This window comes from Exiguobacterium sp. s192 (assembly GCF_018618795.1).
GTDB lineage: Bacteria > Bacillota > Bacilli > Exiguobacteriales > Exiguobacteriaceae > Exiguobacterium_A > Exiguobacterium_A undae.
On record NZ_JACSMS010000003.1, the window covers coordinates 169479 to 223261 of the forward strand.

70 protein-coding genes and 1 pseudogene (2 of these 71 cut by a window edge) are annotated in these 53783 nt (G+C 48.6%); 41 read left to right on the top strand and 30 right to left on the bottom strand.

The genetic code is table 11. The annotated features are described in order from the left end of the window. Positions 1 to 308, bottom strand: the 5' portion of a protein-coding gene (locus KNP87_RS08125) for a PLDc N-terminal domain-containing protein (RefSeq protein ID WP_214721382.1). It extends 22 nt beyond the left edge of the window; 308 of the gene's 330 nt are visible here — the first part of the coding sequence; its start codon is at positions 306 to 308; its stop codon lies off the left edge, out of view. Between the two features lie 113 nt (positions 309 to 421). Between KNP87_RS08125 and KNP87_RS08130 the strand changes: the two genes are divergently transcribed. Beyond that, positions 422 to 988, top strand: a complete 567-nt coding sequence (locus KNP87_RS08130; RefSeq protein WP_119922753.1) for a TetR/AcrR family transcriptional regulator — start codon at positions 422 to 424, stop codon at positions 986 to 988. Positions 989 to 1043: 55 nt separating this feature from the next. Beyond that, on the top strand, positions 1044 to 1328 hold the full coding sequence (locus KNP87_RS08135; protein WP_026833175.1) for a hypothetical protein: 285 nt from the start codon (positions 1044 to 1046) through the stop codon (positions 1326 to 1328). A gap of 56 nt (positions 1329 to 1384) precedes the next feature. Here the strand turns inward: KNP87_RS08135 and KNP87_RS08140 are convergent, their stop codons facing one another. The 4 genes from KNP87_RS08140 to KNP87_RS17330 form a co-directional block, all read right to left on the bottom strand. Next, a complete protein-coding gene (locus KNP87_RS08140; RefSeq protein WP_214721383.1) occupies positions 1385 to 1894 on the bottom strand; it encodes a hypothetical protein in 510 nt (169 codons plus the stop codon). A 197-nt stretch (positions 1895 to 2091) separates the two neighbouring features. Further along, complete coding sequence (gene tnpB / locus KNP87_RS08145; RefSeq protein ID WP_214721384.1) at positions 2092 to 3264, bottom strand: IS200/IS605 family element RNA-guided endonuclease TnpB; 1173 nt, start codon at positions 3262 to 3264, stop codon at positions 2092 to 2094. Between the two features lie 309 nt (positions 3265 to 3573). After that, entirely contained in the window at positions 3574 to 4005 is a 432-nt protein-coding gene (locus KNP87_RS08150; RefSeq protein ID WP_235184697.1) for a VOC family protein, read from the bottom strand. Between the two features lie 100 nt (positions 4006 to 4105). Further along, positions 4106 to 4273, bottom strand: a complete 168-nt coding sequence (locus KNP87_RS17330; protein ID WP_144239350.1) for a dihydrodipicolinate synthase family protein — start codon at positions 4271 to 4273, stop codon at positions 4106 to 4108. Between the two features lie 288 nt (positions 4274 to 4561). On the opposite strand from KNP87_RS17330, the gene KNP87_RS08160 reads away from it, so the two are divergent. The 4 genes from KNP87_RS08160 (at position 4562) to KNP87_RS08175 (ending at position 10271) form a co-directional block, all read left to right on the top strand. After that, complete coding sequence (locus tag KNP87_RS08160) at positions 4562 to 5686, top strand: type I restriction endonuclease (RefSeq protein ID WP_214721385.1); 1125 nt, start codon at positions 4562 to 4564, stop codon at positions 5684 to 5686. Positions 5687 to 5911: 225 nt separating this feature from the next. Next, positions 5912 to 7852 carry a glycoside hydrolase family 3 protein gene (locus KNP87_RS08165; RefSeq protein ID WP_214721386.1) on the top strand — a complete coding sequence of 647 codons (1941 nt, stop codon included), beginning with the start codon at positions 5912 to 5914 and terminating at the stop codon, positions 7850 to 7852. A gap of 148 nt (positions 7853 to 8000) precedes the next feature. Continuing rightward, complete coding sequence (gene murQ, locus KNP87_RS08170; protein WP_214721387.1) at positions 8001 to 8885, top strand: N-acetylmuramic acid 6-phosphate etherase; 885 nt, start codon at positions 8001 to 8003, stop codon at positions 8883 to 8885. 12 nt (positions 8886 to 8897) lie between these two features. Continuing rightward, the gene (locus tag KNP87_RS08175) at positions 8898 to 10271 is read left to right on the top strand and encodes a PTS transporter subunit EIIC (RefSeq protein ID WP_214721388.1); all 1374 of its coding nucleotides are present in this window, start codon (positions 8898 to 8900) and stop codon (positions 10269 to 10271) included. An 84-nt stretch (positions 10272 to 10355) separates the two neighbouring features. Here KNP87_RS08175 and KNP87_RS08180 read toward each other — a convergent pair whose 3' ends face one another. After that, a complete protein-coding gene (locus KNP87_RS08180) occupies positions 10356 to 10631 on the bottom strand; it encodes a hypothetical protein (RefSeq protein WP_214721389.1) in 276 nt (91 codons plus the stop codon). Positions 10632 to 10667: 36 nt separating this feature from the next. Further along, positions 10668 to 11156 (bottom strand): DUF4825 domain-containing protein, encoded by a 489-nt coding sequence (locus KNP87_RS08185; RefSeq protein WP_214721390.1) that lies wholly within the window; start codon positions 11154 to 11156, stop codon positions 10668 to 10670. 134 nt (positions 11157 to 11290) lie between these two features. Between KNP87_RS08185 and KNP87_RS08190 the strand changes: the two genes are divergently transcribed. From KNP87_RS08190 to KNP87_RS08200, 3 genes are read left to right on the top strand one after another with little or no spacing between them, the layout of a single operon-like run. Beyond that, positions 11291 to 12364 (top strand): DUF871 domain-containing protein, encoded by a 1074-nt coding sequence (locus KNP87_RS08190; protein ID WP_214721391.1) that lies wholly within the window; start codon positions 11291 to 11293, stop codon positions 12362 to 12364. Continuing rightward, positions 12361 to 12918, top strand: coding sequence for a general stress protein (locus tag KNP87_RS08195; RefSeq protein WP_214721392.1), 558 nt, complete (start codon positions 12361 to 12363; stop codon positions 12916 to 12918). The genes KNP87_RS08190 and KNP87_RS08195 overlap by 4 nt, the downstream gene beginning before the upstream one ends. Further along, the gene (locus tag KNP87_RS08200; protein WP_214721393.1) at positions 12915 to 13421 is read left to right on the top strand and encodes a DNA topology modulation protein; all 507 of its coding nucleotides are present in this window, start codon (positions 12915 to 12917) and stop codon (positions 13419 to 13421) included. Before KNP87_RS08195 ends, KNP87_RS08200 begins: the two co-directional genes overlap by 4 nt. A gap of 138 nt (positions 13422 to 13559) precedes the next feature. Here KNP87_RS08200 and KNP87_RS08205 read toward each other — a convergent pair whose 3' ends face one another. The 4 genes and pseudogenes from KNP87_RS08205 to KNP87_RS08215 all read right to left on the bottom strand — a co-directional run bounded on the left by KNP87_RS08205 (position 13560) and on the right by KNP87_RS08215 (position 15881). Continuing rightward, positions 13560 to 13922 carry a hypothetical protein gene (locus KNP87_RS08205; RefSeq protein ID WP_214721394.1) on the bottom strand — a complete coding sequence of 121 codons (363 nt, stop codon included), beginning with the start codon at positions 13920 to 13922 and terminating at the stop codon, positions 13560 to 13562. Then, a complete protein-coding gene (locus KNP87_RS17265; RefSeq protein ID WP_353049361.1) occupies positions 13919 to 14089 on the bottom strand; it encodes a DUF6290 family protein in 171 nt (56 codons plus the stop codon). Before KNP87_RS17265 ends, KNP87_RS08205 begins: the two co-directional genes overlap by 4 nt. A gap of 126 nt (positions 14090 to 14215) precedes the next feature. Further along, a pseudogene (locus tag KNP87_RS08210) lies at positions 14216 to 15004 on the bottom strand (HAD-IIB family hydrolase). A gap of 19 nt (positions 15005 to 15023) precedes the next feature. Continuing rightward, positions 15024 to 15881, bottom strand: a complete 858-nt coding sequence (locus tag KNP87_RS08215) for an alpha/beta fold hydrolase (RefSeq protein ID WP_214721395.1) — start codon at positions 15879 to 15881, stop codon at positions 15024 to 15026. Between the two features lie 112 nt (positions 15882 to 15993). Here KNP87_RS08215 and KNP87_RS08220 point away from each other — a divergent pair, with 112 nt between their 5' ends. Beyond that, the gene (locus tag KNP87_RS08220; RefSeq protein WP_028106439.1) at positions 15994 to 16674 is read left to right on the top strand and encodes a glyoxalase; all 681 of its coding nucleotides are present in this window, start codon (positions 15994 to 15996) and stop codon (positions 16672 to 16674) included. A 25-nt stretch (positions 16675 to 16699) separates the two neighbouring features. Here the strand turns inward: KNP87_RS08220 and KNP87_RS08225 are convergent, their stop codons facing one another. Next, entirely contained in the window at positions 16700 to 17182 is a 483-nt protein-coding gene (locus tag KNP87_RS08225; RefSeq protein ID WP_214721396.1) for a hypothetical protein, read from the bottom strand. A gap of 87 nt (positions 17183 to 17269) precedes the next feature. On the opposite strand from KNP87_RS08225, the gene KNP87_RS08230 reads away from it, so the two are divergent. The 11 genes from KNP87_RS08230 (at position 17270) to KNP87_RS08280 (ending at position 25399) form a co-directional block, all read left to right on the top strand. Beyond that, the gene (locus KNP87_RS08230) at positions 17270 to 17656 is read left to right on the top strand and encodes a hypothetical protein (protein WP_214721397.1); all 387 of its coding nucleotides are present in this window, start codon (positions 17270 to 17272) and stop codon (positions 17654 to 17656) included. A 53-nt stretch (positions 17657 to 17709) separates the two neighbouring features. Further along, positions 17710 to 18273, top strand: a complete 564-nt coding sequence (locus KNP87_RS08235) for a DUF1349 domain-containing protein (protein ID WP_214721398.1) — start codon at positions 17710 to 17712, stop codon at positions 18271 to 18273. 122 nt (positions 18274 to 18395) lie between these two features. Further along, positions 18396 to 19220, top strand: a complete 825-nt coding sequence (locus tag KNP87_RS08240; RefSeq protein WP_214721399.1) for a hypothetical protein — start codon at positions 18396 to 18398, stop codon at positions 19218 to 19220. Between the two features lie 103 nt (positions 19221 to 19323). Continuing rightward, positions 19324 to 20937: a nickel ABC transporter substrate-binding protein gene (gene nikA, locus KNP87_RS08245; RefSeq protein ID WP_214721400.1), complete on the top strand. Its 1614-nt coding sequence runs from the start codon at positions 19324 to 19326 to the stop codon at positions 20935 to 20937. Between the two features lie 15 nt (positions 20938 to 20952). Beyond that, positions 20953 to 21897, top strand: a complete 945-nt coding sequence (locus tag KNP87_RS08250; RefSeq protein WP_214721401.1) for an ABC transporter permease — start codon at positions 20953 to 20955, stop codon at positions 21895 to 21897. Next, positions 21894 to 22748 (top strand): nickel ABC transporter permease subunit NikC, encoded by an 855-nt coding sequence (gene nikC, locus KNP87_RS08255; RefSeq protein ID WP_051523971.1) that lies wholly within the window; start codon positions 21894 to 21896, stop codon positions 22746 to 22748. Before KNP87_RS08250 ends, nikC begins: the two co-directional genes overlap by 4 nt. A gap of 11 nt (positions 22749 to 22759) precedes the next feature. After that, positions 22760 to 23560 (top strand): ABC transporter ATP-binding protein, encoded by an 801-nt coding sequence (locus KNP87_RS08260; RefSeq protein ID WP_214721402.1) that lies wholly within the window; start codon positions 22760 to 22762, stop codon positions 23558 to 23560. After that, positions 23557 to 24351, top strand: a complete 795-nt coding sequence (locus KNP87_RS08265; protein ID WP_214721403.1) for an ATP-binding cassette domain-containing protein — start codon at positions 23557 to 23559, stop codon at positions 24349 to 24351. The genes KNP87_RS08260 and KNP87_RS08265 overlap by 4 nt, the downstream gene beginning before the upstream one ends. A 106-nt stretch (positions 24352 to 24457) precedes the next feature. Next, a complete protein-coding gene (locus tag KNP87_RS08270; protein WP_214721404.1) occupies positions 24458 to 24706 on the top strand; it encodes a hypothetical protein in 249 nt (82 codons plus the stop codon). Between the two features lie 118 nt (positions 24707 to 24824). After that, positions 24825 to 25043, top strand: a complete 219-nt coding sequence (locus tag KNP87_RS08275; RefSeq protein WP_119922772.1) for a helix-turn-helix transcriptional regulator — start codon at positions 24825 to 24827, stop codon at positions 25041 to 25043. 11 nt (positions 25044 to 25054) lie between these two features. Beyond that, positions 25055 to 25399 carry a hypothetical protein gene (locus KNP87_RS08280; RefSeq protein WP_483299340.1) on the top strand — a complete coding sequence of 115 codons (345 nt, stop codon included), beginning with the start codon at positions 25055 to 25057 and terminating at the stop codon, positions 25397 to 25399. Positions 25400 to 25441: 42 nt separating this feature from the next. On the opposite strand, the gene KNP87_RS08285 is transcribed toward KNP87_RS08280, so the two are convergent. Next, positions 25442 to 25813, bottom strand: coding sequence for a hypothetical protein (locus KNP87_RS08285; RefSeq protein ID WP_214721405.1), 372 nt, complete (start codon positions 25811 to 25813; stop codon positions 25442 to 25444). Positions 25814 to 25868: 55 nt separating this feature from the next. Here KNP87_RS08285 and KNP87_RS08290 point away from each other — a divergent pair, with 55 nt between their 5' ends. Beyond that, positions 25869 to 26198, top strand: a complete 330-nt coding sequence (locus KNP87_RS08290; protein WP_214721406.1) for a hypothetical protein — start codon at positions 25869 to 25871, stop codon at positions 26196 to 26198. Between the two features lie 19 nt (positions 26199 to 26217). Here the strand turns inward: KNP87_RS08290 and KNP87_RS08295 are convergent, their stop codons facing one another. The 3 genes from KNP87_RS08295 to KNP87_RS08305 all read right to left on the bottom strand — a co-directional run bounded on the left by KNP87_RS08295 (position 26218) and on the right by KNP87_RS08305 (position 27609). After that, positions 26218 to 26643, bottom strand: coding sequence for a MarR family winged helix-turn-helix transcriptional regulator (locus KNP87_RS08295; protein WP_026833149.1), 426 nt, complete (start codon positions 26641 to 26643; stop codon positions 26218 to 26220). Between the two features lie 178 nt (positions 26644 to 26821). Further along, the gene (locus KNP87_RS08300; RefSeq protein ID WP_214721407.1) at positions 26822 to 27043 is read right to left on the bottom strand and encodes a PLD nuclease N-terminal domain-containing protein; all 222 of its coding nucleotides are present in this window, start codon (positions 27041 to 27043) and stop codon (positions 26822 to 26824) included. A gap of 23 nt (positions 27044 to 27066) precedes the next feature. Beyond that, a complete protein-coding gene (locus KNP87_RS08305) occupies positions 27067 to 27609 on the bottom strand; it encodes a hypothetical protein (RefSeq protein WP_028106427.1) in 543 nt (180 codons plus the stop codon). A 219-nt stretch (positions 27610 to 27828) separates the two neighbouring features. Between KNP87_RS08305 and KNP87_RS08310 the strand changes: the two genes are divergently transcribed. After that, complete coding sequence (locus KNP87_RS08310; protein ID WP_214721408.1) at positions 27829 to 28923, top strand: peptidyl-alpha-hydroxyglycine alpha-amidating lyase family protein; 1095 nt, start codon at positions 27829 to 27831, stop codon at positions 28921 to 28923. A gap of 14 nt (positions 28924 to 28937) precedes the next feature. Here KNP87_RS08310 and KNP87_RS08315 read toward each other — a convergent pair whose 3' ends face one another. From KNP87_RS08315 to KNP87_RS08330, 4 genes are all read right to left on the bottom strand, one after another. After that, positions 28938 to 29435 (bottom strand): DinB family protein, encoded by a 498-nt coding sequence (locus KNP87_RS08315; protein WP_214721409.1) that lies wholly within the window; start codon positions 29433 to 29435, stop codon positions 28938 to 28940. A gap of 121 nt (positions 29436 to 29556) precedes the next feature. Beyond that, complete coding sequence (locus tag KNP87_RS08320) at positions 29557 to 30795, bottom strand: MFS transporter (protein WP_214721410.1); 1239 nt, start codon at positions 30793 to 30795, stop codon at positions 29557 to 29559. 146 nt (positions 30796 to 30941) lie between these two features. Then, on the bottom strand, positions 30942 to 31229 hold the full coding sequence (locus KNP87_RS08325) for a hypothetical protein (RefSeq protein WP_214721411.1): 288 nt from the start codon (positions 31227 to 31229) through the stop codon (positions 30942 to 30944). A 149-nt stretch (positions 31230 to 31378) separates the two neighbouring features. Beyond that, positions 31379 to 31573, bottom strand: coding sequence for a DUF4177 domain-containing protein (locus tag KNP87_RS08330; RefSeq protein WP_026833144.1), 195 nt, complete (start codon positions 31571 to 31573; stop codon positions 31379 to 31381). Positions 31574 to 31681: 108 nt separating this feature from the next. On the opposite strand from KNP87_RS08330, the gene KNP87_RS08335 reads away from it, so the two are divergent. Continuing rightward, complete coding sequence (locus KNP87_RS08335) at positions 31682 to 32230, top strand: GNAT family N-acetyltransferase (protein ID WP_251135507.1); 549 nt, start codon at positions 31682 to 31684, stop codon at positions 32228 to 32230. A gap of 89 nt (positions 32231 to 32319) precedes the next feature. On the opposite strand, the gene KNP87_RS08340 is transcribed toward KNP87_RS08335, so the two are convergent. Both KNP87_RS08340 and KNP87_RS08345 read right to left on the bottom strand, forming a co-directional pair. Beyond that, positions 32320 to 32556 carry a hypothetical protein gene (locus KNP87_RS08340; RefSeq protein ID WP_214721412.1) on the bottom strand — a complete coding sequence of 79 codons (237 nt, stop codon included), beginning with the start codon at positions 32554 to 32556 and terminating at the stop codon, positions 32320 to 32322. Positions 32557 to 32579: 23 nt separating this feature from the next. Further along, entirely contained in the window at positions 32580 to 33695 is a 1116-nt protein-coding gene (locus tag KNP87_RS08345; protein ID WP_251135508.1) for a GGDEF domain-containing protein, read from the bottom strand. 39 nt (positions 33696 to 33734) lie between these two features. Here KNP87_RS08345 and KNP87_RS17335 point away from each other — a divergent pair, with 39 nt between their 5' ends. From KNP87_RS17335 to KNP87_RS08375, 7 genes are all read left to right on the top strand, one after another. Beyond that, positions 33735 to 33863 (top strand): hypothetical protein, encoded by a 129-nt coding sequence (locus tag KNP87_RS17335; RefSeq protein ID WP_285801233.1) that lies wholly within the window; start codon positions 33735 to 33737, stop codon positions 33861 to 33863. Between the two features lie 155 nt (positions 33864 to 34018). Continuing rightward, positions 34019 to 34435: an NAD(+)--rifampin ADP-ribosyltransferase gene (arr, locus tag KNP87_RS08350; RefSeq protein ID WP_119922784.1), complete on the top strand. Its 417-nt coding sequence runs from the start codon at positions 34019 to 34021 to the stop codon at positions 34433 to 34435. A 129-nt stretch (positions 34436 to 34564) separates the two neighbouring features. Continuing rightward, entirely contained in the window at positions 34565 to 35263 is a 699-nt protein-coding gene (locus KNP87_RS08355; RefSeq protein ID WP_119922785.1) for a response regulator transcription factor, read from the top strand. Then, the gene (locus KNP87_RS08360; RefSeq protein WP_119922786.1) at positions 35256 to 36356 is read left to right on the top strand and encodes a sensor histidine kinase; all 1101 of its coding nucleotides are present in this window, start codon (positions 35256 to 35258) and stop codon (positions 36354 to 36356) included. The genes KNP87_RS08355 and KNP87_RS08360 overlap by 8 nt, the downstream gene beginning before the upstream one ends. Before the next feature lie 71 nt (positions 36357 to 36427). Then, on the top strand, positions 36428 to 37210 hold the full coding sequence (locus tag KNP87_RS08365; RefSeq protein WP_214721414.1) for a M15 family metallopeptidase: 783 nt from the start codon (positions 36428 to 36430) through the stop codon (positions 37208 to 37210). 15 nt (positions 37211 to 37225) lie between these two features. After that, on the top strand, positions 37226 to 37759 hold the full coding sequence (locus KNP87_RS08370) for a DUF402 domain-containing protein (RefSeq protein ID WP_214721415.1): 534 nt from the start codon (positions 37226 to 37228) through the stop codon (positions 37757 to 37759). 76 nt (positions 37760 to 37835) lie between these two features. After that, positions 37836 to 38465: a stage II sporulation protein M gene (locus KNP87_RS08375; protein ID WP_214721416.1), complete on the top strand. Its 630-nt coding sequence runs from the start codon at positions 37836 to 37838 to the stop codon at positions 38463 to 38465. Between the two features lie 9 nt (positions 38466 to 38474). Here KNP87_RS08375 and KNP87_RS08380 read toward each other — a convergent pair whose 3' ends face one another. After that, positions 38475 to 39254 carry a hypothetical protein gene (locus KNP87_RS08380; protein WP_214721417.1) on the bottom strand — a complete coding sequence of 260 codons (780 nt, stop codon included), beginning with the start codon at positions 39252 to 39254 and terminating at the stop codon, positions 38475 to 38477. A 134-nt stretch (positions 39255 to 39388) separates the two neighbouring features. Here KNP87_RS08380 and KNP87_RS08385 point away from each other — a divergent pair, with 134 nt between their 5' ends. From KNP87_RS08385 to KNP87_RS08405, 5 genes are all read left to right on the top strand, one after another. Then, the gene (locus KNP87_RS08385) at positions 39389 to 39589 is read left to right on the top strand and encodes a hypothetical protein (protein WP_214721418.1); all 201 of its coding nucleotides are present in this window, start codon (positions 39389 to 39391) and stop codon (positions 39587 to 39589) included. A 136-nt stretch (positions 39590 to 39725) separates the two neighbouring features. Then, the gene (locus KNP87_RS08390; RefSeq protein WP_214721419.1) at positions 39726 to 40541 is read left to right on the top strand and encodes a DnaD domain protein; all 816 of its coding nucleotides are present in this window, start codon (positions 39726 to 39728) and stop codon (positions 40539 to 40541) included. A 13-nt stretch (positions 40542 to 40554) separates the two neighbouring features. Next, on the top strand, positions 40555 to 41217 hold the full coding sequence (locus KNP87_RS08395; RefSeq protein ID WP_214721420.1) for a M15 family metallopeptidase: 663 nt from the start codon (positions 40555 to 40557) through the stop codon (positions 41215 to 41217). Beyond that, positions 41214 to 41543, top strand: coding sequence for a phage holin (locus tag KNP87_RS08400; protein ID WP_214721421.1), 330 nt, complete (start codon positions 41214 to 41216; stop codon positions 41541 to 41543). Before KNP87_RS08395 ends, KNP87_RS08400 begins: the two co-directional genes overlap by 4 nt. A gap of 102 nt (positions 41544 to 41645) precedes the next feature. Beyond that, positions 41646 to 42788 (top strand): GGDEF domain-containing protein, encoded by a 1143-nt coding sequence (locus KNP87_RS08405; RefSeq protein ID WP_214721422.1) that lies wholly within the window; start codon positions 41646 to 41648, stop codon positions 42786 to 42788. A gap of 75 nt (positions 42789 to 42863) precedes the next feature. Here KNP87_RS08405 and KNP87_RS08410 read toward each other — a convergent pair whose 3' ends face one another. From KNP87_RS08410 to KNP87_RS08420, 3 genes are all read right to left on the bottom strand, one after another. Further along, positions 42864 to 43061 carry a hypothetical protein gene (locus tag KNP87_RS08410; protein WP_214721423.1) on the bottom strand — a complete coding sequence of 66 codons (198 nt, stop codon included), beginning with the start codon at positions 43059 to 43061 and terminating at the stop codon, positions 42864 to 42866. Positions 43062 to 43197: 136 nt separating this feature from the next. Then, the gene (locus KNP87_RS08415) at positions 43198 to 43494 is read right to left on the bottom strand and encodes a hypothetical protein (protein WP_119922796.1); all 297 of its coding nucleotides are present in this window, start codon (positions 43492 to 43494) and stop codon (positions 43198 to 43200) included. Between the two features lie 198 nt (positions 43495 to 43692). Then, on the bottom strand, positions 43693 to 44376 hold the full coding sequence (locus KNP87_RS08420; RefSeq protein ID WP_214721424.1) for a hypothetical protein: 684 nt from the start codon (positions 44374 to 44376) through the stop codon (positions 43693 to 43695). Between the two features lie 133 nt (positions 44377 to 44509). Here KNP87_RS08420 and KNP87_RS08425 point away from each other — a divergent pair, with 133 nt between their 5' ends. Next, the gene (locus tag KNP87_RS08425; RefSeq protein ID WP_119922798.1) at positions 44510 to 45580 is read left to right on the top strand and encodes a threonine aldolase family protein; all 1071 of its coding nucleotides are present in this window, start codon (positions 44510 to 44512) and stop codon (positions 45578 to 45580) included. On the opposite strand, the gene KNP87_RS08430 is transcribed toward KNP87_RS08425, so the two are convergent. Beyond that, a complete protein-coding gene (locus tag KNP87_RS08430) occupies positions 45577 to 45969 on the bottom strand; it encodes a MerR family transcriptional regulator (protein ID WP_119922799.1) in 393 nt (130 codons plus the stop codon). The two genes, KNP87_RS08425 and KNP87_RS08430, sit on opposite strands and share 4 nt — an antisense overlap. Before the next feature lie 83 nt (positions 45970 to 46052). Here KNP87_RS08430 and KNP87_RS08435 point away from each other — a divergent pair, with 83 nt between their 5' ends. Then, complete coding sequence (locus KNP87_RS08435) at positions 46053 to 46808, top strand: SDR family NAD(P)-dependent oxidoreductase (RefSeq protein WP_214721425.1); 756 nt, start codon at positions 46053 to 46055, stop codon at positions 46806 to 46808. 85 nt (positions 46809 to 46893) lie between these two features. Here KNP87_RS08435 and KNP87_RS08440 read toward each other — a convergent pair whose 3' ends face one another. Continuing rightward, entirely contained in the window at positions 46894 to 47196 is a 303-nt protein-coding gene (locus KNP87_RS08440; protein WP_214721426.1) for a hypothetical protein, read from the bottom strand. Positions 47197 to 47424: 228 nt separating this feature from the next. On the opposite strand from KNP87_RS08440, the gene KNP87_RS08445 reads away from it, so the two are divergent. Continuing rightward, complete coding sequence (locus KNP87_RS08445; RefSeq protein ID WP_214721427.1) at positions 47425 to 48633, top strand: MFS transporter; 1209 nt, start codon at positions 47425 to 47427, stop codon at positions 48631 to 48633. A gap of 310 nt (positions 48634 to 48943) precedes the next feature. Here the strand turns inward: KNP87_RS08445 and KNP87_RS08450 are convergent, their stop codons facing one another. Continuing rightward, positions 48944 to 50098, bottom strand: a complete 1155-nt coding sequence (locus KNP87_RS08450) for a globin domain-containing protein (RefSeq protein ID WP_214721428.1) — start codon at positions 50096 to 50098, stop codon at positions 48944 to 48946. 176 nt (positions 50099 to 50274) lie between these two features. Continuing rightward, positions 50275 to 51900 carry an ABC transporter substrate-binding protein gene (locus tag KNP87_RS08455; protein ID WP_214721429.1) on the bottom strand — a complete coding sequence of 542 codons (1626 nt, stop codon included), beginning with the start codon at positions 51898 to 51900 and terminating at the stop codon, positions 50275 to 50277. Between the two features lie 102 nt (positions 51901 to 52002). On the opposite strand from KNP87_RS08455, the gene KNP87_RS08460 reads away from it, so the two are divergent. Continuing rightward, a complete protein-coding gene (locus KNP87_RS08460) occupies positions 52003 to 53238 on the top strand; it encodes an MDR family MFS transporter (protein WP_214721430.1) in 1236 nt (411 codons plus the stop codon). 19 nt (positions 53239 to 53257) lie between these two features. Beyond that, on the top strand, positions 53258 to 53783 hold the 5' portion of the coding sequence (locus KNP87_RS08465; RefSeq protein ID WP_214721431.1) for a GNAT family N-acetyltransferase. Its footprint extends 32 nt past the window's final position; only the first 526 of its 558 coding nucleotides appear in the window; the start codon lies at positions 53258 to 53260; its stop codon lies beyond the right edge, outside the window.

Consider the following 53783-nt stretch of genomic DNA (forward strand, 5'->3'; position numbering starts at 1 on the left):
TTCCGTGTCAGGAGATACAGCAGCGGACCAAAGGCGCCGATCGCGAGTGTCACCACCGTCCAGAAAATGAAACTGCGTCCTGTTTGTTTCGTATCATGTCGGAGCCAAACGATGATAAAGAGCACGCAGAGAATCAAATCGACGAAAATCTGTAATGTCGCGGCGTTTTGTAGGCCTTCTGAAAAAATACCGATTAAACCAAACTGACTGACGGAATAGGCGGTGAGAATACCGAACGCGATGGTGATGATCAACAGAACCGGCTTGGGGATGGCATCAACAAAAGATGGCGTCACATGGTTGTTCATGAATAGTCCTCCTTTAAAATGTAGTGATTGCTACAATTAAAATGTAGCACCTGCTACATAAAGCGTCAATAGTGAAAGATGTTGTATCATAGAAGGGAAGGTGGGGGAAGAACATGGACAAATTTGAATTGAAGCGGCAAGCGTATACAGCAAAAATCGCTGAATATGTCTTGCATCACGGAATCAGCGGAGCGAGCCTTAGAAAAATGGCGGACGCCGCAGCGACGAGTGACCGGATGCTGATGCATTATTTTAAAGATAAAAGTGACATCGAGACACGGGTACTGACAGCAATCAGTGAAGAATTGATGGATCTATTAAACGAAAACCTGACCTTACGTTTAGGTTTCCGGGATTTTTTACTGTTCATACGTGAAGCGATCAAAGACCAGCGCATCAAACCGTATTTGAATCTGTGGTTTGAAGTCACGCATCTGGCAACGGGCAACAAAGAGCCGTACGTCACTGTGATGCAGGAAATCGGAAAATCGTTTGAACAATGGATTGATCGCGTCTATGCTCCGACGCCGGACGAGAATGGTCCGCAACTTGCTGCCTTGTTGTTTGTCATCACGGAAGGACTCGTCGTCTTGGATCGAATCGAGATGCAGGACCGGATGGTGCGGGCGATTGACGGGATGATCGGTTTATATGATCAGGCGAAAGGAATTAGGGGGTAAAATGGTGTATTCCTTATTAAGGAAATTCATTTCTTAAGAGGGAGGTAGTCGGGTTATGCTGTCGGTCGATGCATGGTTTTACATTTATTTTGCAATTGGGGCAGTGGTTGTTTTTCTCATCGGTTACGGGATTGCCAAGAAAACGCAGAAGCAGGACAGCGGCTTTTCGTTTATCCTGCTGATGAGCGTGGTGTTGTTCGCGGCTCTAGCTTACTGGTTTAATGGTGCGGCAAGAGAAGTCTTGATGGGAACGTTGCCTTGGCTGATCAATCTGATATTCGGTGGCGTACTTCTGATCGTGTTCCTTGCCGGTTCCAAAATGATTTTCAAAAGAATCTAAAGGTCAGTCGCTGTCGACGGACGGTTCCCTTCAAGGGACCGTCCGTATGTACGTGGTTAAAGAGGATAACGACTCCCTCGTCGTTCGATGACGAGAATGTGATCCGTGATTTCTTCCGGTTCGTCGTCGAACGCATCATATGTGATTCGTTCGGACAACCGGATTTGGTATTGCTCCAAACCCTCGATGGTTTGCAAATAGTCCGGTAATCTTTCGGTCGGTTTCGTTAAAGTTGAATCGGTAAACGGAAAATTATCGTCGTTCGGATTCCGTGTATGGATAAAAACGGCGTCCGATCCTGCATCGAGCTGGGACAGTTCGATCCAGAGCTGGTACGGTTGACCCCACGTTTGAAGGGCGGTGTTTAACTCATCCATCAGATGAAACAGTGCCTGGACATGTGCTTTCCGCATTTTAAAGTGACCGTTTCCATGTCCGTCAAAATCAAGATGGACGTGCCAAAAATCGAACCAGCTGTCGGAACTGAAATCGAGCGGATGGGCGCTGAGTTGTTGTTCTTTTTGAAGATTTCGGAAGTAGCGGCGTTTGCCTCTGAATTTTTTCATCTCAATAAATCCTTTCTTGCTATAAATATTCTTATTCCTTCTTACCTGAAATGTTATTTGTCTAATGCTGACGGCTACCTATACTTAAAGTATCGTAGGAAAAGGAGCGAAGACAATGTTGAACTACCCACACCTACGCCCGCCTTGCTTAGAGGTGGGGGATTCCTGAGTTATTCGACCTAACAACCGAAAAATTATCAGGCTAGCCCCGTCGTCCCGACGGTTGAAGAAGCTAAGATGCGTTCAGCTTCTCGTTTAAGATTCAGTCCTGCGTTCACATCACGGTCGTGGTGGATCCCGCAATTCGGACATGTCCATTCACGCAAGCCAAGGTGTTTCACGTCTTTGTGTTGATGTCCGCAACTGGAGCACAGTTGGCTGGAAGCAAAGGTCTTCCCAACCTTCACGACGATCTTCCCGCACCAGTCCGCCTTATATTCGAGCATACGGAAGAACTCCGACCAACTGACCTCGGAGATGGACTTGCTCAACTTGCGGTTCTTCTGCATGTTCTTCACCTGCAAGGTTTCGATTCCGATGACGTCGTGGTTTTTGACGATCTCGGTGGATACCTTGTGCAAGAAGTCGGTGCGCTTGTTGGCAATCTTTTCGTGGATGCGGGCGACCTTTCGCTTCTGCTTCTGGTAGTTCTTCGACTCGGAAAGTTTTACTTTCTTGTCCAAGGCCATGCGCTGACGACGAGAGAGCTTGCGTTGCTCGCGCGCCAGCTTTTTCTCGAGCGAACGGAAGTAGCGGTCGTTCTTGTATACCGCGCCGTCCGACAGGATGGCAAAGTTTTTCAACCCGACGTCTACGCCGACGGAGGAACCGGTCTTCGGCAGTTCGTGGATTTCCTGCTCGACTAGCAGGGAGACGAAGTATTTTCCTGAAGCGTTACGCCGGATGGTTGCGTTCAAGATGCGTCCTGCGACCTGCCTCGAGTTGGCGAAACGCACCCACTTCAGCTTCGGAAGTTTGAGCTTGCTGCCGACGATCGAGACCTCGGGAAGCTGGTTCTTCTTCTCGATATTGGTCTTGTAGGATTGGACGGGATTGCGCTTCGATTTGAATCGTGGCCGTTTATTCTGCTTCTTGAAGAAGCGGTCATACGGATCGGTCAGGTGTTTGGCACTCGATTGAAGCGAATGGCTATCGACTTCTTTCAGCCAGTCGAACTCTTGCTTCAGCATCGGGATTTCTTTCGAACAAGAACCGTAAGACAGTCCTTTGCCAGTCGCTTTATACGTCTCATCCCACTTCGATAAGAAGTAGTTGAAGACGAAGCGCGAACAACCCATGGTCTTCGCGATCAGGATTTCCTGCTCTTTTGTCGGGTATATTCTGAATTTGTAGGCCTTATGCTTCAACATGATTTTCACCTCCTTGAGAGGTTTATACCCGAAAAGGAGGGTGGCGATTCACCTCCCACTTTCACTTTGTTTAGAAGTGGGCGTACTTTCGCCTAATTTTGATAGATCATGATCTAATTCTATTATGGTTCGTTTTCAATAGCTGATGTTTCAGTAAGCGACAGAGTGATTTTTATGCAAAATGATATTTTAAAAATGTCATTGGTATAAACAACATGGACGACGGGGTTAGCCTGATAATTTTTCGGGTGTTAGGTCGAATAACTCAAGAATCCTACACCGCTAAACGTAGAGTAGGTGGGAAGTAGTTCAATTTATTCGTTTGAACATCGGATGGTCTGTTTTGAATTGAATCAAGTCCCACAGGTTTCCGTACAAGTCTTTAAATACAGCTACAATTCCGTAAGGTTGCTCTTTAGGGTCTCTTTCGAATGTAATTCCTTTTTCAATCATTTTGTTGTAATCTCTCCAAAAATCATTTGTTCCAAGGAATAGGAAAACTCGACCGCCAGTTTGATTACCTATGAACGGAAGCTGCTCTGTTTTCGAAGCTTTTGCAAGTAGTATTGCAGTTCCAAGTGTTCCTGGAGGAGCAACTACAACCCAGCGTTTATCCTGTTCTTCTTGATAGGAATCTTCAAGTAATGTGAAATCTAACTTTTTTGTATAAAAATTAATGGCTTCATCATAGTCATCAACAACCAATGCAATATATACAACAGACTGTATCGTTTGAAACACTTCCTTTTCTTATAGTTGGCCCTCAAGATTACTTTCGCGATGTTTCTCAGAAGTTTTGATTCTAGAGCCTCATTTTTCCTTCAATTCTGGGGTCAGTTGGTCAACTCTTACCGATTTTGTTATGTTCGATCATGTGCTCGTGAGCAATCATTAATGCCTCTAATAAAAATAATTTTTCTTTCAGTTCCAGGCTATGTTGCTCTCCAATCGATCCGCACACGAGTATAGACTTTTTTCCTTGGTCGACTAAATATCGAATATGTTCAATTGCTCCTTAGCCCTAATTTTTTTGTATAAACTTTGTTTTATTTGAGAGTAGTATGACATATTCTTAGCATTCCAGATGAACAAACGTAGAAACCATAAAGTTCAAAAACAATGTTGTTTAGTGAAAACGATTAGAAGTAAGCAAAAAAAACGATTCTTCTCAATGTAAAAAATTATTAAGAATATTACTGAATGATTTACTAAATAAATAATTGTTTGGATATATTAAACGAAAGGATATATAATATAAAATAACAATTATTTCATATAAATACACATATAGTAAAAGATGAAACAGGAGGTTTTTCAATTGGAAAAGTTCTCATCGGACATTCGTACGGTTTCACAAAGAATTCAGCAACTTCAGCACTCGATTTCTACTGAAGAAGCAACCAAAACTGCTTTAATCATGCCGTTCTTTCAAACATTAGGTTATGATGTGTTCAATCCAGCTGAATTTACTCCTGAATATATTGCAGATGTGGGTATTAAAAAAGGGGAAAAAGTGGATTATGCGATTATGGATCAAGGACAACCCACTATTCTGATTGAAGCTAAATCCATCCGCGAACCGCTGACGAAACACGATTCACAGTTGTTCAGGTACTATGGCACTACAAAAGCCAAATTTGCGATTTTAACAAATGGAGACACGTATAGATTTTATACAGACTTAGAGATTCCAAATGTAATGGACACCGTTCCGTTTTTTGAAATTACGTTATCAAGTATTAAAGATAATGAGATTAAAGAATTATACAAATTTAAAAAGCAAGAATTTAATGTAAATACCATTCTTTCAACAGCAGAAGAACTTAAATATTTAAGTGCTATAAAAGAACAATTGAAGTTAATGTCCCAATCACCAAGTGATGAATTTATCAGATTATTGATTCAAGAATGTTATCAAGGGATGAAAACGCAAACGGTGGTCGATAAATTTAGACCTATTGTTTCTAAGGCCTTTAATCAGTTCATAAATGAAAACATGAATGAGCGAATCAAGCATGTAATTTCAGGTGAACCGGATTCATCAACAACGCCGTCAACTTCTGTACAAGACGTACAAACTGAAGAATTGATAGATGAACCAATCATTGATGTTCCTTCACAGCCATCCTTTGAAACCACGCAAGAAGAAATTGAAGGCTACGCAACAGTGAAAGTTTTACTCGGTACAACAATAGATAAAAATCGAATATTTTATCGTGATAATGCGAGCTATTTCAATATTTTAATTGATGACAGTAACCGAAAATGGGTGTGTCGTCTGCATCTAAATTCTCTGACTAACAAATATATTACTTTCCGTGATGAACCTAATGTAAGACACAAAATTAATCATGTTTATGACATCGAAGAATTTAAAGATCGGCTATCACATATTGTTACTGAAATTGTAGGTTCAAATTAAATTTTTCTACATTATGCTACCTTTTACGAGGTAGTTTTTTAATTCTTTTATAGAAATTTTATTTCATATTGTTTGCGCTTTCAAATAAAACATTGTTTCTTTATGGGGAGGTTGCTATACTAACGATGAACGCAGGGGAAAGTACCAACGGCGGTTTGAAAAACGCCAAACAGTGGATGTAGAAGCAGTTCAAGCAGGGGTCAAAACAAAAGGGGAGCTGAGCATATGGGACAGAAACTCAACTGGACAGCAACACTCGGATTGACGACGGCGCTACTCGCCGCGTCGCTGCCAATGCAACCGGTCGCTGCTGAAACGACACCATCCGTTACGGAACGGGTCGACACACAACTGGATCAGATGACACTTGAGCAGAAGATCGGACAAATGATCATGCCGGATTTCCGGTTATGGGACGGGGCCAATCATACGAAGCTGGCACCGGAAGTCGGACGGGTCATCGACCGGTTTGACTTAGGGGGCGTCATCTTATTTGCGGAAAACGTCAGTGAGACGGAGCAGACGACGAAATTGGTCCATGACTTGCAGGAGGTCGTCAAGCAGGATACAAGCAATGATATCCCGTTGTTCGTGACGATTGACCAGGAAGGCGGCATCGTGACACGACTCGGAACGGGAACGAATTTACCGGGCAACATGGCACTTGGGGCGACCCGCAGTGCATCCTACGCGGAAGCGGCAGGCGGCATCATCGGGTCCGAGTTGAAGGCTCTCGGAATCAACGTCAACTTTGGTCCGGTCCTAGACGTCAACAACAATCCGAGGAATCCGGTCATCGGCGTCCGGTCGTTTTCAAGTGATCCGCAGCTGGTCGGGAAACTCGGTTCGGCGATGACACAAGGCATTCAGGATCAAAGTGTTGCTGCGACGGCAAAACACTTCCCGGGACACGGGGATACGGCAGTGGATTCGCATTACGGTTTGCCGGTCGTCGATAAATCATTACAAGAGTTAAAGCAACTGGAACTTGTCCCCTTTAAACGGGCAATTGCCGAAGGAATCGATATGGTCATGACGGGACATATCGGGATGCCGCAGATCGAGGATGAGGTCGTCGAATCGACACAAGGCACGTTCCCGTTACCGGCGACGTTATCGGATGACGTCATCACCGGCGTCTTGCGGGAAGAGCTCGGGTATCAGGGACTTGTCATCACCGATGCCTTGAACATGCAGGCGATTGCCGACAACTTCACGGAGTCGGAAGCCGTCATAAAGACGTTTAAAGCCGGCGTCGATATCGCCTTGATGCCGACGATTCTCCGGTCGACACAAGACGTGACGAAACTCGAGACGATTTTTGACGATGTGATTGAAGCTGTCGAAAACGGTGAGCTGTCGGAAGCGGACATCAATCAGTCTGTCTCGCGGATTTTGACGTTAAAAGCAACACGCGGCATTTGGAATGAAACGGACACACCGGTCACGCTCGATGAAAAACTGGCACAGGCAAAGGCGGTCGTCGGCAGTCCGGAACATAAGGCACTTGAGCGGAAAATGACGGAAGCGGCGGTCACACTCGTCAAAAATGACAAGAAAACATTGCCGTTCAAACCGAAAAAAGGGGAGACGATCCTTGTCTTGTCACCGGCAAAAGATCAGACGGACAGTATGGTTAAGACAATCCGGTCGCTTGAGAAAAATGCCGGCAACCTGAAGCACGTGAACATATTGCCGGAAAATTATACAGCGTCGACGCCGCATCTGGAGCAAAATCCGAATCTGCAAGAAAAGGTCGCAGCTGCGGACTATATCATCGTCGGCTCAAACGTCAACAACAGTGACAAGCTGAAAGCGGCGTCGGCGGATCACTATGTGCCGGCGGAAGTGTTCCGTCAGGCGAAACGGACCAACACACCGTCCGTCCTGCTCAGTCTTCGGAATCCTTATGATGTCGCCGTGCAACCGGACGCAAAAGCGCAACTGCTTGTCTATGGCTTTAAGGGAGATCCAAACGGTCCGGACTCGGAAGCCGGGAACACGAAATCAGCCGGACCGAATTTACCGGCAGGAATCCGTGCCATCTTTGGTGAAGTGAAACCACAAGGGAAACTGCCGGTTGATGTTCCGAAGTTTAAAGACGGCACGTTCCGGAACACACTTCATCTCGAATTTGGAGACGGGTTCAAGAACTGGAACCGGTAAGGAAGATGAAAATAGGTAAGCTCAATCTTTTTGATTGGGCTTTCCCTATTGACTCTTTTTGCAATTAAATTTCATTAATTATTAATTTTAATTGTTATTATATTTTGTATAGAGGAAGTAGAAGGAGTTGTCAGAGAGGATGAAGGTCATGTTAGAAAAATTAGCGACAGAACGCCGGAATGAAAAGACGATGCATCTCGACGACATGTCGGTCGAGGACATGCTGACGGTCATGAATGCGGAGGATCAAACGGTCGCCGCTGTCATTCAACAGGAAATACCGGTCATCAAACAAGTCGTCGATCGGGTCATTCAATCGTTTCAAGCGGACGGACGATTGATTTATATCGGAGCCGGAACGAGCGGCCGACTGGGTGTACTCGATGCGGCCGAATGTGTGCCGACGTTCGGGGTCTCACCGGACATGGTCGTCGGACTGATTGCCGGGGGCGAGCGGGCACTCATCAAAGCCGTCGAAGGGGCGGAAGACAGCAAAACGCTTGCTGTCGAAGATTTACAGGCACTTCAGCTGACAGCGAATGATACCGTCATCGGCATCGCTGCGAGCGGCCGGACCCCTTACGTGATCGGCGGTCTGGACTATGCACGTGAAGTCGGTGCGACGACTGCTGCCTTGTCCTGCAACAAACAGGCGGCAATCAGTGAACACGCGGACTTTCGGATCGAAGTCGAAACCGGACCGGAAGTCTTGACCGGCTCGACACGCCTGAAGGCCGGGACGGCACAAAAGCTCGTGTTGAACATGATTTCGACGGCGGCGATGATTGGTGTCGGGAAGGTCTACCAAAACTTGATGGTCGATGTCCAATCGACGAATGAAAAACTCGAAATTCGGGCCAAACGGATGATCGTGGAAGCGACAGGGGTTGAGCTTGAGACAGCCGCGCGTTATTTCACATCGGCGAATGGTCACGTCAAGACAGCGATCGTCATGATTTTAGCGGACGTTTCGTATACTGAGGCGGTCGAACGATTACAACGTGCGCACGGATTCGTCCGCGACGCGCTTTAAGGGGGGACGAACATGAAGAAGGAAGAAGTGTTGGCATCCGCCATCCTTGAACATGTCGGGGGAAAAGACAATCTCCGGCAACTGGCACACTGTATGACACGTATCCGGTTGTCGCTGAAAGATCCGACGAAAGCAGACATCCAGGCCCTCAAACAAATTGACGGTGTCATGGGGGTCATCGATGACGAGACCCTGCAAATCGTCGTCGGACCGGGAACGGTCAACCGGGTGGCTGATCATTTAAGCCGTGAGACGGGGCTGGCGATCGGTGAGGAGTCGGTCGATGAGAATCTGACGTTTGAAGAGCGGGCTGCCATCGAACGGCAAAAAGTGAAGGACAAACAAAAGTCACCGTTCAAACGCTTTTTACGCCGATTAGGAAACATCTTCATCCCGCTAATTCCGGGACTCGTCGCATCGGGAATCATCAACGGAGCGGCGAACTTTGCGATCAATGCCGATGCCGATAAGGATGCCACATGGATGAAAATTCTCTTATTGATCGGCAGTACGGTTTTTGCTTACTTAGCGATTCTCGTCGGTTGGAATACGGCGAAGGAATTTGGCGGCACACCGGTTCTTGGAGCGATTGCCGGCGGTATCTTATTTAACCCGCTACTGGCGGATATCGTTATTTACGGCGAACCGCTTGTTGCCGGTCGGGGTGGCTTGTTTGGGGTCATCTTTGCCGCCTGGTTGATGACGTATCTTGAAAAACATATCCGGAGATTTATGCCGGTTTCGATTGATATCATCTTTACACCACTCTTCACCGTTTTGATTGTCGGCTTTACGGCACTTTATGCGATCATGCCGGTCGCCGGGGTCTTGTCTGACGGTATCATGCAAGGCATCAACGTAATTCTCGAAGTGGGCGGACCATTCGCTGGAGCGTTATTGGCTGGATTCTTCCTACCACTTGTCATGGTCGGTCTCCATCACGGATTGACACCGATCCATTTGGAATTCCTGAATACGATGAACAATACACCGTTATTACCGATTCTTGCGATGGCAGGAGCCGGGCAAGTCGGAGCAGCGATGGCGATTTTCGTCAAGACACGGAATCAACGGTTACGCAACATCATCAAGGGAGCGATTCCGGTCGGGTTCCTCGGTATCGGTGAACCGTTGCTGTACGGGGTCACGTTACCACTCGGTCGTCCGTTCTTGACGGCTTGTATGGGAGCCGCAGTCGGCGGTGCCTTCCAAGCGACGATGAAAACGGCGGCGCTTGGGGTCGGTGTATCCGGTCTTTCATTGACACCGTTGATCGATAACGGGATGTACCTGACGTATATCGGCGGTCTCGTCATCTCGTACGTTTTTGGCTTCTTGTTTACATTCTGGTTTGGTTTCAAAGAAGAAATGGCAGATGGGATTTAACTGGATGTGAGGATATCAGGGGAAATGAAAAGATGGAAGATCACGTTGAGGTGATGTTCCATCTTTTTTTTACACGTGACCTGCTTACTGAATCTTCGTGTCGACGGTCTTGTCCTGTAGCATACGTTCAAGGACCAAGACATAGACCAAGGCCACAAGAACGCCCGCTGTCCCTGGCAGAACGGCAATGATTGAGTCAGTCAGGTATGCTGCAGGAATCAGATAAGTCAACAGAGACTTCACACCATTCAACACGAGAAGGGCTGTCAGCAGGATCAAGGCCACAGTCCGTTTTTGCAGATTCCCAAAGAATTGACGGCCCGTTTTTTTTACCTGTGTCATGCCGAACCAAGCGAACATACAGATGACCTCCATTGGTTTATAAATAGGTGAAGTTCAGTCATCGAAAAACTGGTTGATCTTGGTTTCAGACTTCAAATGACGCTGAATCAATTTTGTGACTGCTTGTTCCTGTTCGATTGTGCTGAGTTGCGTGTTGTACCAGCCGTCCAGTTTATCGCGGGTCACGGTGAAGGTATAATCCGGGAAGGTGAACGTAATCCGGTCGACGTTATCGACGAGCACAAACAGGTAGGTCGCGTTGAACAGGACCGTCTCTTTGATCTCCTGTTCGACTTGTTCCGTCTCGATGTCCTTGTAAGTCAAATGGATGCCATACGGCGTTTGTTTCGTTTCGAGGGCAATCTGATGCAACTCTTGATGGTGTGCCAGTTCTTTGACGATATTCGCGACGGCGCTGTTGTCGCCGACAGAAGAATGTTTATGTTGGAACAGGTCCGTCTTTGAATCGGCATGTTGACTGTAGCCGTTCCAGATCAATACCAGACAGGCAATCGACAGGAATGGAATCAAAATTCGTTTCATACAATCTCTCCTTTATGTATCTCGTTCTAATGGTATCATAATTCATGAAGTATCTCCTAAAAAATTCTTATATTGGAACTTTAGTAACAATTGACGGTTTTTAAACACTACGCTGACAAGAAGGAGTGAAACAGATGAAAGGACTTGCCGTTTATTTGAGTGAACCACTGACAGATGAGGCGAAAGACAGCATCCGACAGATGCGGACGATTGGTTTTACCTCAATCTTTACCTCGTTACATATTCCGGAAGACGATCCTTCGTTGTACACGGAACGCTTACGGACGCTTGGGCAACTGGCGCAACAGCTCGAGATGGAACTCGTCGCGGATATCGCCCCGACTTCCCTTGCCGCGCTCGGCAAGACGTGGGAGGATGCCGATACCTTAACCGAATGGGGCGTGACCGGACTGCGGGTCGACTACGGCGTGACACCGAAACAGGTCGCGGACTTATCGAAACAGATGATGGTTGCCTTAAACGCCAGTACGCTGACGGCGGAAGAACTCGATGCGATGAAAGCGGAGGGGCTCGTACTTGAACAGGTCGAGGCGTGGCACAACTTTTATCCGCGACCGGAAACGGGACTGGATCGTGACTGGTTCAATGATAAAAACCGATGGCTCCGTGAACAGGGAATCCGTGTCCAAGCCTTCATTCCGGGAGACGGACAACTGCGTGGTCCGCTGCACGAAACGTTACCGACGCTCGAAGACCACCGCGGACAATCACCGTTTGCCTGTTATCTCGAGCTGGAAGCGTCCGTTGACCGGATTCTAATCGGGGACCCGGCCTTGTCGGAAAGCTCGATGCGGCAATTTGCTGCGTATCAGGAGGGGATCATTGTCCTCCGGGCAACCGGGCACGGCGATGATCCGCTGTTGACGAATATTCAGACGAACCGGATGGATCCGGCGCGCGATGTCATCCGATCGGTCGAGTCACGGGCTTACGGTCGACCGGGCAATCGATGGCTTGAACCCTCGATTTTATCAGACCGGCCTGTCGGATCGGTCACGATCGACAATTTTAAGTACGGTCGGTATGCCGGCGAGTTGCAGCTGACGAAACGTAATCTTGCGGCCGACGAGCGCGTCAATGTCATCGGTCGTATCATCGAGGCGGACCGGGCGTTACTGCACCAGATCGGACCCGGCGGACGTTTTCGGCTGGAATGGGTTTCAAGTGAGGGAGCGATCCTTTCGTGAAGAAGACGATCGAAGACCGGTTAACGTATCTGTATAAAGGCGAACTGTTTTCCATCATCGGCTTCATCCCAATCATCGGCTTGATCCAGTATACATTTCCGGAGCTGCACCTGTTTGCACTCAGTTCATTTTGGGTGTCGCTGATCCTGCTCGAATTGTTATTGCTGCAAGGTTCGTATTATTGGTACAGCAAACGGGAACAGCTTAAACGGGAGAATTCTTCGATTACTCCGGTACACGTCGTCCGCCGGTTGCACAGGTTTCAAAAAATCAACGGCGGGATCATCGTACTGGCTGTCATGGCGTTTGCTGTTGACGTATGGCGCTGGCATCCGGTCTATCCCGTGAACGGATTAAAAATGTCCGGATTTCTGTTTGTGTTCGCCGTGCTTGAGTACATCAATTACTTTTATCTTCAGTTGTCGTATGATAACCGGTCGGATGTCCAGTACTTAGTCCGAAACAAGAAGTTGAAGCGTTCTTCGATATGGAAGGATTTTCAGCGGATTAAAAAAATCAATCTATATTCGAAAGAAAAGGGGGAAACGGAATGAAAAAAATCGTCCTGATCGGTTCCGGGGGCTCCGGCAAATCGACGTTAGCCAAACAGCTCAGCCATGCCTTGGGAATTCCGGTCTATCACCTCGATACATTGTTTTGGAAGCCGAACTGGCAAGGTGTTCCACGGGAAGAACAAAAGCACATTCAGGCGGAGTTGATTGCGCGGGACAACTGGATCATCGACGGGAATTACGGCGGAACGATGGACATCCGGCTGCAAGCGGCGGATACGATCATCTTTCTCGATCTGCCGCGAACGACATGTATGTACCGCGTCTTGAAACGGACAGTCCGCCACCGCCATGAACCAAGAACAGATATGGCAGCAGGGTGTCCGGAAAAAATCGATTTTGCTTTTTTGAAATGGATTTGGAATTATCCGAACATACAACGACCGGACATTCAATCGAAACTCGACCAAGTCGTATCGACCAAAACCATCATCGTATTGAAGTCCCGGAACGATGTTCGGCAGTTCTTGGAGACAGCTACTTAATCGAAATTCACTAAAAAATGGACGTCCATCCTCTGAAGAATTATTCAGAGAGATGACGTCCATTTTGGATGACTGAAATTTGTTATGCATCGAACCGTGAAAGTATCTTTTTGTTTATATCACGCGGATGACGATTAATCATATAAGATGTTCCTCCAAAGATTCGATGGCTAGCTTTAATGCAGTCAATCGACGCTCGTTTAATGTTTTTTGAGAACTACCTCCATTTTCTTTAATTAGCTGTTTTTCGATGGAAGGAATAATACCTTGTAGAACATCTATAGAACGTAATAAATCATCATTTTCATAGCGGAAATTTGTACCATTCCAAGTTTCATTTAGACTCTCTAATCCAATTTTTACTGCATCCAGTCTTTTTTTGATCAGTGTTGTGTTAGAACCTTTTTCTGATGTACTTTTGTAAGCATTCGAAAGCTTATTAAATGTTGATTCTAAAGATTTGATGGACAATTCTTGGATATCTTTGCTAATAGTCCTCATCTATATATACCTCTCTTCTTACTTAATAATATCAAGTCGATATCTTTTTCAATGCTTTCATTTACAGCATCCCGCACCGATGCGGAAATCGTTATATTTTTAGCTTTTACGTACTCTTTTATAAGACGAATATCCTGATCATGCAATCGGACGGAAATTTTGCACAAAATGTATCCTCCTCTTTGTAATACATCGTGTTACAAATCATATATTTTGGAAATTAAAATACACCCTTTTAAGAACGCCGAAAGGGTGTATAAGATATTCCGATAAACAGAAAACCAATTCTTTGTCTACATGGATGTACGTAGATCATGATGTGTACTAAAACGAGTGTTTAATTCATATATTCTAGAGATAATTTTTTCTTCGTACAAACCGTTTAAAGGAATCTGCTCATCCGCATAGGCAGCCAGATCGACATGACTACCGATCATGACCGAATGAACGGCACCTTTAAACATTTCGATGTCGTTGGCATCGTTCCCGAATGCGACATATCCTTCTGTTGTAATGCCCATGATGTGAAGCGCACTTCGCTTATGGATGCCTTTCGGGCTGATGTCAAGCACCTGCTCTTCACCATGCAAATGCGAGACGACATCAATCTCGCATAATGCTTCCGAAAAGTCCGCCATACTCGATGCGCTTAAAATCAAGACTTTTATAATGGTATCGTGTTCTGCCAGACTTACGTTTTTTGCTTATTGTAACGGATCCAGATTCTTGAGAATCGGGTGCGACGCGGTCCCCGTATAGCTGTAGTTCCACAAACCGTCAACTAAGTAGGTGGCACCCATCTGTTGAATCAGTTTTTGCATGTAGATGACATCGGACGGAGAAAAGGGCGTTGAATAAACGATTTCTCCACGCCAAGAAACTAATGATCCGTTTCCACCAATCAACAGGTGGTGATGAAACGTTTCCGGAAGAACCGGTAACAGATCGCGAATTGGTCGGGCTGACGCGAAGATGACACGGTGTCCCGCTTCTTCCAGCGAATAAAGTGCCTCTGTAATTGGGTGAGACAACGGCAAACCTTGAAAACAGAGGGTCCCGTCCAAATCAAAAACAAAATTCATGATGATTCTCCTTCATATTTTATGAGTGAAGCGATTTTGAAATCGTCCAGTTTTCCTGAATTACCTGCAGAACAAATTGCGGATCATCCCAGTGTAGGATGTGGGAAGTCGACGGAGCGGAGATCACAGTCCCACCGGTTTTTTCCTGCCACAGGGCAATTGCTTGTTGGCGGAACGGTTCTTCTGAAACGGGTAACGTCGCACGCAGCAACAGGAGGTTGTCACCGGGGACATCGTCGAGGAAGTCGAGAATCTCGTCTTGATACATTGCCGTCAAGATGGCGCGTGCCGTCTTCGCTCGGGCATGCCAGTAGTAAAGCCCGTCCTGCATCCGGACAAAATCTTTTCCGGCCAGATCAAGCAACGGTGACCGGCGCATCTTTGGTCCGTACACGGCAACATCCCGAAATTCCTCCCACGTCGCGACGGACTCCTCAAAATCCGTATCGTAAAATGCAGATTCCTCCTCGAGTGGTGTACCCCGCAACCGTTTACTTTGATAACCACCGTCAATTAAAATCGATCCGCGGACCCGCTCCGGTTGTTCTTTTTGATAGAAAAGCGCGATGAAACTGCCCCAGGAGTGCGAGAGGAAATAAAAGTCTTCGATGTGCAACTGTTCGAACAGCTGATTCAGCCAATCGGAAAACCGGGCAAACTGATAATCCCGTTCATCCGGAAACGGTTCGGTCTTCCCGTGACCCGGTGCATCGATCGAGACAATCCGGTAGTCATGTTTCAACGCATCGGCCAGTTCAATAAAGCTGAGGCTCGTTCCGCCGAGACCATGCAGACAAAAAATCACCGGGTGATTCGGGTTGCCCCATTCGGTGACTTGTGTTGAAATTCCGGCGCATGCGATACTGTAACGTTTCATCTGTTTTCCTCCGCTTCTGAATAGGTATGTACTTACTTTTTAACCAGTATTATACATCAATTGTTGTATAATGAAGCGAGTGAATTTAAAAGACAGACGGAGGGAATGTGGAATGAAAATTACGGCAGCAACACTTTGGACAGATCACGTAAAACCGATGCAACACTTTTATACGACGACGCTTGGCTTCGGACTCGTCAAAGAAACGGCAACATCTTTTACGGTACAAATCGGGACAAGTCAGCTTCGGTTTGAACAGGATACGACACAGCAACCGAAACAATACCACTTTGCGTTCAACGTTCCGGGGAATGCGTTTCAGCTGGCCAAGGACTGGTTGCAACAGCAAGTGCCGTTATTGATTGAGGATGGAGCAGACGAAATCTTTTTTGAAAACATCAATGCCCATTCCATCTACTTTTACGATCCCGACGAGAACGTCGTCGAATTGATTGCCCGGCATGACGTCAATCCGAATAAGTCGCTTGAGACGTTTGCGGTGAGTGACATTCTGGATATCGGCGAAATGAACGTGACGACGCCGGACGTCGCCGGTGTCGGGGCTAGATTTGCTGAACTCGGTGTCTTTCACCGCTACCATCAGCCGATTAACGTCGACTTCTTAAACTTCCTCGGGGCGCCGGAAGACGGGACCCATCTGTTGCTTGGGCGAGCGGGACGGACGTGGTTATTCTCACCAAAACCGGCAGTCACGAGTCCACTTGTTCTCGAACTCGACGGCAAGCTGCATGTCCGGATCGATGCCGACGGTACGTTGCATCACGAAAAATAAACCCGTGCGCAGACGGGTTTGGAGATTACGCCACGAGTTGTAAAATCCCGAATGTCGTCAAGACGACATAAGAGACGGAGACGAAGATTAAGACGGGTTGAAACAACGTGTCTTTTGATTGACGTGTAATCCCTTCGACGAAACAGCTGAGGAGGAAGACAAAAATCGCCAATCCGATATACATCAAGACAAGCGTCGAGACGCCTTGGAGCAGACCAAACGATACGATTGAAAAAACACTGAAGAACAGATAACCGAACGCCGCCAAAAGACCGAGACCAAGCAAGATGCCGAGAGCCGGATGAAGTCCGTTGACGCGCGCCGTCCACTTCGGGAAACGTCGGTTGAACAGAGACCACGCGGTATGTAGCGATAAACAGACAGAGATGAACAGCATCAGAAAAAAGATGGCTTGTAAGAGTGGCGACAACTGATCCGCCCATAACGGAACGATTAAGAAGAGGAACGGGAAGCAGAGCATCAAGAGGTGTTTTTTCAAGTTGATCACTTCTTTCTACATGATAGGTTAGTTTGTTAACTAGATCTTCCTTGTCCGTACCGTATCATACGTTGGGACAACAGGAAAGGAGAGCCGATGACGAACTTTTGGAAAGTAAACGGTAAGTGGCGGATTGGGCGGTTCATCATAATTACGATACTACTGGTGTTGGTCTCGTGTTTTTTGTATACTTTTCATCAGAAAATCCTGCGGCAGTTATATTTGGAAGAGCATCTGGAACAACAGTACGGGCTGAAAAAAGACGAGTATCAAATAAAAAGTTACTTCTCGAAGTTCGGTTACGACTGTATTCTCGTCTTGCATGACGAACCTCGGACATCGTATGACTTTAACGTTCGAGAAACTAACGGAGATTACTATGCAGTATATTTAGGACACCATTTTTTAGATCCATCCGAAGAGTTTATTGATTTTCGTGAACCAAAACATCCTGAGTTCGAACAGTTCAAAGATGAACCGTAAGCGCACGTATAGGATGTTTCAACACAAACAGTTTCAAAACAGGAGGAATTGATATGTGGCAAGGTTTTACTTGGTTGAATGAACCAAAAGAATTCAGTATGCAGGAACGCCTGACCTTTAAGACAGAAGGCGATACCGACTTTTGGCGCAATACGTACTATCAGTTTAATCGGATGACCGGTCACGCCTTACTAAAACCGATTCCATCAGCATCGTTCTCATGCCGGATTGAAGTGAAGTTGGATCCACGTCAGACGTATGATCAAGCAGGAATCCTTCTTTATCTAAACGAAGATCACTGGCTAAAAGTTTCAGCGGAATTCATTCCGGACGGGAAATCGCATCTCGGTGCAGTCGTCACGTCCTTCGGATACTCCGACTGGTCGTCGCGTGACATTGAAAATACCGTTTTTGATCATTCATTGACGTTTGAGCTTGTCTTCAAAAACCAGGACGTGGAACTGTATTTTGTCGACGGTGAAACGAAGGAACAGCTACGGATTGCGCATTTGCACGGGGAAGGGGACTGGAAAGTCGGTCCGTACGCGTGCAGCCCGAATCTGGAAGGGCAAGGGTGTGACATTGAAGTATTGGCGTTTGACTTCAAGACAAAATAAAAGGAATCGGATTTTGAGCACTCATGCAGTTTAATGGGTGCTTTGCTATGTTAAAGGAGATGGAGTATGAAAATATTTTTTGGAAGTATCATTTTTTGCTTACTGTTTAGTTTTGTCATTTTTTGTTAGCTCATATACTCAATCGTTCCGGTAATAAATTTGAATCAGCTATAAATTCTTACCAGATTCTTGTTCGTAAAGCTGTTAATGGAAAAATTGAATTAAAAAGAGGTGGGATAATTAGTACTCTTATTATCATCTTATATATCATCTCAATTGTTTTTGGTGCTGTGTGGATAATCAGAGGGTTAAATGGAGAAATTAATCTTTTGTGGATAGGGCTATTGATATTTATTTTAACAATACTATTTATTTTGACTATGTCTTCTTTAATTGCTGAAGAATCAGTATTTTTAAAGAAAAAGAGAACGATGCATACTCAAAGAAAAGTAATTATTACCATAAAAAAAACGTTTTGGACCTATGTACAGAAACGTGTCCAATTTTTTTATGATAAGACGATGCTTTTTTTCGGCATGTCTTTTTTCTTAAGCATCATTGTCCTTGATTTTGCTATTACTCTTTTACAAAATGAAGAAATCTTTTTGGTAGGTGCATTTATCGGATGGATTTTATTGTTATCTCTATTCTCGAATACAATGATCTTCGAGTACTTTTACTATCGTGAAGAGCTAGAGAAGCATTTTTCGATTGAAGCATCTGAAATTTGCATTAATCAAAAAAGATTAATCTATTACTTAATTCTTTTTGTTTTTACTTTCTACAACTGGTATCACCCACTTGCTTATCCGAATGAAAAACTGACTGTGTCTGGTGAATACCTTGTGTCAAATATGATTGTTGTATTTTTCCTTGTATCAGACAGAATTTTCAAACTTATAAATGATAGTTACATAAAATATAAAAAAGAACCAAATTCACTTTAAGGAACATAAAATCGACCGTTGGACGGATTATCCATTGACAATTCTTAACACCCACTCTTACAATTGAAAATGATTATCAATAAGAATGGGAGTCCTGTCCACTATGAACGTTTCACGCCGTAAGAAATCCATCATCCAAGCTGTCTCCATCCTCTCGATCACGACACTGCTGTTCGGCTGTTCCAATCCGAACGAAGGTGCTGACAATACAACAGATAAAGATACATTGACGCTCGCCTGGCCGCGCGATATCGGCGAGATGAATCCGCATGTCTATAACCCGTCGCAACTGTTCGCCCAGTCGATGGTCTACGAACCGCTCGTCCATTACGCAGAAGGCGGAAAGCTGGAGCCGTTCCTCGCCAAGTCGTGGGACATCTCAAAAGACGGAAAGACCTACACGTTCACTTTGCGTGACGATGTCAAGTTCTCCGACGGTTCGGCGTTTGACGCAACGATCGTCAAAAAGAACTTCGACGCCGTCCTCAAAAACAAAGCCTTACATAGCTGGCTCGGCTTTATCTCCAAAATCGACAAGACGGAAGCCGTCGACAAGCAGACATTCCGGATGACATTATCGGAAGCCTACTACCCGACGATTCAGGAACTGGCGGTCGTCCGTCCGGTCCGTTTCCTCGGTGAAGCCGGTTTTCCGAAAAACGGCGACACGTCAAAAGGTGTCGAAGAAGAAGTCGGGACCGGTCCATGGGTGCTTGACGAGTACAAAGCGGATCAATACGCGACGTTTAAGGTCAATAAAAACTACTGGGGTCCGATGCCGAAAGTTAAAAAAATCAAGGTCGACATTATTCCCGATGCCGAGACCCGCGTGCTCGCTTTTGAAAAAGGAGACATCGACTTGATTTACGGGGAAGGCGCCATCAGTGTTGATGCGTTTAATCAACTGAAAGAAACGAAGTCTTACAAGACAACGATGTCCGAGCCGGTTGCGACCCGGCTGTTGATCATGAACACCAAGAAAAAACAGTTGGCGGACGAACGGGTCCGTGAGGCGTTGCAATACGGTTTTGATAAAAAAACCTTAGTCGAAGGCATCACGTCCGGTTTGGAAGCACCAGCGGACTTCATCCTGCCGCCGAACTTGCCGTACACGTCGAAACTGAAGGTCGAGAAACGGGACTTTGATGTCGAAAAGGCGAAGACGTTGCTCGACGAAGCCGGATGGAAATTGCCGAACGGGGAAACGATCCGTGAAAAAGACGGTCAACCGTTACAGGTCGAGATGATGTATGATGCGGCGGAACTTGTCCAAAAGGCGATGGCCGAGACGTTACAGTCGGAGTGGGCCAACATCGGGGTCGATTTGAAGATCGTCGGTGTCGAGTTGCCGGATCAAGTCCAGCGCTTCAAAGACAACAAGTTCGATATCAATATGTACAGTAACTTCGGCGCACCGTATGATCCACACACGTTCGTCAACATCATCGGTACGGACGGGTTCGGCTTCAAAGAAGCGATTTCCGCTTATCCGAACAAGACGGAATTGTTGCAGGACATGAAGGACGTTTTGAAGACGACCGACGAGACGAAACGTCAAGCGATGTATGCCGAGATTCTGCCGTCGCTCCAAGATCAGGGTGCACTCGTGCCGATCTCGTATTTGAAGAAGATGGCGATTTACCAGTCGGATGTGACGAACTTTAAATTTGCGGCGAATCGGGATGAAAGTCCGTTCGCACAAATCGGAATCAAATAAAAGGAGGTGTACGGAATGGGCGTCTATATTCTCAAACGGGTCGGGTCGGTCATTCCGATTCTGCTCCTGGCGATTTTATTGCTGACAGCGATGATTCACCTGTCACCGGTCGATCCGGCGGAAGCGTATCTCGCTGCCGCTCACATCCAACCGACGGAAGAAGTGCTGACGCAAAAACGAGCCGAGTTTGGTCTCGATCAATCGTTCATGACACAATACGCGACGACCGTCGTCCGGTTGGCCCAGTTGGACTTCGGGACGTCCTTTGTCTCCGGCAAACCGGTTCTCGATGAAGTATTGCTTCGTCTGCCGGCTACGTTACAACTGGCACTGTCGAGTCTGTTGCTGGCCGTGATCGTCAGCATCCCGCTCGGCTTTCTCGCGGGGATTCGGAAAAATGGATTTTTTGACCAGTTGAGTCGGGTGATCGCCTTCATCGGCGCATCGATTCCGTCGTTTTGGCTCGGCTATCTGTTGATTTTCTTTTTTGCCGTCCAGTTGGATTTGTTACCGGTCGGCGGTATCGGCAGTCCGAGTCATGTCATCTTGCCGGCAATCACGCTTGCGTTACCGCTGATTGCGCTTTATACCCGGTTGCTGCGGACGAGTGTCATCGAGACGATGCGCGAACCGTACGTCTTGTTCGCCCGGACACGCGGCATCCGCGAAACGGTTATTTTAGGAAAACATGTTCTCCGTGTCGCTGTTCCACCGATGATCACCGGTCTCGGCATGAATCTCGGAAAACTCTTGACGGGAACGATCATCGTCGAAACGGTTTTCTCATGGCCGGGCTTTGGCCGCTACTTCATCGAAGCGATTTTTGACCGCGATATGCCAATCATTCAAGGATATGTGTTTCTGGCGGCATTATTATTCATCGGCAGCAGTCTGCTCGTCGATCTATTGCAACTGGCGATTGATCCCCGGATTGCCCGGAAAGGAGGGGACAGACGATGAATATTCCGCTTCGACGACCAAGCCTGTTACACCGCTTGTCAAACCAACGGCTGATTTTGATCGGCTGTTCCGCATTTTTAGGGTTGTTATTCCTCGCAGCACTGGCCGCACCATGGCTTGCGCCGCATGATCCGTTTCTCGTCAATTTGGCGGTGAAACTGCAGGAACCGTCCTGGACGTATCCGCTCGGGACCGATCATCTCGGCCGCTGTACATTATCACGTCTGTTATACGGCGCCCGGGTGTCACTCGGTTTCGCCGTCCTGATTTTTGCGTCGTCGCTGCTGATCGGCTTATTGATCGGCACGCTCGCCGGCTACATCGGCGGCTGGGTTGATCAACTGTTGATGCGGTTTTGTGACGGGGTAATGGCATTTCCGAGTCTGATTCTTGTTCTCGGTCTTGTCGGGATTTTCGGACCGGGACTCAAACAGGTCATCATCGCCTTGATGCTCGTCCAGTGGGTTTACTATGCCCGGATGTTCCGCGGACTCGTCATGACACTGAAAGAAAAGAATTTTATTGCGGCAGCACGCGTCAATGGCTCGTCACATTGGAAAATCTTTCGGACCCATCTGTTGCCGAACATCCTGCCGCCGTTGCTTGTCATCGGGACACTCGAGATGGGCTGGGCGATCATGGATATTTCCGCGATGTCGTTTCTTGGTCTTGGCGTGCAGTCTCCGGCAGCGGAATGGGGCGCAATGATCCATGAAGGCAAATCGTATATCCGGACGAATCCGGAACTGATGATTTATCCCGGCGTGATGATCATGCTCGTCATTGCGAGCTTTAACTTACTCGGTGAATCGTTATCGGAACGATTCGGCGTGACGAAACCACCTAAATGAAAGGAGGCGCCATGATGAAACCTGTTTTATCCGTCGAACGATTGACCGTCGAAACCATTGTTGATGACACCACACTCGTCCGGGATGTCTCGTTTACACTTCTTGCCGGTCAGATCGTCGGACTCGTCGGCGAAAGTGGTTGCGGCAAGACGGTGACGAGTCTGGCCCTTTTGCGTCTGCTGGACGAAAAAGTGATCCGTCAGTCGGGTCGGATTCAGCTAGACGAAACGGATTTGATGACGCTGTCCGACCGAACGCTTCGACGTGTCCGCGGCGGACAAATTGCCTTCATCATGCAAAATCCGATGAGTGCTTTCACGCCGGTCTACACGATTGGTCATCAATTGATCGAGACGATCCGGACCCATGACCGGGGCAGCAAACGCGAAGCGAAGGACCGGGCGCTCGAAGCGTTACGGGAAGTGAATCTCGAGGAGCCGGACTGGATTTTAAAAGCCTATCCGTTTGAACTGAGCGGCGGAATGCTGCAACGGGTCATGATTGCCCTTGCCGTCTGCCTAAGACCGGATGTCCTGATTGCCGATGAGCCGACGACGGCGCTTGACGTCTACAATCAAAAGCTCGTGTTGTATTATCTCGAAAAGGTCCGGGCGACCTATGGCACCGCAATCCTGTTGATATCCCACGACTTAAGCGTCATCGCCGAGATGGCGGATCAGGTTCTTGTCATGCGGCACGGGGAAATCGTCGAACGAGCGGACGTCTTTGATCTGTTTGACCGTCCACAACATCCGTACACACAACAATTGCTTGCCCAACACGGGATTCAGGCAGGAGGGATGAACGCATGAGCCTTCTGCAAATGGAACAGGTGTCACACCGGTACGGCAGCCAACGGTTCCTGTCGCGGCAGACGGAACGGACCGTCTTACAGGACGTCACGTTGACGCTTGAAGCCGGGACGTGTCTTGGATTGCTCGGTCAAAGTGGTGCCGGAAAGAGTACGCTTGGACGGATTCTGCTGGGTCTCGAACGACCAACAGCAGGGCGTGTCCTGTTCGAAGGACAGGACATTTACCGGACGGCGGCAAACGATTACCGGCAAGACATCCAAGTCGTCTTTCAGGATTCGTTTGCTGCAGTCAATCCGAAGATGACGGCGGGACAAATCATTGCCGAGCCGTTGACGAATTTTACGCGTCTTGCGCCGGATGCCCTGCAGCACCGATTGGTCACCTTGATTGAACAGGTTGGATTGACCCGCGCGGATTTGGCGAAATATCCGAATCAGTTCAGCGGCGGGCAGTTGCAACGGATCTGTATCGCCCGGGCGATTGCGACAAATCCGAAACTGATCATCCTCGATGAGGCCGTCAGCAGTCTCGATATGGTCAATAAGGCACTGATCCTCGCGCTGTTAGGGGAATTAAAGGACAAATATGACCTGTCCTATCTGTTCATTACCCATGACCTGCAAGCGGCTCAGGCACTCAGCGACCGATTCGTGATTTTAGATCAAGGGCACATCGTCGGAGAGTACAAGACCCGCAAGGCTTTTGCTGACGCGACGGATCCGCATGTCCTGGCAATCAAAAACGCCATGCTTGCGATCCATCCAAGGTACCGGACGATTCGAAAATAGTCTCTTTTGACAACAGTTAAAAGAGGCTTCTTTTTTTATTTGTTTTACAGGTAAATAATGGGTATTTAAGGTAAACTGAACAAAAGCGAACAAGGAGCGATAATGGATGAACAAAAATTATCTGGCAGGTGCAATTGCGGTAACTGTAGGGATATTGATGATGTTTGTCTTAAAAATCTTTGAGGTGTATATGATGGTGGCATGGGAAGTATCGAAACAAGCTATGGCATCATTTGGTTTAACTTATTTCCCGTTTTCCTTTTTTGCCATTGCAGCCGTGTTATTCATCAACGGCTGGTGGCGGGAAGATGAAAAACGTCGACAGCAAAAAGCCGTACAACCGATTAAATCGTGATATTAAACCGCCGACCGTCGAATCAGATGAATCGGCGGTTTTCTTCTATTTAATCTGTAAAGGAAACTTGACACAACGAAACGTTTTTACATATTATTGGAAGCAAGAGGTGACTGCAATGAAAAATAAGGTAAAGGTGTTACGAGAGGCGCGACACTGGTCGCAGGGGGACTTGGCGAAGACGTTAGGCGTCTCGAGACAGACCATCATTTCGATTGAAAAGGAGCGGTACAATCCGTCGCTCGAACTCGCATTTTCGATTGCGGCTTTGTTTGATTGTCCGATTGAAGCGATTTTTATTCCCGAATCGAAGAAAAAAGGAGACGATGTAGGATGAAACATATGCCGATGATCAATCGTTTACTCGCCGCACTTCTAATACTATACGGCAACTATTTGGCAATATTTGATGGACCGAGTCCACTCAGTATAATAATGATATTAGCGGGTTTGAGTCAATTGGCCGCCGATCTAGTTTTTCCGGCTGCTGAACCCCATGACGAACGGCAAGAAGAGATCAAGCGGAAAAGTGGTCACATGTCATACGCTTTGAGTATTGTCTATGTTTTTGTGATGCTGATGCTCTTCCAGTGGAACGTCATCGAAGACATCATGAAAGCTTTTATGTATTTACTGTTCATTCAGGTCATGACGTTCCCGGTCATGATGTTTATCTACAATCGACGCAGCTGACGACAAAAAAACAGGCACGATTGGCCTGTTCTTGACGTGTGGTCAGTAGTATTCAGACAGCTGTTCCCGTGATTCTTCCGTTAAATAGCCAAGCGACAAAAAGTTTTTGACGAAGCGGACTGGACCATTGGCAGAATCAAAGCCAATTTTTCCCGGGAACGGTTCAACCTGTTCCAGGACGTCAATGTCACCGGCTTGGATCTTGACGAAATCAAAGTCGAGGGTGACGGTATCCGTCTCGTCCCACGGCTCACTGGCGGATTGATGAAGCAAATGGAACGTCTCTTTCAAGTGGTCGCTTGGTGGATTAAATTCGAACTGTAAGTAAGGTTCAGCTGTATCCTTTACGGATAGTCCGCCGCGGGCGACGATGGCTTTTAGATGCCGGCGGTGGGTGAAGTGACGCAAAATCATCGGCAGCGCTCCTTTATGAAAAAAAAGTAGAGTATGAAAAAGGTGAGATTGTAGCATGAAAAAACTGATGTGGATCGTTTGTCTGGTCCTGATCGCAGCTGCATCGTACGTGTACATCACGCGATACGACCGTGCGTATGAACAAGAAGTCATGCGTCAGGTCGTGGAGCATGTCGAACAGACTTATGGAACAAGTGAACCGGTCGTCGTCAAATCCTATTATAACGACAAGCATCGGGACAAGGATAAACGATATGCCGTGGCGGTCCGCGCGGATGTCCTGTCGCTGAAACCAACCGAATACATGACGTATCGTTTACGAGACGATCAAATCATCGAGATGGGTGTAATCGACGAAGAGAGTCTGCCTAAGACGGAGCGGTAACGACGAGTGCATCCAGGCATCAAAAATGACTGCTTTGCATCTTATGAAGCAGACGGTCAAACGATTCATGGTCATCCATCGTAAAAGCTTTGAAGTACTGCTCGTGGATGACTTCGACGACGGGAGCCGACTCTTGAACGATCGTCTCCCCGGACGGTGTCAAGACAAGTCGTTTTTCCCGATCGATTCGTTTTCGGGTGATGAGGTGTTGCTCAAACAATTTTTTTAAGGTTTGCGAGATGGCACCGCTTGACAGTTCGAGCGTCGCTTCCAGTGATTTTTGAGTGGCACTCTGTTCGCGGTAGAGCGTATCCAGCATGTCGAACTGTGATTTTGACAAGCCCCAGTCCTTTAAGACAGCGTTGACTTCTTTCATGTAGCGGTGATGGAGTTTTTGGATCCCCTGCCAATGACGGTAGGATGGAGTGGACAAGTGTGACGTCATCAAATCCCTCTTTTCTGTCACCGTTCGTGAACGGTACGATGATAGGTGAAGCTTTTCGAAAATAAAGTAATCTATAATAATCAAATTACCACATAATCACGCGTTCTCCTACCACTTGATACGTACAAAAAAGCTTCACTCGTTTGCCCTGATGTTCAGGCAACGGAGTGAAGCTTGTTTAGTCTCGCATCGACGGCTCGGATGGTGCAGCGGGATGACGTCCCCAGACGAGATAAACGACCGGTCCGAGGTAATTGACAAGAAAAATCAGGATGCCCCATAACCATTTGGGTCCGCGGGTGCGCGGGCGTTTCCATAAGTCGATATAGGATACGACCAGTAACAGGAATTCGAGTGTGTAGACGACGGCTTTGACGTATGGCTTCTCTTTCAGACGCAATGGATATACCTCCTAGTAGCTGGTTAACTGACGAACGAACGATCCTGATAGTTTTTTAAAATCAATTGATTTTGGTCAATCGTAAACCCGTACCGTGTAAAACACTCGGCCGCAACACGTCCGCCGTAGGAGATGGCGGTGAAATCGCCGCTGACCCGGTAATGGGTGTACTTCTGCTCGATGTCATAAATCAACGCTTCCAGCAACAGACCCCGTTCACCGAGTCCCTCTTCCCGGACATGGATATCAAGCAGGGAAAACTCGGCCAGCTCGACGGATCCGAACAGACGTGTCGACAGGTGTTGGATCGTCATGTGCGAACGTTTTGATAAGACAGTTTTTGTCGCCTGACGGTTTTCGAGTAAGGTGACGTAATAGCCGAACAGCGGTGCCTGAATATTTCGTGTCACTTGAACGACTTGCTGTTGATTGTTGTAGGCAAGTCCGACGATTTGTTCGTTTGGATGATGCGGTATGTCAATCATGCGCTTGGTACAGACCGTTTGCCAGTCCTGCTTCGGAATCCATTCCAATTCAAGCACCCGAGGGGATTTGAAGAATTTCACGTGGGGAAAAGCCTCCTTTGACGTAATCGATGCTTTAAATATACACTTTTTGGTAATTGGAAGAAAGGTCAGAAACGTTACCGTTTTGTGACAATCGTGCAAAAAGGGGACGAAAAAGGGAAGAGACGGAAGCCGGAGGGAAATTACATCGCGGGGCGGAGGAGGCAAACGAAACAAAAGACGTATAGTGAAAGGAGTAAACAAAAGGAGTCGTACATAATGAAAAAGAAAACCATCTTCTTCGGGAGTATGTTGGTACTCGGACTGACAGTGGCGTGGTGGTCACGCGGGGGAGCAGAACCGGTCTTTAAGAAATCGTATCCGGTTCAAGCGACCAGTAAACACTATGAAGGAACAGTAGTCTGGCCGAAAACAAGCAATCAACAACAACAGGCAGGTGAAGCGAGCGGTGTCGCTGTTGGACCCAACGGAGACATTTATTACCTGCACCGGGCAAACGGGACATACGGCAGTAAGGCGATGATCAAAGAGGCAACAATTGTCGTGCTCGACGGTGAGACGCGGACCGTCAAGCGGACGATCGGTCAGAATTTGTTTCAATCCCCGCACGGGTTGGAAGTTGATGACGCCAACAACATCTGGGTGACGGACATCAGCTTGAACCAAGTGTTTAAGCTGAATCCGGAAGGCGACATTCAAGCGGTTTATGGACAAGCATATCCATTCGGAACGGAAGCGGGTCTTCGGATTCGCAACAAGCTGCCGAACTTCCCGGTCCGGTTGAACGCGTACCTGTTTGCCCGTCCGACCGATGTGACGGTGTTGCCGGACGGTTCGTTTGCAGTCGCGGACGGGTACCGCAATCACCGGATTGCGAAATTCGACCGGACCGGCAAGTTCGAGTGGGAAGTCAATCAATTGGGTTCGGCAGACGGTCAACTCAATTTGCCGCATGGCATCAGTAGTGATGACGCGTCGAACTTGTATGTTGCCGACCGCAACAACGCCCGGATTCAAGTATTTGACCGATTCGGTCATCATCAACAGACATGGGATCAACCGGAACTCGGTCGACCGTATGGGGTCGAAGTCGGACCGGACGGAAAGGTGTATGTCGCCGACGGTGGTGACTATTTGAATGGACGGACAACGGATGCGCGGAGTCAAATTATAGTGCTCGATCAACAAGGCACGATCCTGGACCGGTTCGGCAGCTTTGGCACGAAGTCCGGTCAACTGCGGATTGCCCATGATTTGGCTGTCGCAGACGACGGAACGATTTTTGTCGCGGAATTAATGAATAAGCGGCTGCAACAGTTTACACCCTCATCCGAAATAAGCCAAAGCAATTGAACAAGTGGTACACCTTAAGGTAACTGGTGTTCCAGCTCTTGTTTCTGACGAAAGTGATGCCGGGTATGCATTTCGATCAACTGATACCATTCACGGGCGTTCAGCCAACCGAACCCACCGTGTTTCGTTTTCGAGGTTGGATCAATCTGATCAAGTCGTGCCGACCAGTCTTCCATTCGTTCGACCAGTTGAACAAGACGGTGTCTTAACTGATCGGCACTGTCGGTATTGTTCGGTGGAGCATTCATCTCGTCCGGAAGCCTGACTTTGACGGGCGGAAAGGCAGCTTGTCGAAACAACTCTTCGCCATACGGCGTTTTTCCGGCAGTTGAGCGAGTGGTGCGTGAAGCACAGGCTTCGACTTCATTAAGATATTCGTGAGCGACCAGCAAGATGTGGTCATACATTTGACCAAGCGACCAGACACCCGGACGTGAAATGTAGTGCAATTCGTCTTCCGAATACCGATCGAGTTCTTGGTGCAGGTGAAGCAGACAGTCGATTCCTGTCATGGGAAGTCCTCCTTCGGCTGAACATCAGCAGGTTTCTTGACTATATCCTGACCGGCAACGGTCTAAACAAACCAAACAACAGGAGCCACAAGGAGAAATCCTCGTGGCTCCTGTTGTTAAATTAAGAGACTTTTGGTTCTTCTTCGACCGTCAGCGTATACAACGCCCGTTTCGCGCGATTCAAGACGATGGGTAACGTGATCAGTCCGATCAACAGGAAGCCAAGCGAAAAGACGATGTAGGTCGAACGGATCGAGAAGACTTCGGCGAGCATCCCGATCGATAACGTCAGTCCGATGACAAAGACCGACTCGGCGACGTTGAGGACGCCGGAGAAGCGGCCCATGATTGAAACCGGGACATTGTTTTGATAAAACGACAAGAAACCGGTGTTGGCAAACGATAAGGCGAACGTCAGCAGGAAAAAGCCGACCGCTGCCATGAAGAAACTGTCCGCCGTCGCAAACAGCAGATAACCGATCGGTGTCGTGACAGCACCGAATCCGATCAAGAAACGCAGGCTGAGCCACTTCGTACACGTCGCGTTGATGACGGAGCCGGCGATGATCCCGACGCCGGCGATACTGACGAGGAAGCCGTATGTACTCTCAGAAAACGCCAGCACCCGTGTCGCGAATGAGGCTTCGAGAGAATCGAGACCGGACATGAAAATCGTCATCACACAAAACAGACCGTAGACGAGTGTGATGTACCGGTGCTTGTGCGTAAACCGCAACGTCTCTTTCCAGTCGTCGGCAATCATCCGCAAGCTGAGGCGTTCGGCCTCGGCAAACGTCGTTCGTTTCTCCAAATCCGGCAGGAAAAACAGAATCAGCGCAGACAAGGCCAGCGCACCGGCGTTCATATAAATCGCAAATGCCGGTGAGCCGACAAGGAACAGGAGACCGGCAATCGTCGGTCCGAGAATGAAGCCGCAGGATTGGATGAAATTTTTTAAGGCGTTAAACCGTTGGCGGTTGTTGTGCGAGACGAGTTTCGTCATGTAGATCAGGGAAGCGGATTCAAACAAGGCACTGCCCATATTGATCAAAAAGACGAGGGCATAGAGGACAAACAACGAATCGATAAACGGAAGAATCGCAATCAGGACGGCTCGAGACACGTCAAGAAGCACCATCATGTTCCGTTTGTCGACCCGGTCAATCAGGCTTCCCGACCAAAAGCTCGTCAACAGCGCAGCGATTGGGACAAGCATGTAGAGGACGGAGACGGCAAATGCCGAATTCGTCCGGTCGAGCACGATCAAGTTCAGCGCGATGAAGTAGACCCAGGCGCCGAGATTCGAAATCCCGACACTCGTCAATAATAAAGCAGGGTGTTTCCATGTTTTGAAATCCATCCAGCATCGCCCCCAAAGTCAATCTGTTTTCGACAAATGTTTTTTGAATATATAGAAATTTATTACAATTGATATTACGGGACGGAGAGCGGCATTGCAAGAAGAAAATGGAAAAAGCCATCAAAAAGATGGCTTGCGGAAGGCGTTCAAGGGAGCAAGTAATCGAGCGTAGCAAACAGGCTCGTCAAGATAAAACAGATCAGCAACAAAGCGGACAACACAATCAAGTCGAGGTGTCGACGAAGTCCGTTCGTCAAGATAAAGAACAACGTCCAATAAGCGACGAACACGGTCAGCACAACGGATGTGACAGGCGCGTTGAGTGACGACAGTGCCGTGAATTCCGTTCGGAAATCCGGACTCGTGATGGCGTAAAAAGCAAATCCGAACGTCGGAAGCGCCCCGAGGTACAGCAGCCATTTCGGAAACTTCATGAAGTCACGCCTCCTTTTTAGATGATCAGACTTTCTTGATTGTACAGGATAAAAAGGAAACAGAAAACGAACAAAAATGTAAGGAAGTGTCATTTGAGGATAACGATTCGGTATACTAACAGAACGAAAGCGTTTCGGGATGCTCGTTCTTACGATCGTGGACGTTCAAAAATCAGTTCATAATAAGATCCGACCCCTACGCCGGACGTCACAAAATCAGGTGCAACGAGCTGAATGAACCGCCAGCCGTCCTCCGCTTGTTGGGTGATGACGTCCCGGTAATCTTCTTTCGGGTTGCCGGATAACCGCTTAAAATCAATCCGGATGAATTGGTATTCGAACATAATAGCCCCTCCTTTAATCGTCTTGTATCGTACGAACGCAAATAGGAAATGGTTCCCAGAAAGAAAACCTGAAAGTATGAATTCTAAACGAAGGAGCTAACCAATCAAATGATGAATTTAACGGCTAAACCCACCTTAATCGGAGAAAAGGTCATTCTCCGTCCCTTTGCAACGGAGGACATTCCATGGATTGAACGATGTTTGCTCGATCCCGAAGTCCTGACATTAACCGGAAGTTCCTCCGGTATCGACCGAAAGACCCTGCAAACGTGGTATGCCACAAGAAACGAACAACCGGATCGGTTGGATTTGGCCGTCATCGATCAGGAGTCGGGCGTACTGGTAGGGGAAGTTGTCGTCAACGACTATGAGCAACAACAGCAAAGCATGAATTTCCGGATTCTGATCGGAGCGGACGGCAGAAATCGTGGCTTGGGAACAGAAGCGACACAGTTGTTGATGGATTATCTTTTTCGGCACACGGCTTTACACCAACTGACCTTAAGTGTGTTGGCCATCAATCCAAGAGCGAGACACGTCTATGAAAAAATCGGTTTTGAAGTGACCGGTGTGGATGCCCGTGATGTAGAAGTCGAGGGGAAATGGATCGACTCGATCCAGATGGTCCTGACACGCAAAAAGGCGCTCAAATTATAACGAGGTTCAATCATTGAAACTACATGCATTTTCCAAAAAACAACCCGGTCGTTATCCGAAAAAAGCGGATAGGACCGGGCTGTTTCTGTTTAACGTTGTTTTTGATCCAACTCTCGTTCTTCTTCGTCATCATTCCAACCAAAGCTCAGGTCGACGCGGCGACCAATGAAAGATCGCAAGAATAGGACGAACGTCATGACGGGTAACATCCACCACCAGGTGTCCACGATATCAAAGTATTGTTCGATGTATAACCAGATAAACAGCGTGCTGACAAATAAAATCGTTTCTGCTGTCGTGATGAATTCTCTTTTTGGTTCAAACATCAACTAACCCCCAACGTATGTGTTTAAGAATGAATCGTTTCGGTCGACGACTGAGTGACGGCGACATCTTGCTGGTCGAGCTGATCAAACAGAATCGTCCGGTTCCGTCCTTGTTGTTTCGCCGTATACAAGGCATCATCAGCGAGCGTGCTCATCCGCTGAATGTGGACATGTTTCCCGTGGGCAATGCCGATTGAGGTCGTGACTTCAATCGCCGGGAACCCGTCGAGTTGAAACCGTTCCGTCGCAATCCGTTCACGAATCCGATTGGCGACCTTGACGACTTTTTGCGGGGACAGGTCATAGACGAGAATCATGAATTCCTCACCGCCGATCCGGGCCGTGATATCGTGCGGGCGGGTTTCTTCCTTCAGGATGTTGGCAAACTGTTGCAAGACGAGATCACCGTTACCGTGTCCGTAGGTGTCGTTGACATGCTTAAAGTGATCGATGTCGAGCGCAAGGACGTTGTAGATCCGTCCTTCTTGTTCGAGTCCTGCCGTCCGGGCATCCCAGACCCGCCGATTGTACAAACCGGTCAGGTGATCGAGTTCGGCTGATTTCTTGTACAGTTGGACCTGCTGATTCAAAGTCTGGAAATCAAGCGTTAACATGCTGGAGAGGACACCGACCGCAAGACCGATTGTCCAGGTCGACAGTAACAGCCGGAGTGCCGTGTCACTGAATCCTAAGTTGATCAGAACGGCGCATGTAATCATCAACAGGGCCCAGACGTTCAACGAAACGTTTTGCAGGAACGGCCGGTTCAACAACTTCCGGTGGATGTAAAGCATGCCGCTGCTGATACCGAGAATCGCGACGAAGGCAACGAAGGCCTGTGGTGTGACTCCAAATAAAAAGCGGGAACTGGCGATGATGGCTGTCGCAATAACGAGTGGAAAACGAATGCCGTAAAATGCCAATAAGACAAGTGGTAAATGCCGTAGATCCATCCGGAGGGAGTCGTTGACTTGAATGCCTTTGAACATTAACAAGACACCAAGTAATCCGGTCGCCAGTCCGATGATGATCGACTTCATCGTATAGGATGAAAACTGGGTGGAATGGATGATTTTCGAGATGATATAAAATCCGGTGAACGCGATACAAGCGTTGATCAGTAACTCGACGATGAACATGATTTTCCACATCCTTGACCTTGATACTTTCACGATACCATGCTGACAAAAGTTGTCAAACGAGAAGAACGAATAGGAACAGTTTTGGGACGGGAAATCGAGATGGATCGCAGTTACCGATTTAAGCATGCTGCGAAAAAAATGCATGGAAAGAACCCGACTGACTGAATAACTCCTGCTGGAACATTCGTCTGCCGGATAACGTCTGATGAATCCCTCTACTAGAAGTATACCGCGATTGCCCTAAAGGAAACAGACTACTTTTCTGTCAAATCGCACCTTATACTACAAGCAAGAACACTGGAGAGAGGAAGGGGATTTTGATGACAGACCAAACCGAAGTGCTGGACCGGGGACCGTTTTTTCACGGGACAAAAGCAGCATTAAACGTCGGCGATCAGTTGGAGGCGCATTTTCCGTCCAATTATCAGGACAAACACGCCAATTTCATCTATTTTACGGCAACGCTTGAAGCCGCCAAGTGGGGCGCCGAACTTGCCAAAGGGGACGGTGCTGAACACATCTATCTTGTCGAGCCGCTCGGGACGTTCGAAGATGATCCGAATTTGACCGATAAACGTTTTCCGGGAAATCCGACGCGGTCATACCGGTCGCAGCAACCGCTTGTGATTGTCGCGGAACTGGCGACATGGGAACGGCACACGGAAGAAGTGATCCAACAGATGAAAACGTCCCTCGCCAAGTTACGTACGGAAGGGAAAAATGTGATTTTAGACTGACCAAACAGAAGTCGGATCACGTCTGGAAACGATTGTAAAAAGCCGGCGGAATCTGTTTTGAAAAAAGGGGAATGAAGGATTCGTTATGCCATCATATAAGCTGTTCAGACGTAGAAAAGGAGACAGCTTATGCAGAAACGAACGATTCTCATCATCGAAGACGAAGTCGAAATCGCCGAACTCGTCTCGATCCATTTACGCAACGAAGGATTCGCTACGCTACTTGCTCATGACGGAAAATCGGGTCTGACGTTGTTTCAACAGCGGTCGATCGATCTTGTGATTCTAGACATCATGATGCCGGAAATGAACGGTCATGAAGTGTTGACGCAAATCCGGCAGATCAATCAGACACCGGTCATCTTTCTGAGCGCCAAACAGTCCGATTTTGATAAAATCAGCGGCCTGGTGATCGGAGCGGATGACTATATGACGAAACCGTTTAACCCGTTGGAGTTGGTCGCCCGGGTCAATGCCCAGTTACGGCGCGCCTTTCAATGGACAGGACAGACAGCTTCATCCAAGGCAGACGTAATCAACATTCAAAACGTATGTCTGGATGCGGATCAACGGACGGTGCTGGTCAATGAACAAAAGGTTAATCTGACACCAAAAGAGTTTGAGATCTTCTGGTTACTCGCCAGCTCACCCAATCAAGTGTTCAGTTCAGAAAAAATCTTCCAGCGTGTGTGGAAGGAGGATTATTTTGAAGGGGCCAACACTGTCATGGTTCACATCCGGACCTTACGGAAAAAGATTGAGGACACGAACAAAGCGAACAGGTTGATCGAAACGGTCTGGGGAGTCGGGTACAAGGTGAATGCGTAAATTCATCAACAGTTTCCGGACCCGGATCATCTATCTGTTCATCCAAAGTCTGCTGATTGCAGCAGTCGTCACGTTCGCGATCTATAAATCCCTGCAATATTATTACCATCACCACGTCTTTTACGGCGATACCTACATGAAGTACCGATTTTGGATGCGCGAAGTCGGCGATATTTATGTGTTTTTAGCGCTATATATTCCCTTCGCCATCCTCGTTTTCTACTTATTGACGCGGACTTATACGAAATACTTCAATGAAATCTCGACCGGGATCCGCCAATTGGCAGCCGGTGATTTTTCGCACCAGATCGAGATTTCCTCAAAAGATGAATTTCGTCAGATCGCAAACGATCTCAACGAGGCGAGCAGTGGATTGCGGACCGCGATTCAAGCCGAGACGTTAGCGCAGCGCAGTAAAGAAACACTGATTGCCAATTTAGCCCACGATCTACGGACACCCCTGACATCGGTGACCGGCTACTTGGACTTATTGAACCAGCCGTCCATTACTGCCGAGCAACGCATCGCTTATACAAAGATTGCCTATAAAAAATCCCGGGATCTCGAGGAGTTGATGGAAACCCTGTTCGATATCTCGAAACTGGACCTGTCGCTCAAGGCGACTGAACAGTCAATGGTTGATCTGCATGAGTTGTTGCTGCAACTCCTGGACGAGATGTATCCGATGATCAGCCGAGTCGACGGTCGGATTGACCAACAAATCGCTCCGAATCTCACCGTTTACGGAAACGGAAAAGAACTGGCGCGGGTCTTCGAGAATCTACTCAGTAATGCCCTGCGGTACGGGGATGTGAGCCGACCGATCGAGGTTGAAGCAACCCGACAAGGTGAGGTCATCACGATTCAGATTGCCAACTACGGTCCGCCGATTCGCAAAGAGGACGTCCCGCATCTGTTTGATATGTTTTACACGGTGGATCAAGTCCGGAACATGCCCACGAAACAGACCGGTCTCGGATTGTTCATTGCGAAGACAATCGTCGAGAAACACGCAGGGACGATTGAAGTCAAACAACCGGATGGACAGATTCGGTTCGAAGTCACGTTGCCGTCCGATTTAAGAAATCTTTAAGGTTTTTCCCGACTTTCCTTTAAACCCTTTTCTTTACGCTGAGTGTAAGGAAGTAAAGGAGAGGGTCTAACATGAAGAAAACAATCGCCGTCCTTTTAACGTGTCTCATCGTCTATCAATTGTATGTAAGCCGGACACCGGCTTTGACACAATCGATCTCCTTAAAAGAGGTTTCCGTGCATCAGGGAGATTTGGTGTTAATCAATAAGCAGACGAAGATTCAACAAGATCCCCGTAATTTATCTGCTGTTGCCAAACAGGTCTCGGAAACAAGCGTTGAGCCTGATGTACTGCTTGAGGATCATGTCGCAACCGCCTTACACCGGATGATGCAACGGGCGAAAAAGGTCGGCATCGATCACTTTCGAATCAATAGTGCCTACCGAAGTGGGAAGCTGCAACAGGCATTGTATGAAGAATACGGTGCGGACTTTGCGTTGCCTGCTGGACACAGCGAACACCAGACGGGTCTGTCGGTAGACATCGGCTCGACACGCGGGAAAATGAAACAATCGAAAGAGGGCAGATGGCTTGCCAAACATGCGCATCAGTTTGGATTTATCATCCGTTATCCAAAGGGAAAAGAGAGCGTGACGGGGATCTCGTTTGAACCGTGGCACATCCGCTATGTCGGTCTGCCGCACAGCGTGAAGATGTATGAGGAGAACTGGGTGCTCGAAGAATATTTGAATTACCTTAAACAAGAACATACCTATCAGATTCAAACTGCCGGTCATACCTATTTTGTGCAATACTCCAAACACCGCGCACTCAAAATTCCGGATACGCCCGTCTTTCACGTGTCCGGGACCAATACAAAAGGTTTTATCGTCACGTCACGGTTACCAAAATGAGTGAGGAGGAATCGTATGTACCCGTCGAACGAAGCAAACATTCAGATTCAAGCCGTCAAATATGACGAGTCCCTGCATTGTAAGTGGGAAACGGTTTTGTTGACCGAAACCGAGCGGTATCTGGTCGTCTACGGACGACCGGGCCGTGTTTTGCACCATCATACACGGAACCAGACCTTCATCTGCGACACGCCGTCACTCGAATACTATGATTTGCAGGACGGCTATACCGTCAATCTTGATCTTGAGCAGGAAGGACAAGTCCGCTACTACTGCAACATTTGTCTGCCAACAGAGCGGACGGCTTCCGGTCTCCGGTTCGTCGATCTGGATCTGGATCTCGTACGGAACACGGCAGGTCAATGGACGGTTGTCGACGAGGATGAATTTTTGGAAAATCAGCGGACGTATCATTATCCGGATGAGGTCATCGAAGGGGCAAAGCAAATGCTGCGCCGTCTGCAGAACAAAATGGAACAACAGGATTTTCCGTTTGACGGATTCTTGGAAAAGTGGATGCAACGAGTGAACAAGAAGATTGATTCATAGGAATATTTTTTGTTTCCGGTACGTGTATTCGGTAACGTCGATTTCGAATTCGATTCTAGAGAGGTGCGTCACAAGCATGCTAAGCAACATAAAAAATACATACGGTAAAGAATACGATACGTATCAAAAATACTACCAAAAAACGATGCAACTCATTTTGGTAGTGGGTCTCCTCACAGCGCTGTTGGCTTTTGGAGTCGCCTTTTATTTTGAAGAGTTTATCATCGAACAAGCAACTACAATCGCTGAGCAAATGCAAAGTGATTCAAGTGAACAGAATCACGAGAGTCAATTTATGTCTACTTTTTCCAATAATATTTGGATTGGTGCCGTCATCATCATCTGTGGCTTGATACCGATCTTTGGAATACCGGTCCTTTACGCGCTCCTCTCTTTTGCTGCTGTCGGAATCATTGCGGGCTATGGCATGATCATGGAGTATGACGTACTTAAGACGATACTGGTTTCTTTTGTCCCTCATGCAATATTTGAGATCATTCCTATTCTATATTCGGTCGCGATTGGAATGTATGTGAATCGAAACATTATGAGTAAACTATTCTTTAAGCGCCGAACCTCTGAACCACTAAGAAAAATGGTGGTTCAGAGTCTCGTAGGTTATCTAATTGTGGTCATCCCTGTATTCTTTGTCGCAGCACTCATCGAAAGTTTTGTGACGACACGCTTGATTGATGTATTTTTATGATATGACCTTCTATTTACAACAAATTACAGCCAACCGCCGGATTTCACCGGCCATCGCTTGATTGACAGGATGCAGTTGCTCGAGCCACTCGAGCAGCGCGAGCGCGGATTGCGGGACCCGGCTGTATCCTTGGAGCACGTCAGCAAACCGTTCCTGTGCTTGCGGAAATCGTTGCTCGGCCCGGCGTTCGTTGCCGTACTGATCCGGATAATGGACGACTTCCGGCTCGAGCAGATGAAGGACGGACAGGAGTTGGGAAAAGGCATGCTGTTCGACGAGTTGCAGACCGGACAGCCGTTCCCCGCGGGCGTAGCGGCATAGTCCGACATAAAGATTCGTCAAGGCCTCGTTCAGCGCAAAATCAAGGGTGTCCCGTCGAATCGAGGGTGGTGTTTGTTTGGAGACGGTTACATCTGCCCCGGGAAACGTCGGGTCTTGCCAGACAATCCGACCGGGAGAAAAGGCAATCTCCGACATCTCGTCGAGTTCAAAAATCGCGCACTCGCCGTAAATCCCATCGGCAAATAACAGCTTGAAGCCGTCGACCGTGTTTTGGAAAATGAAGCTGAGCGGATGGACGGATTCGAGCCAATCCAGTTGGTCGAGGAACCGTTGTTTTTGTCCCGGTTTCGTGATGACGAAAAAATCGAGATCGGAATAATCATCAAGCCGTTCCAATTCTTGACCGACCGAGCCGAGTCCAAGCAATAACCAGGCCTGTTGTGTGTGTGCGAGCTGGTGACCGATCTGGTCAAGACGTGCGAGTAGAGTATGTTGTCGTTGTGGCATCGAAAAGCTCCTTTAAAGTAATGGTTAGTGTGAAAGCGTTCTCCTTTCCAGTCTAACCAGCTTGAGATTTCCGTCAAGGCAAGTTATCATCAATTGATACGTGCGATATCCTAAATGATGGAAGGAGATATGTCATGGATTTACTGATTGTCCTCTTGATTGGTTCTTTTGTCTTGAGTGGTCTGATGCTCTTGACGATCATCAAGGCCGTTTTTTCGGCCTATCAAAAACAAACGATTTCGATGTCAAAGGCCATCACCCTCACGCTTGGCATGGCGGCGTTCAGCATTGTTCTCGCAGGCGTTCTCCCTTATGTGTATCTCCAATTCATGTGAAAAACAGGTACGGCTTTTCGGAACAGTTGATTCCGAAGACCATGCCTGTTTTTTTTTCGAACAAATGGGCGGAGCGTCCTGTTATTGCTTAATAGAAAGGAGGAATTTCCTCCTGAATCAAAAGGAGGACCCGTTCATGCAACCTTACTTACGTGTCGAGCACCACTTGTTACGCGACGGAACAGACTTTTCATCCGTCCATGAAAAAATGATTTACCTGATTCTGTGCAGTTATGCCGGACAGGATGGACTGGCGTTTCCGTCGCATCAAACGCTTGCGGACGCTGTTCCGTGCGGCAAGACAACCGTTAAGACTTGTCTCCAGACGCTTGTCGAAAAAGGCTGGATCGAGAAAGCCGAACGATTTGACCGGCACGGAGGGCAGACGTCAAACGGGTACCGCATCTGCGCGGACAACCCGGTCGGCTCCCGGCAGCAGGCCGGTCAAACGACGCCTGCCGGGGTGGCGGATCGTGCCCCCGAAGAAAAAGGGGTGAAGAAACAGATCTTAAAAAAAGAATCACCTTCACCATCGGATCAAGGAATCGATGGTATCATCCGTTTCTTCGAAACGGAGATCGGACGGATCACCCCGTCCATTCGGAATCAGCTCGGACAGCTGCTCGACGAGACAAGTCCTGCCGTTATTCAACATGCGATTGAACAGGCGGCAACGGCAAACGTCCGAAATTGGAACTATGTCAAAGCCATCATCACCAAACTGAAGCAACAGAACCTGTTGACGCTGGAGCAAATCAACAGACATGAAGCAGAGCGCCGCAACAAGCGTGTTCGGCGTCAAACGAACCGTTCGGCTTCTGGGAAATTACCGGACTGGGTCGAGCGGGAGCGGTGGCAACAACAGCAAGCGGAACGGGAACAAAAACGCCGATTCGAGCAAGCCGTTCCCGATCAGACAGAACTGAATCAACTGTTGGCAGCACTCATTTAACGAGGAGGAACCTATGAACCCATCACTGAACTGGTTACTCGAACGGGCTGACCGGAAACTGACGAAAGAGATGGATCCGGACGTCAGCGCCATCACCCGGTCCGTCATCACGGAACTTGCGGCAGAGGGATTGCCGATTGGTGTCGCGCATGCCTTTCGGACGAAGCAGGAACAAGATGCGTTATTTGCGATCGGCCGGACGCGGCCCGGCAAGATCGTCACCTATGCCCGGGGCGGTGCATCAAACCACAATTTTGGCGTCGCGGTGGATCTATTTTTCTATGCAGCGGGCGGAAAACGGGCGGACTTTCTCGCACCGCCTGATCCGCGGTTGAACCGTCTCGTGCGGGCGATGAAGCGACATAAGATGCAGTGGGGCGGCGACTGGGGCAATTTTCCCGACTATCCGCACTTTCAACTGTATGATGCCGTCAATGGGCAGGCGAAGCCGATCCTCGGCCCCCGTTATCCCGGACGGCCTGTCCACGCGGGGGCGACAGGAATGGACCGGACCATCGTCCGGTTGATTCAGAAGCGGCTGTCACTTCCTTTGACCGGATTGTTTGATGCGACGTTGACCCGGATCGTCAAACAATTTCAACACCGGCATCAGTTGCAGGTCGACGGTGTCATCGGTCCGGCGACCTGGCGGCAACTGTTTGGAGGACAACGATGAAGAACCGCCGCACCGCTCTGCTTCGTCTGGTCGTTCCGCTCTACAGTCTTCTCAACTTGACGCTACTTGCGTTTGGTTACGATCCGTTACCGTTCGAAACAACGGAAGTCGAGACGGCACTGACGGCTTTGGTTGGAGCAATTACACTTATCTATGCCTGGTGGAAAAATAATAATCTGACTCAGGCGGCGGCGCGGGCGCAGCACTATTTGGTTCAATTAAAAAGACCAAAAAGGCGTGAAAAATCAGACGAGAACAAATTGAATGTGCAACGTCAACTGGGAAATTGTTTCAAATGTGCAGACAACGGGCAATATTTCGAGTAGAGCGCTAATGGTTTGATCCCAAGATACCGATAATAAGGTAGCGTCCCGTATCGTCCATCAGAAAAAAAAGAGGCGACGGAAAAGAAAGAGGTCAGACTGAACTTGAAATTATCGACGTTGCAACTATACCTGCTTCTGGCACTGTTTTCCTTAATGTTTACGAGTGTCTGGAGTTACAATTCCTTCCTGAAAATCGAACAAGAAAATGAACGTATCCTGACGGAAGCGATTCCGATCTCAAACGCGGCAGCACGTCTGTTTCCACTGCTGTTGGATCAGGAACTGACGGTCCGGAGTTACCTGCTCGATCAAAATGACCAAACCTTCCAACAATTCAAAGATACGAATGCAGAACTCAAAGAAACGATTGCCAGGTTAAAAATGCTCGACCAACGCCATCCGATCATGAAACAGCTTTTAGCAGAAGAAGCCATTCCGTTGATTCAACGGACGGACGGCTTTTACGAACAACAAATTCGTTGGATTCGCGATAATCAGGTCGAGCGGGCGACATTAAAACGGTACAGCGGTATGGATTATGTCAATCAATTCCGGCCGATTAATACAAAAATCCGCCAGGACATCGACAACATCATCAAAGAGGCGACGGATCGTTCAAAAGCGGCGTCCGCGTCGGCGAAGTGGGTCATCGTCATCGTCGTCAGCGTCGCCGTCCTACTGCTGTTTGCCTTCTTGCAGACGTTCCGATTGGAGCGGAGCAAACAGGCGTTGATTCATCGTTCGTTGCATGATGCGCTGACTGGTATTCCAAATCGCCGGGCGTTTGACGAACATCTTGAAACATCGTTTACTTCCGCGAAAGAGGCGCAGACAGATGTCGCATTGATTTTAATTGATGTCGACGAATTTAAACGGTACAACGATACGTACGGTCATTTAAAAGGGGACTGGTGTCTGCAAAAAGTGGCCGGGACATTAAAGAAACATGCCGGCGATTTTGGATTAGTCTCACGTTACGGTGGTGAAGAATTTGCTGTCATCCTAACGGAACAAGCAAATCAAGCGTCACATGTCGCGGAACGAATCCGCAGTGAAATCCTCCAATTGAACATTGAGCATGCCACCTATCAGCCGTTGTGCCGTGTCAGTGTCAGCATTGGTCTCGCAGTTGTCCAGCCGACCGAGCGGATGCAGGAAGGGGATTTGATTGTCCTCGCCGATCAAGCGTTATACCGGGCGAAGTCAAGCGGGCGGAATCAAATTTCGAGTCACGAAGCCAGTTGAAATACCACAAAAAAAGCATTCGAAAAGGCCGTTCCTGAATAAGGGACGGCCTTTTGTCGAGTGGACGAGACAGAGTCAACGTTCTTGCTGTTCCATTCGCCTGCGGAGGATGGTGACGGAAACAGCGAAGCAAATAAAAGTTAGAAGTGAACCAAGAATGATCAGCTTCAGTGTGGTGGAGATTGGAGGGTCAAATAAAAACGCGACGGAAACAATCAAGACGGCGCCTGTTATCCCCATCCCAAGGATCAAAAATGAAATCAGTTTATTCATTGAGTCGCCTCATTTATGTAGTCATTTCAAATACTAAAAAAAACTCCCTTTAAAAGCAAATCGTCGTGTTTCTCAACATCTCTGCTTTTGAAGGGAGAAGCTCATGTGTTGAAGGGACAAGCGCTTTTTTAAGGAATCATTGCAAAATCACACAGTACGAATGGTCGGAAATCAACGGAGCAGATATGACGAATACAGTCTTGACAGGTGTACCGCCGACTTTGGCATCCAGTTGATTCAATTGGGAACGAATCTTTCGACTTAGGACATAACGGGTTTCCGTGCTCAGTTCATCCATTTCTTCATCATGTACATGTAACAGGAGCTGAAACGGTTCGAGTGAGAAAATAGAAAAGTCACAGTCGATTCGAGGGTCTTGGAATTTTTCGTTCAAACCATTCTTGATGAAGTACGCTTCTTGCGCTGTAATCATCTCGTTTCGCCTCGCTTTCTCACAAAAACACTTCAAAAAATTATAAGATGTTACTTAACCATATAGTCTATATTACCCAGTTTTTTTGAAAAATATCAGTCGTTTCTGAAAAACAGTCCGAATTCTGGATTTTTAGGAAATCCTTATCTGAAACGACACAAAACCGCCTTGTTCCAAAAAAAGCTTAATCCCACAAGCTTATTTCGAACAGGCGGTCTGAGAAGGGAAACGACGTAAAAAATCTTCGGTCGTTTGTTTAAAAAACGTCAGTTGATGGAGCGGGATTGATCCCCGTTCACTGTAGCGGACTTCGAGGTAATGCGGGCTGACGGGAGACGGAAATTCAATCCGGGCGAACCATTCTGTTATGGTCTCCTGTTCCCGTCGTTGCAACGTGACAGGCAGGCGGCGGTTAAATAACAACACGTGTTGCCGGATGTCTTCCGCCGGTAAATCATGATCCGGATAATGAATGACCTGAACCCGGCTGGTGGAAAAAGCAAGCGACGCAAAATGGCTTGGGCGAACAACTTTTATGTAATAGACAAGAAGGACACAGGATGAAAGCGCCAGCAGAATAAAGATGAACGGGTACGGCGGTGCAACGATCAACGAATCAAATCCGGTCCGGAGAAGGGCGGGGTCAGGCTCAGTTGAGACGACCTCGACAATCGGATCGAGATGGATGGTGAGCGGATCAGACGGGAGCGGGATATCGGACATCGCATCACCGCACCGTGTCGTACAGGAACTGTCGGTCTTACTGTCGAACAGGGAGATAAAGGTGTTCATCAATCGTGGGACAAACGATTTGATCACTAACAGGACGAGTAGCGTCAAGGAAAGGAATAATCCGAGTTTCAGTCGGACGGAAGTCAGCATGGGGTCACCTCTTTAATAACATGAAATGCAATCCGTAAATCAAGTCTGCCCTGAGTATAGCAAATCCCGCACGTCATCGTTCTTGTTTTTTCAAAAATTAGTCATTATTTCCTAAAAAATTGGAGGGTTTGAGATGAATAAACTACGCGAAACGTTTCAACAGACAACAGGACAAATCAGCGGACACGGTAAACGGAATGCCGGCGTCTTAAAAACGGCATTTTCAGACGTCTCGGACGAATTACCGAGTGATCAATATGGAACAGGATCGGTCATTCAGCCGTTTGAGCAAAAATTGGCGGCAACCCTCGGTAAGGAAGACGCGGTCTTTTTCCCGAGCGGGACGATGGCGCAACAAATCGCCTTACGGATCTGGTCGGACGAGACGAGCAACCGGACCGTCGCCTATCATCCGCTCTGTCATCTTGAGATTCATGAACAAAATGGATTAAAGGAACTCCATCCGATTGATACGCTTCTTGTCGGAGCGGCCGATCGTTTAATGACACTGGACGAGATCAAAGCTTTGCCGGAAATCGCCTGTCTCTTGCTCGAACTGCCGCAACGGGAAATCGGCGGCGTCGCGCCGTCATTTGCCGAGCTCGAAGCGATCAGCCGGCACTGCCGGGAACAGAACATCCGGTTGCATCTCGACGGAGCACGGTTGTTCGAGATGTTACCGTATTATGAAAAGACGGCAGCCGAAATCGCTGCCTTATTCGACAGCGTCTATATCTCGTTTTATAAGGGGATCGGGGGAATCGCCGGAGCAATTCTCGCGGGACCGGCAGCCTTTTGTCAGACGGCACGGATTTGGAAGCGGCGCTACGGCGGCGACTTGATCAGTCTGTATCCGTATATCGTCTCCGCCGATTACTATTATGAATTACGTAAAGACCGGATGGCGGATTATTATGCCGATGCGACACAACTGGCGGAACGATTGAATGCCGTGTCCGGCATTCATACGACGCCGGAAGTGCCCGTCTCGAACATGTTCCATCTTCATTTTGCGGGAGAGGTGGATGAGGTGACGGAAAAGCTGACGAAGATTCAGGAGACGACCGGAATCGGTCTGAGCGGTTACGTCGTCGCAAAAGACGGGTATTGTTCAACAGAAATCAGTCTGGGCGACGCTTACCGCGAACTGGATCCTGACAGACTCAATGCGGTATTTCAGCAATTGGAGCACGCGTTTGCTTAAGGAAACCGGACCGGGTCCGTCGAGACGGATGGATGGAGTCGTCGATAGGCGGCGATTTTGTCGGTGATCATCTGCTCTGTCTGCTGCAGTTCTTGGAGTTGCGCCCGGACGGTCTGTTGATGGGCTTCGAGAAGCCGAAGCCGGTCGTTGGTCGTATCGTGTTCATCGGACGAGCTCAGAAACAAGTCGACATACTGACGGATCTGCTCGATCGGCATATGGGTCGCCCGCAGGCGTAAGACAAACCGGAGCCAAGTAAGTTGAGTCTCGTCATAGCGCCGGACACCGTTTGCCGTCCGGCTTGGGAACAGCAACCCTTCTTTTTCGTAATAGCGGATCGTATGGGCCGTCGTCTGTGTCAACCGGCTGATTTCAGAAATCGTATACATGTCGTATCACCTTTCTTGCTTGACTTAGAGTTCACTTTAACGTGTAAGGTTTCACTATACCAAACAGAAATGGGGAATTACAGATGAAATACACAGTCATTACAGGTGCCAGCTCAGGAATCGGGTACGAAACAGCGAAAGTGCTCGCGCAAAAAGGAAAATCTCTTGTGCTCGTCGCCCGCCGGACGGATGAACTCGAAAAATTACGTGATGAAGTCAAAGCACTCGCGCCGGACAGTGATGTCATCTTGCGGTCCGTCGATTTAACGGAATCGGCCAATGTCCATGACTTGTATGATTCTTTAAAAGACCTCGACATCGAGACGTGGATCAACAATGCCGGATTCGGTGATTTTGACAACGTCAAGGACGTGTCGGTCTCAAAAATCGAGAAGATGCTCCGCCTGAACATCGAAGCGTTGACGGTCTTGACGAGCCGGTATGTACACGATTACCACAATGTCGACGGGACGACCGTTTTAAACGTCTCGTCCGGCGGCGGCTACCGGATCGTCCCGAACGCCGTCACGTATTGCGCGACGAAATTCTATGTCAGTGCCTATACGGAAGGACTGGCGCAGGAACTGAAAAATTCCGGGGCGAAATTGCGGGCAAAAGTGTTAGCACCGGCTGCAACGGAAACCGAATTCGCCGACCGATCGCGGGGTGAAGCCGGATTTGACTACAGCAAACATGTCGCGAAGTATCATACAGCGGCGGAGATGGCCGGATTCCTTGACCAGTTGCTCGACAGTGACGCGATTGTCGGCATCGTCAACGCGGAAGATTATTCGTTTGAACTGCGCGGACCACTCTTTACCTATGTGGGTGCGAACTGATCCAACCACAAAAACCCAGCCTCCACATGATGTGGGGCTGGGGTTTTGTCGTCTGTCCGATTCAATCCGACGGGTGGAGGGTTTGTCAGATCAGCGGCAGAGCAAATGTCGACAGCAGACTGACGACTAAAAACAGCGCGTAGCTGAAAAATGTAGTTTTAGCGCTACCATCGGTCCGGTTTCCAAGAATGGAAAAAAGACTGATCGCGCCGACCGTAAGAACGGATAATAATAGCGATTGATGGGAATCAGTGGACGGCACCAACGACTGCGCCAAATGAGCGAGTCCAAGCGGCAAGACGATCAATAAAAAGTAATAGCCGAGCCGGGCTTCCGATGGATGGTCCGTCGATTCGTGATGGGAAACTGTTCGTGTATGCATTCTCATGGCTCTTCACTTCCTTCTGTTTTCAGTATAGAGGAGTTCGGTGTCATTCTTCGTTACAGTCCGATGAGAAGTCGATAACAGTTGCGTCTGGAATATGACGAAGAGATGTCGTTGAAATCCAATTTTGTAAAGAACGGAAATCCATCTGGTTGTGTTATGTAAAAAAGTGTAAAATGGGAGCAGGTAAAAAATGACTGAACAGCTGATGGATATGAAGGAGGGGACCAGATGCCACGTCTGTTTCGTTATTTTTATGCATCCGATTTGATTGCCGTCGTCGGCGCGAGCATTTCGTATATTGCGATTTACTGGACTTGTGCCCAGTTGTTATCGCCTTCCGCCTTGTCCTTGTTGATCGGTGCGGTCTTTTTGATTCGGTTCGTCAGTTCCAGTTTGGTCGGACCGTGGATCGACCGGGTAGAGCCGGTCCGCTTGCTGAAAGGAACCGTCCTGGTTCGCTTTTTATTGCTCGGAGCCGTCTGGTTCATCTTGACGCAAACCGAGGCGACGCTCTTGCCATTGCTCGGATTACTTGCCGTTCAGACGTTTTTACAAGTCATCGGCGGCAATACGGCATTTAAGGTCGTGACACGGATTGTCGAGGCGGAACAGTTACCGGTCGCCAACGCGTACTTAAGTACACTGGACCGGATGGGAACGCTCGCCGGATTGCTCGCGGGTGGTCTGTTGATTGCCGAGTTTTCCATTGAGATGATATTAGGAATGGAAGCGATCCTGCACGTTATTGCCTGGTTGCTGTTATTTCCGTTATCGTCGACAGCGGCGGATGAAAACAAGACCACAGCGAAGACGACGTATTGGAGCGACTTGCAACAAGGATTTTCTTATTTACGCCAAGATGCCCGGTTGATGCGGTTATTGCTGTTCGGCTTCGTCGCCAACTGGATGATCACGCCGCTGAATGCCTTGCTCGCCCCTTTTGCGAAAGACATTTTAAAGGGGGGAGCGAATACGTTTTCGCTGCTCGAACTGGCTCTTGTCATCGGCGGCATCGCCATGTCACTTCTGTACGCCCGTTTCGCGGACCGGCTTGACTTGACGCAGATGTTCCAGCTGTCGACCGTCCTGCAAGGCGTTTTTATGTTGGCAATCGGACTGACGACGACGTTGCCGCTGGCCTTCAGCGGGATGCTGTTGCTCGGCATGGCTCTGAGTCTGTTCGGGATTCCGTTCTCGACGTTATTACAACAGACGACACCGGACGGCTTGCTCGGACGGATCCGTTCGGCGATGGTCGCCGCGTCGACGCTCTGCTCGGCGATCTGCTTCGGATTATCCGCGTATTTGACGACGGTGTTTGCAATCGATACGGTCTTCGTATTGTTTTCCGGGACCGGCTTATTGGTTGCGTTCTGGTTGATTCGTTTACAGCGTACCGCACCAGCCGTGGAGGCGCGACGGGACGAAGTTGGATGAGAAATCCGCCTTCAGGCGGAGGGCAGGTTGGAACAGGAGGGCTATACTAATAAAAACGCTTACAGAGGAGACGGTGTGAGATGGACGGATTGACGATGCTTGCTTTGATGTTTTTAATTCCGATCGGTGGAATGACAATCATGTTAAACGTGTTATGGAGACGGATTTCGCCGGAACTAGAAAAGTAATCATTTACATAGGACGGCTTCGAAGAGGAGCAATCTATGATTAAAAACAAAAAGTGACCGAGCCTGCACTCAAGAAACGTGCAGGCTCGGTCGCTTTTTTTATGGAGATGGAAACGTGTCCGTCAAGAAACAACGGTCGGCGCTTCGAGCGCAAGGCTTGGTCCAAATACTTCGAAGTGCAGGTTATCCGGATGACCGCTAAAGTGTTGACGGACGAACTGGATCATCGCTTCCGGACCGCAGACAAACGTTTCGGCCGTGTGGTCAATCGCTGTCAGATTGTCGCGGGTTAACCGTCCGGTCCGGGTCCCAGGGAGAGCGTTGTGTTCGGCGTAACGGACGATCGTCGCCCCTTGTTCTTCGAGCCGTGCCAACCGTTCCGCAAACGGTCGGTCACGATCATCTTGGACCGCGACGTAGAGAGTCGTTTGACGTCCTGTCACGAGAGCAGCTTCTGCCATCGCCAGCAGTGGCGTTACACCAATTCCGCCGGCAAGTCCGACGAACGGCGTTGTGTCGTCCGGTAAGGTGAATGAACCGGCCGGGGCACTGAGCAAAACACGGTCGCCGACGGACAGTTCATGCAGTTGCTTCGAGACCGATCCGTCCTGTTTGACGGCAATCGCATACGATTTTCCGTCAGCACGTTTAGTCAGGCTGTACTGACGGTTTTGCCAGAGACCGTCCGGTGCTTGGAGACGGAGCGTGACGTATTGACCGGCACGGTAGAGAGGTAAAGTCCGTCCATCTGCCGGTCGTAACGTAAACGACTTGATGTCGCTGGACTCGGTCGTGACCGTTTCCAGGACAAACGGTTGATAGCCTTCAAAGGCAATTGCCTGTTCATCCTGCGCGTACAATTCGGCTTCGAGTGAAATGAACAGATTGGCGATTTCACCGTATCCAATTGTCCAGGCCTCGATGATATCGGGCGTTGCGGCGTCACCGAGGACGTCTTGAATCGCCCCGATCAATTCCGTACCGACGATGTCATACATAAACGGCTTGATCTGCAGGCTGCGGTGTTTATGCAGGACCGGTAATAAGACCGGTTTCAATTCGTCGAGCCGATCGATATGCGCAGCGGCCGCATAGACAGCCGTCGCCAAAGCTTGTGACTGCCGGTCGTTTTTTTGATTGGACTGATTGAAGATCTGTTTCATTTCCGGGTGATTTTCAAACAATCGTTGGTAGAAGACACGGGTGATTGTCTGGCCGTGTTCAGCAAGAACAGGGACGGTGGATTTGATGATCGTGATCGTGGATGACGTTAACATATCGACACTTCCTTTTCAGCAGAGTGTAAGTTCAAACGGTTCGTGTTCAGTATCATCCTGACATGCTTTAAATGCAATAAATAAAATACTAGATTAAAAATGTTCGTGACGATTGTCACAAACGCGCCATCAATTCGTCAAAAAGCCGACAAAAAACCTCCGACGGCAGTCGAAGGTCAAGATGAGATCCACAGTTTGGAAAAGTCAAAGTAGCCAAACGAGTCGATCGTGATATTTTGCAATTCGATCGGGAACGGGATGATCCGTGTATCATCGTAGAGCGGAATGAAATAAGACGAGTCGATCAAGTATCGTTCCACCGTCTGATGGAGCGTCAGCCAGTCCTCAAACGGCGTTTCGTCGTATTGCGTTATCCATGCCTCGAGTTCCGGCATCCGGCCAAACATCTTCATGGGGGGTGAAAAATCATTCGTCAGGAATTGATGGAAAGCAACCGGCAAGTTCCGTTCGAACACCTCGGCGTGGATCGCGAGATCGATCGTGTCAAAAGCGTGAAAGTCGGTGATGGTCTCCTTAAAACCGACCGGGACCAGCTCATACGGTATGCCGTGAACTTCGAGTGTTTCGCATAACCAACGGGTTACTTTGTCCGTGAAGTCGGTCAGTTTGATCCGGAGCGGCTGGTCAAACGAGACGGCCGGACCGGTCGGTGGCGGATAAACGGAACTGTACTGTTCAAGAAACCCGCGGTCGTTCGGAAAACCCCGCTCGCTGACAGACTGAATTCCCGGTCGGATCGAGGCGATCAAGCGGTGTATGTAGTGACGGGCTTCCGGTTGTTCGAACGGTCCGCCGGGACGCGGGTTCAAAAAAACGAGACCGAAGCCGGACTGGGTTGCAATCGTATCCGTTTCACCGGAGTCCGACCGCGATGTCCGGTAAACCGGATCGTAGGCGTCCGGCATCTGAACGAACTCGATCCGGTCGAGCAGGGCCCGGATGCCGAAATAGTTCGGAAACGCCGACAAAATCGTTTTTTTATTGTTATTTTGCGTCAATTGGAAGGCGCCCGTCCCAATGTTGTCTTTACTGATGCTCGTATGAATCGTCGCCAGTTTCGGTAACAGGGAATGCCGGCGCTGATCGAGCGTCACATCGACCTGATACGGTCCGTTCGATTGAATCCGTAACACATGCCGGTACGACCGGGCGTACGCCGGATAGGCGATAAGTTTGCGCAGGCTTTTCGTGACGTCTTTGCTCGTCAACAGCGAACCGTCGTGAAACCGGACGTCTTTGCGTAAGAAGAGTGATAACGTAGACCCGTTCCAGGCATAATGATGTGCCAGTTCGCCCTGGAGTTTACCGTCCGCATCGATGGCAAACAACCGGCTGAAGACATTTTGGACGAGGTGGGCACTGTGAATGTCGGCGGCCTCGAGCGGATCCGTCGTCAAAAAGGGGCGATTCCGCGGAATCAGCAGGGCATCCGACGATTCCTGCGTATAGCCGAACTTGCGCTCGAGCTGCCGCATGAAACGACCGGTTTGAGCGGGGGACCAGTCCCAGCTGAGTTCTTCCGTCACGGCGTCGACCGACTCCCGTTCGATCCGATCGAGCATCTGTTTCGCGTATTCCCGTTCGACGTGACGCAGCCAGACGAGTGCCGTCAGATGTCCGCGGCCCCGACCGCTCGTGTAGTGCAACCATCCTTCTTCCTGCCAACGGTTCAAATACCGTTTCGTTTGTTTGGGACTTAAATGGATCGTGTCGGCCAATTCGGCAATCGAGTACGATCCTTCCCGGCAGGATTTCCATAAGGTGAACAGATAAGCATCCATCTCATTCCTCCATTCTAAAAGGGGACATCTTTTCTTGACGATGTCCATTTTTTAGTCGCTGTGTCTTGTTTATCATACAGGTAGAGAATGGAAGGTGACAATATGAAATGGAAAGAAATGCCTCAACCAATTAAAGTAAGACTTGTAACATCGTTTTTTAACCGGACGATTTCGTTCGCCATCATGCCGTTCATGGCCCTGTTATTTGTTCAAGCGTACAACAAAGTATTTGCCGGCGTCTTTTTGATCGGGACAGTGATTATCAGCTTCCTGATCGGTTTGATTGGCGGCTACCTCGCGGACCGGTTTCCCCGGAAACGCCTGCTCGTCTTGTCGACGACAGCGACCGGATTGATGTTTTTAGTGATGACGATCAGTCTTGCCAGCGATCAGATGCTACTCTTTACGATCGCCTACGCCATTTTCACCGTGACGAGCAACATCGGTCGACCGGCGATGAGTGCGATCATCATTGACGCGACGACACCGGAAAACCGGCGGGCCGTCTATGCGATCGATTACTGGTTGATCAATCTGTCGATTGCCCTCGGGACGGCGCTAGGCGGTTGGCTCTACGTCAGCAACCGGCTGTTTTTGTTCAGCCTGTTGACATGTACCTCCCTGCTGTTACCGGTTGCCTATCATTTTTTGCTCGACGAATCGAAACACGTCTGGCAGAAACAACCGCTTCGACACGTGTTCCGCGATCTCGGGAAAAGTTATCAGATTGCCTGGCGTGACCGACCGTTCGTTAAAGTCGTCTTCGGTTCGATGTGTATTCTCGCGGCCGAATTTTCGATGGGCAGTTACGTTGCCGTCCGCTTAGCGGACGAATTTGATTCCGTCACGATTGGCGATCTGACCGTCAATGGTGTCCGGATGCTCAGTTTGATCAATATCGAAAATACGATTCTCGTCGTCTGTCTGACGTTTTTCATCCAGCGGTTTTCGAACCGCTTCTCGAATAAACAGGCGCTTGTCGGCGGACTTGTCTTGTACATCATCGGTTACGCCACGGTGACGAGTGCCAATTCCCTGACGCTGCTCTTGACATTCATCTTCATTGCGACGATCGGGGAGTTGCTTTATTCACCGACACTGAACGCGGAAAAAGCCAACATGATGCCGGCCGATCAACGCGGCGCCTATTCGGCCTTTGCCGGCACGTCACACGCCGGTGCCGATTTATTGTCCCGCTCGACGCTCATCCTCGGAGCGCTGCTCGCTCCGTTCATGATGAGTGTCTACATCGGACTGATTATCTGTCTCGGACTCGGTCTGGTCTACCTCGGCTTGTTCCGGAACGAAAAAATCGCTGAAAAACAGCAGGCTTCTTAAAAAGAAAGGGGATAGAAACATGGACATTATTGAAACGAAGCGGCACCGGTTACGGCGCTGGCAGGAAAGTGACGCTGCCAGTCTGTATGCCTATGCGAAAGATCCGCGTGTCGGACCAAACGCCGGCTGGGCACCGCATGCGTCGCTCACTGAAAGTCAGGACGTCATTACGATTTTTCAAGAGGCGAACGACGGCTATGCGATCGTCGACAAGGCGACGGGACAAATCATCGGCAGTTTCGGTTTTCATGACCGTCGTCCGGTCGAGGCCCTGGCCGACTTGAAGCAGGTCGAGTTCGGATTTGTTCTTCATCCGGACTACTGGGGGCAGGGACGGATGCCGGAAATCGTCCGGACCGCCCTCGCAGTGGCATTTGAGGCGATGAAAGTCGATCTTGTCTGGTGTGCGCATTTTGACTTTAATGCCCCGTCACGCCGTGTCATCGAAAAACTGGGATTTGAACATGTGTTGGACCGACCGTTCGTCATGGAACGGATTGACGGGCGGACCGTGACGAGCCGGCTGTACCGCTGGACACGGGAAC

Coding starts and splice junctions, on each gene's coding strand:
- KNP87_RS08130 (WP_119922753.1), top strand. CDS start 422: ATGGACAAATTTGAATTGAAGCGGCAAGCGTATACAGCAAAAATCGCT.
- KNP87_RS08135 (WP_026833175.1), top strand. CDS start 1,044: ATGCTGTCGGTCGATGCATGGTTTTACATTTATTTTGCAATTGGGGCA.
- KNP87_RS08140 (WP_214721383.1), bottom strand. CDS start 1,894: ATGAAAAAATTCAGAGGCAAACGCCGCTACTTCCGAAATCTTCAAAAA.
- tnpB (WP_214721384.1), bottom strand. CDS start 3,264: ATGTTGAAGCATAAGGCCTACAAATTCAGAATATACCCGACAAAAGAG.
- KNP87_RS08160 (WP_214721385.1), top strand. CDS start 4,562: ATGAAACAGGAGGTTTTTCAATTGGAAAAGTTCTCATCGGACATTCGT.
- KNP87_RS08165 (WP_214721386.1), top strand. CDS start 5,912: ATGGGACAGAAACTCAACTGGACAGCAACACTCGGATTGACGACGGCG.
- murQ (WP_214721387.1), top strand. CDS start 8,001: ATGTTAGAAAAATTAGCGACAGAACGCCGGAATGAAAAGACGATGCAT.
- KNP87_RS08175 (WP_214721388.1), top strand. CDS start 8,898: ATGAAGAAGGAAGAAGTGTTGGCATCCGCCATCCTTGAACATGTCGGG.
- KNP87_RS08180 (WP_214721389.1), bottom strand. CDS start 10,631: ATGTTCGCTTGGTTCGGCATGACACAGGTAAAAAAAACGGGCCGTCAA.
- KNP87_RS08185 (WP_214721390.1), bottom strand. CDS start 11,156: ATGAAACGAATTTTGATTCCATTCCTGTCGATTGCCTGTCTGGTATTG.
- KNP87_RS08190 (WP_214721391.1), top strand. CDS start 11,291: ATGAAAGGACTTGCCGTTTATTTGAGTGAACCACTGACAGATGAGGCG.
- KNP87_RS08200 (WP_214721393.1), top strand. CDS start 12,915: ATGAAAAAAATCGTCCTGATCGGTTCCGGGGGCTCCGGCAAATCGACG.
- KNP87_RS08205 (WP_214721394.1), bottom strand. CDS start 13,922: ATGAGGACTATTAGCAAAGATATCCAAGAATTGTCCATCAAATCTTTA.
- KNP87_RS08215 (WP_214721395.1), bottom strand. CDS start 15,881: ATGAAACGTTACAGTATCGCATGCGCCGGAATTTCAACACAAGTCACC.
- KNP87_RS08220 (WP_028106439.1), top strand. CDS start 15,994: ATGAAAATTACGGCAGCAACACTTTGGACAGATCACGTAAAACCGATG.
- KNP87_RS08230 (WP_214721397.1), top strand. CDS start 17,270: ATGACGAACTTTTGGAAAGTAAACGGTAAGTGGCGGATTGGGCGGTTC.
- KNP87_RS08235 (WP_214721398.1), top strand. CDS start 17,710: ATGTGGCAAGGTTTTACTTGGTTGAATGAACCAAAAGAATTCAGTATG.
- nikA (WP_214721400.1), top strand. CDS start 19,324: ATGAACGTTTCACGCCGTAAGAAATCCATCATCCAAGCTGTCTCCATC.
- KNP87_RS08250 (WP_214721401.1), top strand. CDS start 20,953: ATGGGCGTCTATATTCTCAAACGGGTCGGGTCGGTCATTCCGATTCTG.
- nikC (WP_051523971.1), top strand. CDS start 21,894: ATGAATATTCCGCTTCGACGACCAAGCCTGTTACACCGCTTGTCAAAC.
- KNP87_RS08260 (WP_214721402.1), top strand. CDS start 22,760: ATGATGAAACCTGTTTTATCCGTCGAACGATTGACCGTCGAAACCATT.
- KNP87_RS08265 (WP_214721403.1), top strand. CDS start 23,557: ATGAGCCTTCTGCAAATGGAACAGGTGTCACACCGGTACGGCAGCCAA.
- KNP87_RS08270 (WP_214721404.1), top strand. CDS start 24,458: ATGAACAAAAATTATCTGGCAGGTGCAATTGCGGTAACTGTAGGGATA.
- KNP87_RS08275 (WP_119922772.1), top strand. CDS start 24,825: ATGAAAAATAAGGTAAAGGTGTTACGAGAGGCGCGACACTGGTCGCAG.
- KNP87_RS08280 (WP_483299340.1), top strand. CDS start 25,055: ATGATCAATCGTTTACTCGCCGCACTTCTAATACTATACGGCAACTAT.
- KNP87_RS08285 (WP_214721405.1), bottom strand. CDS start 25,813: ATGATTTTGCGTCACTTCACCCACCGCCGGCATCTAAAAGCCATCGTC.
- KNP87_RS08290 (WP_214721406.1), top strand. CDS start 25,869: ATGAAAAAACTGATGTGGATCGTTTGTCTGGTCCTGATCGCAGCTGCA.
- KNP87_RS08295 (WP_026833149.1), bottom strand. CDS start 26,643: ATGACGTCACACTTGTCCACTCCATCCTACCGTCATTGGCAGGGGATC.
- KNP87_RS08310 (WP_214721408.1), top strand. CDS start 27,829: ATGAAAAAGAAAACCATCTTCTTCGGGAGTATGTTGGTACTCGGACTG.
- KNP87_RS08315 (WP_214721409.1), bottom strand. CDS start 29,435: ATGACAGGAATCGACTGTCTGCTTCACCTGCACCAAGAACTCGATCGG.
- KNP87_RS08320 (WP_214721410.1), bottom strand. CDS start 30,795: ATGGATTTCAAAACATGGAAACACCCTGCTTTATTATTGACGAGTGTC.
- KNP87_RS08325 (WP_214721411.1), bottom strand. CDS start 31,229: ATGAAGTTTCCGAAATGGCTGCTGTACCTCGGGGCGCTTCCGACGTTC.
- KNP87_RS08330 (WP_026833144.1), bottom strand. CDS start 31,573: ATGTTCGAATACCAATTCATCCGGATTGATTTTAAGCGGTTATCCGGC.
- KNP87_RS08335 (WP_251135507.1), top strand. CDS start 31,682: ATGATGAATTTAACGGCTAAACCCACCTTAATCGGAGAAAAGGTCATT.
- KNP87_RS08340 (WP_214721412.1), bottom strand. CDS start 32,556: ATGTTTGAACCAAAAAGAGAATTCATCACGACAGCAGAAACGATTTTA.
- KNP87_RS08345 (WP_251135508.1), bottom strand. CDS start 33,695: ATGTTCATCGTCGAGTTACTGATCAACGCTTGTATCGCGTTCACCGGA.
- KNP87_RS17335 (WP_285801233.1), top strand. CDS start 33,735: ATGCTGACAAAAGTTGTCAAACGAGAAGAACGAATAGGAACAGTTTTG.
- arr (WP_119922784.1), top strand. CDS start 34,019: ATGACAGACCAAACCGAAGTGCTGGACCGGGGACCGTTTTTTCACGGG.
- KNP87_RS08355 (WP_119922785.1), top strand. CDS start 34,565: ATGCAGAAACGAACGATTCTCATCATCGAAGACGAAGTCGAAATCGCC.
- KNP87_RS08360 (WP_119922786.1), top strand. CDS start 35,256: ATGCGTAAATTCATCAACAGTTTCCGGACCCGGATCATCTATCTGTTC.
- KNP87_RS08365 (WP_214721414.1), top strand. CDS start 36,428: ATGAAGAAAACAATCGCCGTCCTTTTAACGTGTCTCATCGTCTATCAA.
- KNP87_RS08370 (WP_214721415.1), top strand. CDS start 37,226: ATGTACCCGTCGAACGAAGCAAACATTCAGATTCAAGCCGTCAAATAT.
- KNP87_RS08375 (WP_214721416.1), top strand. CDS start 37,836: ATGCTAAGCAACATAAAAAATACATACGGTAAAGAATACGATACGTAT.
- KNP87_RS08380 (WP_214721417.1), bottom strand. CDS start 39,254: ATGCCACAACGACAACATACTCTACTCGCACGTCTTGACCAGATCGGT.
- KNP87_RS08385 (WP_214721418.1), top strand. CDS start 39,389: ATGGATTTACTGATTGTCCTCTTGATTGGTTCTTTTGTCTTGAGTGGT.
- KNP87_RS08390 (WP_214721419.1), top strand. CDS start 39,726: ATGCAACCTTACTTACGTGTCGAGCACCACTTGTTACGCGACGGAACA.
- KNP87_RS08395 (WP_214721420.1), top strand. CDS start 40,555: ATGAACCCATCACTGAACTGGTTACTCGAACGGGCTGACCGGAAACTG.
- KNP87_RS08400 (WP_214721421.1), top strand. CDS start 41,214: ATGAAGAACCGCCGCACCGCTCTGCTTCGTCTGGTCGTTCCGCTCTAC.
- KNP87_RS08410 (WP_214721423.1), bottom strand. CDS start 43,061: ATGAATAAACTGATTTCATTTTTGATCCTTGGGATGGGGATAACAGGC.
- KNP87_RS08415 (WP_119922796.1), bottom strand. CDS start 43,494: ATGATTACAGCGCAAGAAGCGTACTTCATCAAGAATGGTTTGAACGAA.
- KNP87_RS08420 (WP_214721424.1), bottom strand. CDS start 44,376: ATGCTGACTTCCGTCCGACTGAAACTCGGATTATTCCTTTCCTTGACG.
- KNP87_RS08425 (WP_119922798.1), top strand. CDS start 44,510: ATGAATAAACTACGCGAAACGTTTCAACAGACAACAGGACAAATCAGC.
- KNP87_RS08430 (WP_119922799.1), bottom strand. CDS start 45,969: ATGTATACGATTTCTGAAATCAGCCGGTTGACACAGACGACGGCCCAT.
- KNP87_RS08435 (WP_214721425.1), top strand. CDS start 46,053: ATGAAATACACAGTCATTACAGGTGCCAGCTCAGGAATCGGGTACGAA.
- KNP87_RS08440 (WP_214721426.1), bottom strand. CDS start 47,196: ATGAGAATGCATACACGAACAGTTTCCCATCACGAATCGACGGACCAT.
- KNP87_RS08445 (WP_214721427.1), top strand. CDS start 47,425: ATGCCACGTCTGTTTCGTTATTTTTATGCATCCGATTTGATTGCCGTC.
- KNP87_RS08450 (WP_214721428.1), bottom strand. CDS start 50,098: ATGTTAACGTCATCCACGATCACGATCATCAAATCCACCGTCCCTGTT.
- KNP87_RS08455 (WP_214721429.1), bottom strand. CDS start 51,900: ATGGATGCTTATCTGTTCACCTTATGGAAATCCTGCCGGGAAGGATCG.
- KNP87_RS08460 (WP_214721430.1), top strand. CDS start 52,003: ATGAAATGGAAAGAAATGCCTCAACCAATTAAAGTAAGACTTGTAACA.